Source organism: Pandoraea soli, from assembly GCF_902459595.1.
Classification (GTDB): domain Bacteria; phylum Pseudomonadota; class Gammaproteobacteria; order Burkholderiales; family Burkholderiaceae; genus Pandoraea; species Pandoraea cepalis.
In genome coordinates, this window is record NZ_CABPSG010000006.1 from 287799 (window position 1) to 343899 (window position 56101).

Genomic DNA, 56101 nt, shown 5'->3' on the forward strand with positions numbered 1-56101 from the left:
CGTTGCCGCCGCCACCGATACGGCCACCGTCTCCCGACGCAGCTCGCCGCTACCGGTGAGCCGGCCGCCGCCCACAAGCTTCAGTTCGATATCGGTCAGCGCCTGATGCGTCGCATCGAGCAGCACCTGCGTGCGCAGGCTCTCGACGGGCAGCCCGCCGGCATCGATGGCTCCTGGCTTGGCGTTCGTCACGGACACCGGCCCCAGCACGCGGAATGTTCTGGCCCCTGGCTCCGGTCGCAAATCGGCCTGCACTGCGAGATCCGCCTGCGGCGCGGTGGGATCGAAGTCGCGCGGATTGAGGTGATTGAGCGACACCTGTGCGCGCGAGAGCGGCACGGCGCTGAACGGCGACATGGCAATGTGCGCCGTACCGTTCAGCGTCTTTCCGGTCGCCGTCAAGTCGACGACGAGCGCGTCGAGCGAGCCGGACAGGTCGGCCTGCAGGGCGACGGGAATATCGCCCGCCTTCGCTTGCAAGCCAACGTTGCCCCCCAGCGCGAACGGACGCCGGCCGTTCAACTGCACATTCGCCCGCACCTCGCCGTAGGGCGTGCCGAGATGTTCGACCTGAATCGTGTGTTGCGTGCCGTCGCTGCGCGCGGCGACGCGAACGTCTTCCAGCACCAGCGCAGGCGAATGCAGTGTGAGCTTCGCCACACGCACGTCGTTCAACGTGAGGCCGAGCGGCAGACGCAGGCTAGACGGCATCGTTGTGGGCGTGGTCGACGGTCGCGATGGCGCAAACGCTATTTCCACGTCCCCCGCCTGCAACTTGTCGACGGTGAAATGCAGCGGGCGCAAGCGCAAGTCCCAACGGCTTTCGAGACGGCTCACGGTGATGCGCGTCGCACCGTCGAGATAGCGCACGTCGCTCACGGTGAAGCCATGCGCGAGGCTGCCGCCGCGCCATTCCCCCGAGAGTTTGCCGCCGAGCGTCGACACCGCCGTCTGCCACAGCCAGCGGCTACCGCGTTCGCTCGACATCGCCCAGAGCAGCGCGCCAATGACCAACACGACGATGAGCAGGACGGCGAGACCGGCGCCCGCCAGCGCACGCACCCATCGCCGACGACGCGCAGGTGGCGTTGGTGGCGTTGGCGGCGGCTCGGATGGGCGCGGCGGAGAGGTATCGAGCGGCATCGTCATCAGAAAGCCACCCCCAACGAGATGGCCGGACGGAACTGCTTGTTGCGCACGCCGTAGCCCAGGTCGAGGTTCACCGGCCCGACCGGGCTGCGCCAGCGCACACCGACCCCCACGCCGTGATACAGCGGCGTGGGGTGCCGATAATCGTCGGTGGCCGTGCCGACGTCCCAGAACACGGCGCCGCCCCAGTCACGCGTAACCCAGCGCTGGTATTCGAGGCTTGCCGTGCCGAGATACTTGGTGGGAAACGTGGTGCCGTTCTGCTGACGGCCAATGCTCTGGTACGTGTACCCACGAATCGACGACGTGCCGCCCGCGAAGAACAGCAGCGACGACGGAATCCGGTTGCTGTTGCCGTTGGTGAGCACGGCGCCAAGCTCCAGGCGCGCGATCACGATGTCACGTTGGCCCACGGGAAAGTACTGACGGATACGGCCGTAGAGACGCCCAAAACTCTGATCGGTGAGGACGGGCTTCGCCGCGACGCCGATCTGCGTGTTCACAATGTTGCCCTTGCGCGGAAAGATCAAGTCGTCGACATCGCGACGATTCCACGAAAACGCCGCCACAAGCGCCTTGTTGAGGAAAGGCTGGCCGCCGTCGGGACGTTCGTCCGCGCGGTAGAAGTCGAGCGTATAGGCCCAGTCGTAGCGATCGCGCGAGCGGGCGCGCTTGATGCCGATCTGGGTCGAGCGTTGATCCAGGCCGTTCAAATACGTGCGCTCGAACGATCCGCGAAGGCTGTTGGTGTACGCGCTGGTGTCGGGCGGCATGGCGATTTCGGCGTACCCGCCCTGTCGGTACTGTTCCAGACGCGCCTGCGTGTCGAACGTCCACGCGCGGCCAAACAGGTTGTAGTACGAATAACGCCCGTTGACGCTCGCGCCGGTATCGGTCGTATAGCCGACCCCGCTTCGCACGCGCTGCGTGGGGAATTCGCGCACCTTGACTTCGACCGGTGCGTTTTCGGCACGCGCCGGGTCCTCCGTCACCGAAATGATGACGTTCGAGAAGTATGGCGTGGCCTGAATCTGACGCTGCAGTTCCCGCAAGCGCTCGGCGTCGAATGGCTCGCCCTCGGACAGCGGATTGACATTGCGGATGATCTGCGCCGGATAGCGCCGCGTACCGGAGATGATGAGCGGGCCGAGGGTGAAGGGCGGGCCGCTCTCGTACGTCGCGACGAGCGAGGCAGCGTCGTTATCGGCATCGACCACGGCGCGCGCGAAGGCCATCTTCGCCGCGTGATAGCGCTTCTGCCCCAGTTGGAACAGGGTGTCGTCCTTGGCCTTGTCCCAGTCGGCCTGACGGAACGGCGCATCCACCGGCAACGCCCAGGCATTGCGCAACTGCGCGACACGCTGTGGATCTTGTTCGATCACCGGGCCGGTGAACGTGAGATCGACGTTCTTGATATGCGTGCGCGGGCCGGAAGCCACTGCGACATGAACGTCGCGCTTGCCGTTGATGGTGGCCACGTCCACATGCGTGACGGGCGAGAAATAGCCTTCCGTCGACGTGAGTTCCTGCACCTGCTCGCCCACGGTCGCGATCAGATGTTCGAACTGAGCCTCGCCAATGTCGTCGCGCGCGGCGTAGCGCACGAGATCGAGATTGTCCGTCAGAAGCTTGGCCAGACCGTTGGGGGCGTCGACACGAACGCGATAGTCGGCTTGCGCCGCGCCGGGCACTCCCAGGCCCAATATCAAGCCGGCCAGCGTGACCAGCATGGCCGGTAGCGTGCGCAAAGGGGGCACGACTAGGCGACGGCAAACGTCGTCACCGGGTGGGATCTGCGAGACGGTCAAAACCTTCCTTGGCGTGTTGAATGTTGTCGCCGGTCGTCCGGCATGCGGTCAATGGCGCCCGATCGCGCCTTGGGTGCAAGCATGGCACAGCATTTATGCGTGCGATGCACATGTACGGCATATATGAGGCGTATTTGAACATATCCCTTCCCCCTGTTCACCCGCTTGGCCCAAAACAGCCAAAACGGTGGGCCGAGACGGGTTTGCGGTAGAATCTGCGTCGATTGGCGCCGTCCCAATGGCGCCGCTGTTGCCTATTTTTTGAGCAATCGACCATGTACGAATCCGACATCACCCAATTCATCAAGCAATTGAAGACCGAGAAGCCGACGCTGGAAGCCGAGCAACGCCAAGGTCGCGCCCTGCTGTGGGACAAGCAGCCGATCGATTTGGACGAGCGCCGCCAGGCCCAGCAATCGCGCGTGGCCCAGCAGCCCTACGTCTATCAGGGCGAGTAAGTCGCCGCTGCCCGGCCGAGTCCTCTCTTGAATCCGAGTCCGCCCGACGATCCGTCGCACACGCCCGAGCCGATCGCCGACGTCGCGCCGGCGTCGGCGCACGTCGATGCGACACCGTCAGAGGGATCACCCCCCCAGCCGCGCCCGACCGGCAGCCCGGCGACAGAACTGCCCGCGCCGCACAGCGGACAGGACTCCACGCCCGACACGGTTGACGGCGTGGCGCGTGCGCGCCTGTATGGCGAGCCGCTCTTCGCCCTGCCGAACGATCTGTATATCCCGCCGGACGCGCTCGAGATCTTTCTCGAAGCCTTCGAAGGCCCGCTCGACTTGTTGCTGTATCTGATCCGCAAGCAGAACTTCAACGTGCTCGACATCCCGATGGCGCAGGTCACGAAGCAGTACCTGCTCTACGTCGAACAGATCCGCCGGACCAATCTCGAACTCGCGTCCGAGTATCTGCTCATGGCCGCGATGCTCATCGAGATCAAGTCGCGCATGCTGCTGCCGGTCAAGAAGGCCGACACCGGTGAAGACGCCGAGGATCCGCGCGCGGAACTCGTGCGCCGTCTGCTCGAGTATGAGCAGATGAAGCTCGCCGCGCAGAAGCTCGACACGCTGCCGGTGCTCGGCCGCGACTTCCTGCGCTCGCAGGTCTATATCGAGCAAAGCCTCCAGCCGCGCTTCCCCGATGTCGACGCCGAGGACCTGCGCGCCGCGTGGGCCGAAGTGCTGCGCCGGGCCAAGCTCGTGCAGCATCACAAGATCTCGCGTGAAGAGTTGTCCGTGCGCGAGCACATGAGCCAGATTCTGCGACGCTTGCAAGGCGCACGCTTCATGGAGTTCACCGAACTGTTCGACGTCACGCGCGGCGTGCCGGTCGTGGTGGTCAACTTCATCGCCATGCTCGAACTCTCGCGCGAGTCGTTGCTGGAGATCACCCAGGCCGAGCCGTTTGCGCCGATCTATGTCCGTCTGACCTATTCGCCCAACTGAGCGTCGCCCAACGACGCGCTCAGGAAACCTCGGGGCGGCGGGAGTCCGCCATGCCAGCGCGGTTTTGCGCACGCCGATTGAGATTTCCTCTACAATCGCCCGGACGTTTTGGCGGCCACGCCCTTGCCAGACAAGGCGCGCGCCACGCCTGGACGTAACACACACGTACGCCACGCACGGAACCTCAATGAAAGTCATCCCTTCGATTCATGAACTGCGCGACCAACTGCGCGGACAGAATCGCGTCGCCTTCGTGCCCACGATGGGCAACCTGCACGACGGGCATCTGTCGCTCATGCGACTGGCGCGCCAACACGGCGACCCGGTCGTCGCCAGCATTTTCGTGAACCGCCTGCAATTCGGACCGAACGAAGACTTCGACAAGTATCCGCGCACGATGGCCGACGACGTCGAGAAGCTCACGCGCGAGAACGTCTACGTGCTGTTCTCGCCGGACGAAAGGGAGATGTATCCGGAGCCGCAGGAATACCGCGTCGAGCCGCCGCACGATCTCGGCGACATTCTCGAAGGCGAGTTCCGCCCGGGTTTCTTCACGGGGGTGTGTACGGTCGTTACCAAGCTTTTCTCGTGCGTGCAGCCGCGCGTGGCCGTGTTCGGCAAGAAGGATTACCAGCAACTGATGATCGTGCGCAGCATGTGCCGTCAGTTCGCGCTGCCCATCGAGATTATCGCCGCCGAGACCGTGCGCGCCGACGACGGCCTGGCGCTGTCCTCGCGCAACCGCTACCTGTCGGATGCCGAGCGCGCCGAAGCGCCGCAGCTCTATCGTCTGCTGGGCCAGGTTCGCGACGACGTCAACAGCGGCAAGACAGACTACGCGGCGCTCGAAGCGGCGGCCATGCAAACGCTGACCGAGCGCGGCTGGAAGCCGGATTACGTGGCGATTCGCCAACGCGCCAACCTGCGTGCGCCGGCCCCTGGCGCCGCACCGGCCGAGAGCCTGGTGGTGCTTGCGGCCGCCAAGCTCGGCGCGACACGACTGATCGACAATCTCGAAATCTGAGCGCCGGGCACGCCGCATACGGTCGAACGACCGTTGCCTCGTGCTCCCGACGCAAGCCGCGCGTGCCGGTTGCACGCGCATCTTTCGTCGCGCCGCTCGCGCGACACCGCAATACTAGAGGCAAGCCATGTACCGCACCATGCTCAAGTCGAAGATCCACCGCGCCACCGTGACGCATTGCGAATTGCATTACGAAGGCTCGTGTGCGATCGACGAGAACCTGCTCGAAGCCTCGGGCCTTGTCGAAAATGAGCAAATCGACATCTTCAACGTCAACAATGGCGAACGCTTCACGACCTATGCCATTCGCGGCGAGCGCGGCAGCGGCATGATCTCGCTCAACGGCGCCGCGGCCCGCCGCGCGCAACTGGGCGACGTCGTCATCATCGTGTCGTACGCACAGGTCGAGGAAAAGGAAGTGCTGGCCGGGTTCAAGCCCAAGCTGGTGTTTGTCGACGAGAAGAACGTGCAGAAGGGCGAACGCGATCACGTGCCGCTGCAAGCGTGGGAAGAGACACGCGCCTTCGAGGCGGCGCAAGCAGCCAAGTAAGGCCGCTCGTCGACGCCAACGACAAGTGTCGAATGACCAAGGGGCCCGCGGGCCCCTTGGTCATTGTCGTCGCGCCGGCTCAGTCACCGCCCTCGCAGACGATCACTTCGCGACGAAGGCCGTAATGCCTTCCCACTGCGGCAGATCGCGTTCAACGCGTCCCGGCGCCACGTCCCACAGCGTGAGGCCGTGCGCGGCGAGCTGCACATAGTTCTGGGTGTTGCGCAGCATGCCGAGCACCGGCAAGCCGGCCTCCTCGCAGTAGCGCGAGAGCTGATCGGCCGCGCGAGTGCGGGCATCGACCCGCATGCCGACCACGCCGATACGCACATCGCCCTGACGCACCGCCCGCTCCTCGCCCAGCTTTTGCAGGAAATCGCGTGTGGCGAGAATATCGAAGATCGACGGCTGCAGCGGCACCAGCACGTGGTCGGCGAGTTTGAGGATCGACTCGAGCCGCTTGCCGTGCAGCCCTGCGGGCGTGTCGAGCACCGCATGGGTCGTACCCTTGGGGGGACGGGCAACCTCGTTGTGATCGACCTCCCAGGTGGCGATCTGGCGCAGCCCAGGCGGGCGCAAGCCCAACCAGGCCCGCGACGACTGCTGCCGATCGGTATCGCCGAGCATCACGGCGTGCCCCTGCGCGGCCAGATAGCCGGCCAGATTCGTCGCCAGCGTGCTCTTGCCCACTCCCCCCTTCGGATTCGCCACCACAATCACCGGCATCGCAGACTCCCCTAGGTCGATTTGCCGTTCATCTTACAACGGCCGGATGGCGGCCTCGCGTCAGTCCACCGTCGCTGCGCACTAGCGCAAGCACGCCCAGACGCGCGACAGATCCAGATGCGCCGCCAGCGAATCCGCCAACCGGTCGAGCGACGCCTCGCGCAGCGCGTTGTAGTCCTGCGCCTCGACATCACCGGCACCGGCCCACGCGAGCAGCGCTTGCAGGGCCTGCGGCGTATCGAACAGGCCATGCAGGTAGGTGCCCATCACCCGATCGTCGGCCGAGCGGGCGCCGTCGGCGCGGGCGGCCGCTTCACTCACTTCGCCCGCCAACCAGACGGCCGGCCGCTCGAGCGCCGCCCCGTGCGTTACGCCCATGTGGATCTCGTAGCCGCTCACGGGGGCATCGCCGACGCTCAGGCGGCCCGCCACGACGCGCAGCTGCTTTTGCGGCTGCATCGTGGTCTCGATGTCGAGCCATCCGAGACCGGCGGTCGTCCCCGGCTCGCCTTCCAGCCCGAGCGGGTCGTGAATCGCCGTCCCGAGCATCTGCAAGCCACCGCAGATACCTAGCACCTTGCCGCCGTAGCGCAGATGCCGCGCGATGGCCGGCGCCCAACCCTGCGCCCGCAGCCACGCCAGATCGGCACGCACATGCTTGCTGCCGGGCAGAATCACGAGGTCGCAGGCGGGCCACGACTCGCCCGCGCCGACGTAGCGGAAGTCGACCTGCGGGTGCGCCCTCAAGGCGTCGAAGTCGGTGTGATTGCTGATACGAGGCAAGGCGGGCACCGCGACGTGCAACCGTGTCTCGCCGCGCGCGGCCGAGTGGCGCTCGCCGGGCAGCATGTCTTCGCCATCCAGATGCAGGCCGTGAAGATAGGGCAGCACGCCCAGCACCGAGATGCCGGTGCGCGCCTCCAACCATTCGAGGCCGCTGGTCAGCAACGACGGATCGCCGCGAAACCGGTTGATGACGAAACCCTTGATGCGCGCGCGCTCGCTATCGGACAGACACGCGAGCGTGCCAAGCAATTGCGCGAACACACCGCCCCGGTCGATGTCGGCGACGAGCAGCACTGGCGCATCGACCGCCTCGGCGAAGCCCATGTTCGCGATGTCGCGCGCGCGCAGGTTCACCTCGGCCGGACTGCCTGCCCCTTCGACGAGCACCGCATCGTAGCCGGTGCGCAAGCGCTGGTAAGCGGCCAGCACGGCGGCCATCGCACGGGGCTTGTACTCGTGATACGCACGCGCATCGAGATCGGCCATGACCTTGCCGCCGATGATGACCTGCGCGCCGCGATCGCTGCTCGGCTTGAGCAGCACGGGATTGAAGTCGGTATGCGGCGCGATGCCGGCCGCCTGCGCCTGCAACGCCTGCGCGCGGCCGATCTCGCCGCCGTCGGCCGTCACGGCACTGTTGAGCGCCATGTTCTGCGGCTTGAAGGGTGCCACACGCACGCCTTCACGATGGAGCAAGCGGCACAGCCCGGCGACCAACGTGCTCTTGCCGGCATCGGACGACGTGCCCTGAATCATCAGGGTGCCCCGATAGGCGCGTGAAGGTGCGGCGAAATTGACAGGGATTTCACTCATGACGCGAATTATCGCATCGGCCGCTCGTACAATATTGCCCATGAGTGCCCTCGACCTGACTTTCGTGCTGGGTGGCGCGCGCTCCGGCAAAAGTGCGTTCGCCGAACGTCTCGCCGGACAAAGCGGCCTGCCGGTCACCTACGTCGCTACCGCCGCGGTGAGCGACGAGCCCGAGATGCGCGCGCGCATTGCGCATCATCGCGCGAGCCGTCCGGCGCACTGGCGCACCGTGGAAGTCGGACGCGATCTCGCGGGAACGCTGCGCGACGTCGCCCGCGACGGCCATTGCGTACTGGTCGACTGCCTGCCGCTGTGGCTGGCCGGTTGGCTCTGCCCGCCGGACGATCATCCCGAAGGGCCCGCCAGCGATACGCGGTGGCACGATGTCGTCGAATCGCTCGACCGGACGCTGGAATCGCTGCCCGGCAAGATCATCGTCGTCAGCAATGAAATAGGCCTCGGCGTGATTCCGATGGGTTCGCTGACGCGACGCTACGTGGATGAGTTGGGCCGTCTGAACCAGCGTGTCGCCGCACGCGCCCCCCAAGTGCGTTTTGTCGTCGCCGGATTGCCGATGGCCGTCAAAGGATAATCGCCAATGCTCACCGCCATCGCCCCCGAATCGCTCTGGCTCGCCGCCCTGATCGGCGTACTGCTCGACGCCTGGCTCGGTGAGCCGCGCCGGTGGCATCCGCTGGCCGGGTTCGGCTACATCGCCAATGGCGTGGAAGCCTGGCTCAACGCGCCCGGCATCCAGGACAAGCCGTTCAGCGCCATGGCGCGCGGCGTCTGGGCGTGGGCGATCATGCTGGTACTGCCCGTCGTGATCGCCTGGGCGCTCACGTTCCTGCCCGGTTGGGGAGGCATCGTCTGGCAGGCGCTAGCCTTGTACGCCGCCTTGGGGGCACGCAGCCTGCGCGAGCACGTGATGCCCATCGCCCAGGCGCTGCGCGACGGCGACCTGACGCAAGCGCGCGCGCTCACGGCGCGCATCGTCTCGCGCGACACCGACGACGCAAGTGCCTCCGATCTCGCGCGCGCAGCGGTGGAGTCAACGCTGGAGAACGGCAACGATGCCATCTTCGGCGCGCTGTTCTGGTTCGCCATTGCAGGCGCGCCCGGCGTCGTGCTGTTCCGACTTGCGAACACGCTCGACGCCATGTGGGGCTATCGCACCGACAAGTTTCTGTACTTCGGCCGACCGGCCGCTCGCATCGACGATGCGCTCAACTGGATTCCCGCGCGGCTGACGGCTGCGAGCTATGCGATCTTCGGCGACGTCTCCCGGGCCATCGACTGCTGGCGCACGCAGGCGAGCGCATGGTCCAGCCCGAACGCCGGGCCGGTGATGGCCGCCGGGGCAGGCAGTCTCGGTGTCCAATTGGGCGGCCCGGCCCGCTATCACGGCGAGTGGGAAGCACGTCCGGCGCTGGGTTGTGGCATGACGCCGTCGCCACAGCACATCAAGGCCGCGTGGCGGCTCATCTCGCGCTCGATGTGGATGTGGCTGATCGTCAGCGGCGCGCTGGCGCTCTTCGCGGCCTCACAGGCCGATAACGTGCCGACAGGGATGTTGTGAGCGAGACGGCATTCCCGGCCTTGTATGCGCCATCAGGGCCTCGCCACGGCGGCAATCTCGGCGAAGCCATTCGTCGGTATCAACGCCCCCGCGAGGACTGGCTCGACCTGTCCACCGGCATCAATCCGAACGGCTATCCCGTGCCGATGCCGCCCGCGAGCGTCTGGCGCGACTTGCCCGACGCCCTCGACGATCTGCGCGACGTGGCGGCACAATATTACGGCGCGCCAGCCCACGCAGTGGTGCCGTGCGCCGGATCGCAAGCGGTCATCCGCACGTTACCCGCGCTGCTGCGGCCGGGACGCGTTGCCGTCGCCTCGCTCACCTACAGCGAGTACGCGCCGGCCTTCGCACAAGCCGGGCACACCCTTGTGCCATGGCTGGGGCCCGAGGCCGGATTGCCCGACGTCGACTACCTCGTGTGGGTCAATCCCGACAATCCGACGACACGATGCGTTTCGCGCCAAACCATCTCACGATGGCAATGTTTGCTGGCCGAGCGCGGTGGCATGTTGATCGTCGACGAAGCCTTTGCAGACGTTTCACCCCACGCGTCGATGACGTCCCACGCGGGCGAGGACGGCCTCGTCGTGCTCCGCTCGGTTGGCAAGTTCTTCGGGCTGGCGGGCATTCGCGCGGGCTTTGCGCTTTGTCCTGAGGCGTTGGCGACGCGCTTGGCCGAGCGTCTTGGTGCGTGGACGGTCAGCGGCCCGGCAAGGTTCGCTGTCCGAACCGCCCTGCGCGATACGGCGTGGCAAGCGGCGACACGCGCGCGTTTGGTGGAGGATGGCGAACGGCTGCTTGCGCTGTTGCGAACGCGGGGCTGGCCGGCGCACGGCACGCCCCTCTTCGCATGGACACCGCATGCGATGGCGCCGCGGTGGCACGCCCAGTTGGCGGCGCAGGGCATCTGGACACGCCTTTTCGAGGCGCGTCCGGTCACCGTGGCGAACGGGGAAACGCTGACCTTGCCGAGTCTGCGGCTCGGCCTGCCGTCGACCGAAGGCGAGTGGCAGCGATTACAAACGGCACTCGACGGCGCGCGTCCCGAATGACAAATTAGGGAACTGCGGAAGTCGGGGGCCGTCCAAATTCCTCGTAACGTTCCCGAAAGGTCATCTTAAATTGCGCTTACCTCGTATGACACGACGTGAGACGCGAGTCCTTTTTCGTTACAAATTGAAGCATTTCTGCAACAAATGCATACAGTCATCGCCGAAGGGCGCCGTTAGACTGAAGGTTCTTTCGCAAGGGCTTTCTCCGATAAAAGGACGACCAAATGAAAAAACTGCCTCTGTTGCTCGCTACCCTCCTGACCGCCGCTGTCGTGACCGTCGGTTGCACCAAGAAGGAAGACCAAACGGCCGCGCCGGCCGCCGACACGACGGCATCGGCACCGGCGGCAGACACGGCCGCACCGGCCAGCGATGCAGGCGCTGCCATGAGCGCGCCGGCGTCGGACGCAGGTGCTGCCGCCCCGGCTCCGGCGTCCAACTAAGGTCGCCGACCGGTTGGCTGGGCACTGCCGCGCAAGCGGTTCCGTCACACGGTGCGCCATCCGCCGGTCACCGCAGCCTCGCTTCAGTAACGCTTTAGTCATGCGGTAGTCACGCCCTGACAACGCGTTAGCGATCGCGCCCCCTGAACTCTCCGGAGTCCGGGGGCGCGGTCGTTTTAACTTGCGGCGCGATTGCCAGCGTGTTGTCCCACGAGGCTTCGCACGATGCGTCGATCGATGTGTCGCGCTATTTGACCAGCGTTACGCCACCGTCGATCACGCCGTAGGCTTGGACCTTGCTCGTGCCGTTCGCGGCGCTCGCACCGCCATGTCCGTCCGGCGCCGCACACGCACCGAGCATCATCACCAGCGCGAGCGTCAACGCGCTCCTCATTCCGATATTTCGCTTCACGACTTCCACTCCTAGAATCCCGCGCACGGGCCGTACGTATTGTCTGCCAATGTCCCGACGCGCTCCCGCCTATCGCGTCACGCATCGTTCGACCCCTCATGCATGACATCGGTTCGCGGGGATCGGCACACCAGCCCCTTGTCGCGACGCCACAACCCGCAGAGAATGGCGAGTCGGCCGGCGGGCCGGTGCGTTTTCGCGACGCTCCACCGTGCCAACCCACGTCCTTCACCCCCAAGCTTGCCCAGATGCCGCTCGATCTTCCGGCCGTACCCCTTGTTTGCCGTCTCCGCAGAATTCGCCGCGATGGAATTGCCCTGGCCGCTGTCTGGCTCGCCACGCTCAGCGCCCACGCCGCCATCTCCGTCAAAGACGACTCCGGTGCCACGGTTACCCTCGCGGCCCCGGCCCGGCGCGTGGTGAGCCTCTCGCCGCACGCAACCGAGTTGCTGTTTGCGGCCGGCGCGGGCGACAAGGTCGTGGGTGTGGTCGCCTACTCCGATTACCCCGAGGCCGCACGTCGCCTGCCGCGCGTCGGCGACAACAGCGCGCTCGATCTCGAACGCATTCTCTCGCTCAAACCCGACCTGCTCGTCGTGTGGATGCATGGCAACTCGCAGCGTCAGGTCGAAGCATTGAAGCAGTTGAAACTCCCCATCTTCTATTCAGAGCCGAAGCATCTGACGGATCTACCCGCGGCAATCGAGACGCTGGGCACGTTGACGGGAACGCCCGCCAAAGCGCAAGCGTCGGCGCAAGCGTTTCGCGCGCGCTACGAAGCGCTGCGCAAGCAGTACGCGTCGCGCTCCCCTGTCGCGGTCTTCTATCAAGTGTGGACGCAACCGCTCATGACGCTGAACGGCAACGCTATGGTGAGCGACGTGATCCGGCTGTGCGGCGGCGTGAACGTCTTCGCCGACGAAGCACCGCTCGTGCCGCGCGTGTCCATCGAAGCGGTACTGGCCAAACAGCCGGAGGCGATGTTCACGGCGACGCTTGGCGCAACAACGTCTGCCAAACCGCTCGCCACGCTCGAGGCTTGGCGCAAGTGGCCGCAGTTGCCTGCCGTGGCCCATAACAACCTGTTCGGCATCGACGGCGACCTCATCAGCCGGCCCGGCCCGCGCATTCTCGACGGCGCACGCGCGATGTGCGAAGACCTCGATATCGCTCGCGCACGTCGCCAACCCGCCGCGCAGTGATGCGCTCGCGGGGCGGCGCTCGGCCGCTCACACGTTCCAGCGAATCAATCGCGCGTGGCCGTCGTCGGCGACGTGAAGATGACAGAGGGCGCCGAAGTCGAGCGCCCATGACAGGCATGCCGTGGTCGGCATGCGCAACGTCGTCGCCGTGTGCAGGCGAATCGGTCCCGCGTGGGCGACGACCACATGTACCTCGTTCGCAGCGCTCGCCGCGTCACACAATCCCATCGCCCATGCATTCATGCGCACCACGATGTCGCGCGCGGATTCACCGCCGGGAGGCGTGAATCCATTGATGTCGAGCGCCCAAGCATCGAGATCGCGCCGGTCTAAGGCGTCCCACGATCGCATTTCCCAGGCGCCAAAGTCCATCTCCGCAAGTCGGGCGTCTTCCATCACCGGCAAACCGAACGACGTCGCCAAGGCATCGGCGGCGCGTCGTGCGCGCTGCAAGGGGCTGCTGTGAATCGCCGTCGGCGGGCGGCCATCGAGTTGCGCCGCGAGTCCGGCCTGCATTGCGGCGACACAGGCGTCGAAGCGCGCTGCATCGACCGGCAAGTCGGTCCGGCCGTAGCAGACGGAAGACGCGACATCGGGCGGCGGATGCCGCATCAGGATCAGATCCATGCGCACACCGTGAGATACAGCGCGAGTTCGCCGAGTTGTTGGGCAAAGCCGAGCGTGTCGCCGGTGTAGCCACCGAGACGTCGGCGCAGATAACGGATGAAACCTGCGCGCAACGCGATCAGCACCACCGCGCCCGTCACGCCGGCGCGCCAGTCGGGCCACCCCCACCACGGCACGCTGCACGCCACGCCGAACAACAGGTCGCGCAGGCGCAAACGTTGCGCGACCGGCTTGGCCTTGCCTTCCGCACGAACGTAATCGAGCGAGCGCAACAGACTGATCGCCATGCTGCGGCTGGCGGCGTGCGCGCCGATCAGCACGACGGCAAAGCCGCCCCACCCCGCCGCCGCCTGGATGTCGACGAGGGCCTGCCATTTGACGGCAAGCGCCAGCCACAACGCCACCGCGCCGTAGGTGCCGATGCGCGAGTCGTGCATGATCTCCAGCACGCGCTCACGCGTGAACGCGCCGCCGAACGCGTCGACCGAATCGGCCAACCCGTCCTCATGAAAAGCCCCGGTGAGCAGCACACTGATGCCCAACCCCAATGCAATCGCGAGGTGCGGCGACCACAACCGGCCCATCGCCACCGTCAACAACGCGACGAGCGCGCCGACGAACACGCCGACAAGCGGGAAATAACGCGTCGCGGCATTCAGTTGCTCGGGCGAATGACCGACCCACGGCGGAATCGGCACCCGTGTGAAAAACCCGAGCGCGGTCAGGAAAAGCCGCACCTGTCCCTTGATGCCCCCGAACGCCCCTGCAAAAGCCGCTTCGGGCGCCGGGCGATCCTGCGTAGCCAACGCGCTCGAGGGCGCATCGACATCGTCGCAGGGGCGCGAAGGATCGGGGGACGAGGGGGTCATTGGTCCGACGCCTCGCGCTCACTCACGCCCGCTCCTTCAAACGTTGCCATCTCGCGCAGAAACGCGGCGGCCGCCTGAATGAGCGGCATCGCGAGTGCAGCGCCCGTGCCCTCGCCGAGACGCAGGCCCAGTTGCAGCATCGGCGTCGCCGTGAGGATCTCGAGCATGGCTCGATGGCCGGTCTCGTCCGACGCGTGCGCGAAGACGCAATAGTCGAGCACCGCCGGCGACACGCGCGCGGCGACCAACAGCGCCGATGTGCTGATGAAGCCGTCCACCACGATGACGAGTCCCAACTTCGCGGCCGCGAGATATGCGCCGGTCATCATCGCGATCTCGAAGCCGCCAAAGGTGGCGAGCGTCTCCAGCGGATCCGGCAGCCCGTTCGCCACGTGCGAATGCGCCGCCAGCGCACGTTCGAGTATGGCGGTCTTGCGCGCGAGACCGGCGTCGTCGACACCGGTGCCGCGCCCGACACATGCCGCGAGCGGCAGGCCGGTCAGCCGCTGCATCAGGCACGCCGCCGACGACGTGTTACCGATGCCCATCTCGCCAAAGCCAATCATGCGCGTGCCAAGCGAGGCGTGCGCCACAACGCGCGCGGCCCCGGCGGCCAACGCCGTTTCGAGTTGCTCGCGGGTCATGGCGGGCGCCTCGAGGAAGTTCTTCGTACCGCGCGCCACGGGAATGTCGACGAGCGACGCATGCGACGGAAAATCAGCCGCAACGCCCGCGTTGATGACCTCCAGCCCAATGCCGTGGGTGCGGCAGAACACGTTGATGGCCGCACCGCCGCGCAGGAAGTTATGCACCATCTGTGCGGTGACGGCTTGCGGATATGGACTCACGCCCGCAGCGACGATGCCGTGATCGCCCGCGAACACCAGCATGGCCGGACGCGCGAGATCGGGCGTCGCGCTCTGCTGAATCCGGCCGATCTGATGGGCCACGCGCTCGAGCGCGCCCAGGCTGCCGGGCGGCTTCGTCTTGATGTCAATGGCATGCCTGAGCGAGGCGTCCATCGCTGTAGCAGGCGCGGCGATATCGAACAGTTCGGCGAGCGAGGGGCTGAAAGCATTCATACGGTGACGTCCTGAAACAATGAGGCGATGGTTACATTTCCACGCCGGCCTGCGCACGGATGCCTTGGGCAAACGCATGCTTGACCGGCGTCATATCGGTCACGGTGTGGGCTACATCGATCAGCGCTTGCGGGACGCCGCGTCCGGTGATTACCACGTGCTGCATCTCCGGTCGTGCCAGCAAATCGGCGATCACCGTGTCGACGTCGAGATAGCCAAGCTTGAGGGCAATGTTCAACTCGTCGAACAACACCAGACCGAACGACGGGTCGCGCAACATTCGGCGCGCTTGCTCCCAGGCCGCTTCGGCCTTCGCGATGTCGCGCGTGCGGTCCTGCGTCTCCCAGGTGTAGCCCTCGCCCATCACGAAAAACTCGCACTCCGAAGGAAAGCGGCGCAGGAAAGTCTCCTCGCCCGTCGGGATCGCGCCCTTGATGAACTGCACGACGCCCGTCTTCATGCCGTGCCCCATCGCGCGCACGACCATGCCGAAGCCGGAGCTCGATTTGCCCTTGCCATTGCCGGTCGTGACGACGATCACGCCGCAGTCGCGCTGGGCCTGCGCGATCTTGTCGTCGATCACCTCCTTCTTGCGCGCCATGCGCGTGCGATGGCGCGCGTTGCGCCCGTCGTCGGATGCCGGTTCGGATGGGGATTGCGGGACGTCTTGCGTCATGAAAAGCACCTGTCAAAAGCGGGCGTGCGACGCGGGACGGCCGCACGCGGTTGGGAGTGTACGCCCGTACGACGGGGGCACCATGCTCGCCATTCACACGCGACGCACGGGCACGAGGGCCTCGTCGTCGCCATCGCGAATGAGGCGCAGCGGATACCCGAAAGCATGGCTGCAATGCTCGGCGCAGAGCACGTCGCGCACCGCGCCGGCACGCCATCCGCCACGGCCGTCGAGCAGCAGCGCGTGCGTGGCGAAGCGTCGCGCCAGATTCAAATCGTGGCACGAGAAGATGACGGCGGCATCAATGCGTTCGGCGTGGCGCGCGAGTCGCTCAAGCGCGTCGATCTGGTGATGCAGATCGAGATGCGAGACCGGTTCGTCGAGCAACAGCAACGGCGTGGTCTGAGCCAGCACGGCGGCCAGCGATACGCGCTGGCGCTCGCCTCCCGAGAGCGTGGTGACGTCGCGCGCGGCGAAGCGCTCCAGACCGACCTGCGCAAGGGCGGCCATGGCGGCAGCGATATCGTCGTCCGACTCCCATGCCCCCCAGCGACCTTGCGCCAAATAAGGATGACGGCCCGTCAGCACGACTTCGAGCGCGGTGGCGCCGAACGCGTCGCGTGTTTGTTGCGGCATCAGCGCGCGCACCTTGGCGAGCAACGCCGGACGCCACTGCGCCAGCGCCTTGCCGCCAAGCGTCACGCGGCCGCTGGCGCTGAGCGGGGCGTCGCGTGGCGGTGTCTCGTCCACATGACGCAGTCCGGCGAGCGTGCCGAGCAATGTCGTCTTGCCTGCGCCGTTGGGCCCCGCCAGACACCAGCACTCGCCCGGCGCGATCACAAGATCGAGCTGGTCGACGAGCACCCGTTCGGCGGCGCGCAGTGTCAGCGCATGTGTTTGCAGCAGCGGCGCGTTCATTGGATGGCTCGTCGGGAAAGCAGCCACAGGAAGACGGGCACGCCGATCATCGCCGTGATGACGCCAACGGGCAATTGCGTCGGCGCAATAACGGTGCGCGCCACGAGATCGGCGAACATCAGTAACGCCCCGCCCCCGAGCGCGGCGGCCGGGAGCAGCATGCGCTGATCGTTGCCGAAGCGCAAACGCAGGATGTGCGGCACGACGAGACCGACGAAGCCGATGCTGCCCGCGGTGGTCACGGCCACGGCGGTTGCCAGCGACGCCGCCAGGTAGATGCGGGCACGCAGCGGGCCAACGGCCACGCCCACGCCATGCGCCACCGCTTCGCCGCGCAGCAGCACATTCAGGCGATGCGCGACCGGACACACGATGAGCAGCGTCGCCGCGAGCGCGACCAGCGGCAGCCACGCGCGGTCGACGCCGTTCAGATCGCCCGTAAGCCAGAACAGCATGCCGCGCAGGCTGGCGTCGGGCGCGAGGGTAAGAATGAGCGTGGCGAGCGCGCCAAAGCCGGCGGCCATCATCACGCCGGTCAACAACAATTGGGGGCTGCTGTCCTGATCGCCAGGGCGCAGAAAGCTTCGGTGAGCGAGCGCCATCACGAGGGCAATGGCGGCAAGCGCGCCGGCGAAGGCGCTCATCTGCACCCAGAAAAAGGGCAGCATGAGCGCCAGCGAAGCCAGCGCGGCAACCCCCGCGCCGCCGGAAATGCCCAGCACGTAGGGATCCGCGAGCGGGTTGCGCAACAGCGTTTGCATCAGCGTGCCCGCCACCGCGAGCAGCCCGCCACAGGCGAACGCGGCGAGTGCGCGCGGCAGGCGCAGACGCCAGACCACGTCGCCCGCAAGACCGGCGTCATGACCGAGCAGCAGCGTGCCGATTGCGCGCAACGAGACCGGCACGCTCCCGAGCATGAGCGACGCCACGAGAACGGCCAGTGCCAAACCAGCCAGTCCCGTCCAGATGGCGAGCGCGCGACGCAGCGTCATACGGCGTCTCGCCCGGCGAGAACGTCGTTAGAACTGCTTCCAGCCGAGCGAGACGTAAATCGCGCGTCCGAGGGTGTTGTAGCCATAGACCGTCTGGTAGTTCTTGTTGAAGACGTTGTCGAGGTGCGCCGAGACGTACCAGGATTTGTCGATATCGTAGCGCGTCTGCAGGTTCACGAGCGTGTAGGCCCCGAGATGCTGACCGCCCGTATCGTAACGCTCGCCGCTGTAGAACACATCGCCGCCGACGGTGAACTTGCCGAACGTCTTCGACAGACCGACCGCCCCGAACTGCCGGGCGCGACGCGCCAGTTGCTTGTCGGCATCCAGATCGGTTGGGTTCTGCCGCGTGAACGACGCGCGCACGTCCACGCCGAGGAACGGACGGCCCGCGTAGGTCAACTCGAGGCCCTCGACGCGCGCGTTTGCGACGTTCGTGGCCGTGTACGGGAACACCGTGAGTGACTGGATCAGGTTCGTGTAGTGGGTCCGGAACCCCGTCAACTTGACCAGACCGAGGCGCTCGCCGCCGTTGAACTGCACGGCGAGTTCCTTCGAAATCGAGCGTTCCGGTTGCAGGTTCGGATTGCCGAAGCCCGGATAGAACAGCTCGTTGAAGGTCGGTGCGCGAAAGCCGTCCGACGCATTGGCCATGACCTTCCACTGCGGCGTGAGCAAGTAGCCGTAGCCGGCCCAGTAGCTGTTCGCGCCGCCGAAGTCGGAATACACGTCGCGTCGCACGTTGGCCTGAATCTGATGCTTGCCGAATCGTCCCTCATATCCTACGTAACCCGAATCGAGATGGCGGTTGTTGCGGTCGTAGTTCGTACTGCTCTCGACCGTCTGCTCCAGACGCGTGTAGCCCGCGATCAGCTTCTGATCCGGCATGAACGCGTATTCGTTGGCCCAGTCGATCTGGTTGCTCGACGTATGGAAGTTGCCGTTACCGCTGCCGTTCAGATAGTTGTAGCTGTAGTCGTCGCCCTGCGTGACGGTAATCCGGGTCTTCCACTTGTCCGTGAGGTTGCCCTTCGCAAAGCCTGAAATCTGGCGCACGCGGGTGTCGGTGTCGTTCAAGTCAGAGGGCTTGCCGTAGGCATTGTCGTAGCTGCTGCTGCCGTCGCTCTGGAACAGGCGCGCACCGACCTCCCACGTGTCGCCGACCTTGCGCGACAGCGATGCGCTCACGCTCGTGTTGCCGTCGCCGTTGCGGTTGGGGTTGACCTTCGGAGCGAAGCGCGGGTCCTGCGCCGAAATGCCGTTGGTGTGAAACCGCGAGACGTCCAGTGAGAAGCGGGTCTTGCCGTCGTCGAACGAGCCGGCGATTCCGGCGTTGGCCTGCGTGGTGTTGTTCGTGCCGTAGCCCACTTCGGCATAAGCGCGGGGCGGGCCGCCGTTGCCCTTGCGCGTGAAGATCTGGATCACGCCGCCGACGGCCTGCGAACCATACAGAGCGGAGACGTTGCCGCGCACGATCTCGATGTGGTCGATTTGCGACACCGGGATCTGGGCGATGTTGGTCGTACCGGTCGTGGCGGCGTTGACGGGCACACCATCGATGAGCACGAGCGAAGCGTTCGATGCCGCGCCGCGCATGAAGACGCTCGCCGACGCGCCGAAACCGCCGTTCTGCACGATTTCCACGCCGGCCTGTCCGCGCAGCAGCGTCGGCAAATCCTGCGTCTGGCTGCGTTCAATGTCTTCGCGCGTGATCACCGAGGTGGCCGCCAGCGTGTCTGTCAGCGTCTGCTCGGTGCGCGAGGCTGTCACCACGGTCGCCTTGAGTTGCACGGCGGTGGCGCTGTCGGTCGTGTCGGTGGCCTGAACCGCCGGTGCCGCCGGTGCCGTCGATGCGGCATCGGCAGACTGGGCATGAGCGCCGATGCTGGCGGCCAGCAGGGCAGTCGCAAGGGCGAGACGATGGGGGGCGGGAACCAAGGCGGCGGGTGCCGGGGCAACGCGGGTAGTGCGGCTAAAAGCAGGCGCGTGCAGCGCCATCGCGCGAACGTGGGTGCGCATGATCGGGTGTGACTTCCGTAGTTTTTTTATTGCCTAGGCCCGTTCCCCCGCAGGCCGCTGGCGCAAGGGGAGCGCCGGTGACACGTCACGGATGCGAAGCATCGACACATGAAAACGACGACTGCCCGCCACCGGCTGCGCCGGATGGCATGGCGTTTCCCCACTCACTCAGGCCGGTATCCGGGCTTGTCATTGTGGCGCCTGACCGGCCTTCCCGCGAGCGGATAACTCACAGTGGCGATAAAGGTGAAGCGCGTTTTCGGAAACCTTTCGGGCCGAAAGAATGACTTACCGTTGCGGGGGCAGCACAGGTTGGCCAGCCCGTGTGGGGGCGCGGCTCCCTGTTTCCCGTTTAACTGCGCATGCCGGGAGGGCGTGCGCGAGCACCGAAGTGCCGCAAGTGTAGGGGCCATTCGAATGAGCGTCAATGCTCATTCATCGGGCATTGGCCGCCGATTCCGTTAGAATGTAGGGCAATTAAGAGGACGCAGCCCGATGCTCACCGATCTCGACAATCTCACCGAAAAAATTGAACAGTTGGTTGTGATCAGCCAACGTTTTCATCAACACAACCAGGCGCTGCTCGCCGAACTCGATCGCGCGCGCGCCGAATGCGACGACACACGCACTGCCATCGAGCAGTTACGCGTCGAGCGCGACGCCCTGCGTCTGCAGCGCGATCAACTCGCTGCCAAGATCGACGAAGCGCAGGTTCGCCTGAATGCCATTCTGGAAAAGCTCCCGACGCAGAACCCCACTGAAGGTCAAATGGATCTGCTCGGCACCCCCGGTGGAGAAAACGCATGACGATCAAGCAGCTCGAAGTCAATATTCTGGAACAGTCGTACCGGCTCGCTTGCCCGCCGGAACACGAGGCCGACTTGCTGTCTGCGGTGTCGCGCGTCGATGCCGAGATGAACAAGGTGCGTGCGCAAAGCAACGTGCGCGGCACCGACCGGATTGCCGTCATGGCAGCCTTGAGTCTGGCATCCGAATTGCTTGCGTTGGAAAAAAGTATTGCTGCCGGACAAGCATTCCCCGCAGAAGAAATTCAGAGTAGAATGAATCGCATGAACGAACGACTGAGCGCTGTGATCGATCAGTATCAAAGCTGAAAATTCACTGGCTGCCGTTCGATTCAAAAAGTTAGTTTTCCCTGCCTGGTTCGCGAAAGTCATAGATTCCTTGAACCAATGATCTGTTGCAGGTTGCGGAAGTTTGTAGTGCTGGTGTGATCGTCACTCTGTCTGATGAACCCGAAGCGTTACTAACCGCGACCACCTTGAGCCTCACGGTTCAGGATGCCGGCTTAGCGGCTGAGGCGGGGACCCAATACACGGCACTGCGCATGCAGTGCCGTTTTTTTTATCCATTGCGTTCGTGTCCGCACGTCGCGCTCGCGCAAAAAAAGCGGCCCGCAGGCCGCCTTTCCCTCGATCGCGCCACGCCAGCGTGACAGGCCGATCAGAACTGCGCTTCGCTCAACGACAGGGTCGACGCCGCGCCCTCGGTAATCGCCAGCGCAAGGCCCGGGGCACGCGTGAGAAAGTGATCCGCAAAGAAGCGCGCGGTACCGATCTTGGCATCGTAGAACGACGGATCCTGATCGCGTAACGTCTGTGCGGCCAGCAGCGCGCGTCCCATTTGCCAGCCACCCAGCACGATACCGGCAAGCGTCAGATACGGCACGCTGCCTGCAAACACCGCATTCGCATTGTCCTGCGTGTTCGCGAGCACATAGTCGACCGCGATCGAGAGCGCTTCGCGCCCCTTCGCCAGACGGTCTGCCACGCCCTGCCCCACGCCGCCGAGCGCACGCAGTTCGTTTTCCGTGACCTTGATCTGCTCGCACAGGGCACGCGCGACGGCGCCGCCGTCGCGCAACGTCTTGCGGCCGATCAGATCGTTCGCCTGAATCGCCGTCGTGCCTTCGTAAATCGGCAGGATGCGCGCGTCGCGGTAGTACTGCGCCGCGCCCGTCTCCTCGATAAAGCCCATGCCGCCGTGCACCTGCACGCCGAGACTCGTCACCTCCAGCGACATCTCGGTGCTCCAGCCCTTGACGATCGGCACGAGGAATTCATAGACAGCCTGTGCGCGTTTGCGTTCGGCGGCGTCTGCTGCATGATGACCGATATCGGCGTGCGCGGCCGCCACGTAAGCGAGCGCACGCGCGCCTTCGGTCAGCGCACGCATCGTCATGAGCATGCGCTTGACGTCCGGGTGATGAATGATGGCCACGGCGTCGCGCGACGAGCCGTCCACCGGCCGGCTTTGCTGACGATCCCGGGCGTACGCCACGGCATGCTGATACGCACGTTCGGCGATGGCCACGCCTTGCATGCCGACCGCGAAGCGTGCGGCGTTCATCATGATGAACATGTATTCAAGGCCGCGATTCTCTTCGCCGACGAGGTAGCCCGTCGCCCCGCCGTTGTCGCCGAACTGCAGCACCGCGGTCGGGCTCGCCTTGATGCCGAGCTTGTGTTCGATCGACACGCAGTGCACATCGTTGCGCGCCCCGAGATTGCCCTCGGCGTCGACGTTGAACTTGGGCACGATGAACAGCGAAATGCCCTTCACGCCCGCAGGCGCATCGGGGGTGCGGGCGAGCACGAGATGCACGATGTTCTCCGCCATGTCGTGTTCGCCGAACGTAATGAAAATCTTCGTGCCGAAGATGCGATACGTACCGTCGGCCTCCCGCTCGGCGCGCGTGCGCACCATCGCGAGATCGGAGCCCGCTTGCGGCTCGGTCAGGTTCATCGTGCCGGTCCACTCGCCCGACAGCAGTTTCGGGACGTAGAGCGCGCGTTGCGCATCGGTGCCGGCGGTGAGCAATGCCTCGACAGCACCGTCGGTCAGCAACGGGCACAGCGCGAACGACAGGTTCGCGGCATTGAGCATTTCCGTGCATGGCGTGGCGACCAGCTTCGGCAGCCCCTGGCCGCCGAACGCCTGCGGATGCACCACGCCCTGCCAGCCCGCGTCGGAGAACTGACGAAACGCCTCCTTGAAGCCCGGCGTGGTCGTGACGACGCCCTCCTTCCACGTACTCGGCTGCTGGTCGCCGATAACGTTCAGCGGGGCCAGCACTTCCTGATTGAAGCGCGCCGCTTCCTCGAGCACCGCCTGCGCGAGTTCAGGCGAAGCGTCCTCATAGCCCGGCAGCGCCGAGATGCTCGTCAGATCCGCCAGTTCGTTCATCACAAACTGCATGTCCTTGATCGGGGCCTGATAACTCATGTCGTTCCTCCAACGAATTCCGATTGTCTGCGGATGACGGCGAATGCCGAGATGCTTAGGATATCTTTATATTTTTGTTTGACCGATTCGCATGAAGACGTCGCGCCGTCGCGGGCCAGCCTCCTCATGCGGATCGGCTGCGGGACACGTTCCCGCAGCCTCACCTCAGGACTCGCTTACAGCGCGCCCGTCAGCTCCGGCACCACCGTGAACAGATCGCCCACCAGACCGTAATCCGCCACCGAGAAGATCGGCGCTTCCGGATCCTTGTTGATCGCCACGATCACCTTCGAATCCTTCATCCCCGCCAAGTGCTGGATCGCGCCCGAAATGCCCACTGCCACATACAACTGCGGCGCCACTATCTTGCCCGTCTGACCGACCTGGTAGTCGTTGGGCACATAACCGGCATCGACCGCCGCGCGCGACGCGCCCAGCGCCGCGCCCAGCTTGTCCGCCAGCGGCTCGAGCACCTTCGTATAGTTTTCCCCGCTGCCCAGACCCCGGCCGCCCGAGACGATGATCTTCGCGCTCGTGAGTTCCGGACGGTCCAGCTTCGTCACTTCACGACCCACGAACTGCGACACGCCCGCGTCCGGCGTCGCCGCCACGGCTTCCACCGCTGCGCTCCCACCGCTCGCCGCAACAGGATCGAACCCCGTCGAGCGCACCGTGATCACCTTCACCTTGTCCGCGCTTTGCACCGTCGCAATCGCGTTGCCCGCGTAGATCGGGCGCTCGAACGTGTCGGCGCTGTCGACCTTCGTGATGTCCGAAATCTGTGCGACATCCAGCAGTGCCGCCACGCGCGGCGCGATGTTCTTGCCGTATGCCGTGGCCGGCGCCAGGATGTGGCTGTAGCTGCCCGCCAGCGAGACCACTTCGTCAGCGATGTTTTCCGCCAATCCGTCGCCGAAGTACGGCGCGTCGGCCAGCAGTACCTTCTTCACACCGGCGATCTGTGCCGCAGCATCGGCCGCGGCCTTCGCGTTGTTGCCCGCGACCAGCACATGCACGTCGTCGCCGCATTGCAGCGCGGCGGCCACCGTGTTCAGGGTCGCAGCCTTGATCGATTGATTGTCGTGTTCAGCAATTACAAGAATGCTCATCTCGTCGTCTCCCCTTAGATGACCTTGGCCTCAAGCTTCAGCTTCTCGACGAGCGCTGCCACGTCCGCCACCTTCACCCCCGCGCTGCGCTTGGGCGGCTCCACCACCTTGAGCGTCTTCAGGCGCGGCGTCACGTCCACCCCCAGATCCGCCGGCTTGACCGTCTCCAGCGGCTTCTTCTTCGCCTTCATGATGTTGGGCAGCGTCACATAACGCGGCTCGTTCAGGCGCAAGTCCGTCGTGATCACCGCCGGCAGCGACAGCGACACCGTCTCCAGCCCGCCATCGACTTCGCGCGTGACCTGAGCGCGGTTGTCCGCCACCGTCACCTTCGAGGCGAACGTCGCCTGCGGCAGCTTCGCCAGCGCCGCGAGCATCTGTCCGGTTTGATTGGAGTCGTCGTCGATGGCCTGCTTGCCCAGGATCACCAGTTGCGGCTGTTCCTTGTCAACCACGGCCTTGAGCAACTTGGCCACCGCCAGCGGTTGCAGCTCGTCGTCCGACTCGATCAGGATCGCGCGATCCGCGCCGATCGCCAGCGCCGTGCGCAGCGTCTCCTGCGCCTGCGCCACCCCCGCCGACACCGCGATCACTTCGGTCGCCACGCCCGCTTCCTTCAGGCGCACCGCCTCCTCCACCGCGATTTCGTCGAACGGATTCATCGACATCTTCACGTTCGCGATGTCGACTCCACTGCCGTCGCTCTTCACGCGAACCTTTACGTTGTAATCCACTACCCGTTTGACCGGTACCAGGATCTTCATGAACTCGCTCCAAAGTTACGTTAACGTCAATCCGCTGTCATTATAACCACACAGCGAATGACGTATTTATTGTCAATTCAATGCATTTTGTTGCGTCAATCCGTGATGCCCGCCTGATTTTCCGCAAATGCACAATCCGCAAGTCAGTGACGCCAAAACGCGACCAGCGCGCGCTGTCACGTAGCCGATCAACCTCGAACGATCGTGCTATTTTTATGGAAATCACGGCGTGCAGCCAGTCCCTGTGTGGTGCATTTCCTCTAGAGAAATCACCCCGCGGCTCGGGCGCCTATGATCGAATGGCGCACCCGATCATCGGTGTGCCATCGCCAGCGTGACGGCCACCCGGCCAACGCGCCAGGAGGAGACATGACTACGTATTCCGAATCGCGCCTGCTTGCGAGCGACGGTCTTTCACTGCACGTCCATTGCTGGACGCCCGATACCGGGGGGGCGCGCTTGCGCGCGGTAGTGGCCATCGTCCATGGGATGGGCGAGCACGGCGGGCGTTATGCGCGCCTGGCGGAGCACTTCGCCGCGCAAGGCCTCGCCACCGTCACTTACGACCTTCGCGGGCACGGCCGCTCGGGCGGCGCACGCGTCTTTGTGAAGCATTTCGACGAGTACCTCGACGACACTGAAATCTTCCTCACGCACGTGCGCACCCAGTTCGGTCCGGCACCGTTGTTCCTGCTCGGCCACAGCATGGGGGGCGCCATCGCGGCCTTGTACACCATCACCCGGGCACCGGCGAACGTGCGCGCACTGATGCTGAGCAGCCCGGCGCTCGCGCCGGGCGAGCCCGTCGCCCCATGGATGATGAAAGCCGGGCGCTGGGTGTCGCGCTGGCTGCCCAAGGTGCCCGTCTTCAAGATCGATCCTGCCATGATCGCGCGCGACAAGGCCGTGGTGGCCGCCGCGAAGCAGGATCCGCTCAACGCCTATCGCGGTACACCGGCGCGCACCGCCGCCGAGCTGCTCGACGCGATGGCGCGCATTCACGCCAACGCCGACGCGCTACGTCTGCCGCTTTACGTCTTCCACGGCACCGCCGATCGACTCACCGCGCCATGGGCAAGCGAGCAATTTCACGGCAACGCGGGCTCGCAGGACAAGACACTGCGCCTCTATCCCGGACACTTTCACGAAACGCTCAACGACCTCGATCGCGAAATGGTCATCGACGAACTGACACAGTGGCTGATGCAACACCTGCCCGAGACGCCAGCGGCGCAGCCGACGCAACCGACCGTCGGGGTCCACGACCGCGTGTGAGCATTGGCGTCGGCCAGGCACCCGACGCATGCCCGGAACCCCGCACGCGAGCAGGGTCTCGTCACGCGCGGCCCCGCTGCGCGCTACACTGAAGACGTGTGGAACCGCGAGGAGCCTCCGGCATGCAAACGCAGACGAAATACTCGCCGCAAACGGTCACCGGCATGCATTTCTGGACGCCGACGATCTTCAGTATCAAGACCACGCGACCGCCCGGTCTGCAATTTACAGCGGGACAGTTCGTGCGGCTCGGACTTCCCGACGACGACAGCGAAAGCGGCGAGATGATCTGGCGCCCCTATTCATTGGTGAACTCGCCCAACGAGGATACGTTGGAGTTCTACCTAATCACGATTCCGGAAGGGAAACTCACGCCGCGCCTGGCGCAGCTCAAGGTCGGCGACACGCTGTTCGTCGATCACACCGCCTATGGCTTCCTGACGCTCGACCGATTCACCGGCGGCGAAGACCTCTGGCTACTCGCCACCGGTACCGGCCTGGCACCCTTTGTGTCGATCCTGCGCGACCCCGCGGTATGGCACCGCTTCAAACGCCTCTTCGTCGTGCACAGTGTGCGATGGGAGCACGACCTCGCTTATTACGACGAGCTGAAGCATTTCTCGCACCCCGACGTCGATCCGTCGCTGGTCGATAAACTGCATTACGCCGCGTGCGTGACGCGCGAGCAAACGCCAGGCGCGCTGAACGGACGTGTGACGTCGCTGCTGGCGTCCGGCGAACTGGAGAAGGCAATGGGGGCGACGCTCGACCCGGCCACGTCGCGCATCATGGTTTGCGGCAATCCGGACATGATCAAGGCGCTGCGCGCCTGGTTCACCGACAAGGGATACGCCGTGAGCCGTACGGCGATGCCCGGGCCGCTCGTGCTGGAAAAGCAGTGGTAAGGCGCGAGAACCGCAACAAGGTCCGATGAGGGCGTTCGGCGCCCAAAACGCATTGGGCGCATCGGGGGCTTCGGGGCGCCGTCCCCGTCAGTCGGACCGCATCGCCCAGTCGGGGGCGCGCTTCTCGATGAACGCTTGCACCCCTTCCAGCGCGCATTCGTCCATCATGTTGCAGGCCATCGTCTGCCCCGCCATCTGATAAGCCGCCTCGATGCCGGTCTCGACCTGCCGGTAGAACAACCCCTTGCCCGCTGCCACCGCCGCGGCGGGCTTCGCCAGGATCGAGCGGCAGAGTGCCGCCACCTCCGCGTCGAGCCGCTCCATCGCCACCACACGATTGACGAGACCGCGCTCGCGGGCCGTCTCCGCGTCGATGAAATCGCCCGTGAGCAGCATCTCCATCGCCTGCTTGCGCGAGAGATTGCGCGAGAGGGCCACACCCGGCGTCGCGCAGAAAAGGCCGACGTTGATGCCGGAGACAGCGAAGCGCGCCGCCGACGTCGCCACCGCCAGATCGCACATCGCGACCAACTGACATCCCGCCGCCGTCGCAATGCCATGCACGCGGGCAATCACCGGCTGCGGCATGCGCTGCATCGTCAGCATCACGCGCGTGCATTGATTGAACAGCGCGCGGTAGCCGTCGAGCGACGGTTCGGCGCGCATTTCCTTGAGATCGTGTCCGGCACAGAACGCCGGACCGGCAGCGGCCAGCACGACCACGCGTGCGTCGGCATCGCGGGCCGTGTCGTCGAGCGCGCTTTGCAGCGCGTCGAGCATCGCTATCGAGAGGGCATTGAATTGGCGCGGGCGGTTCAGCGTCAGCGTGACCACACCGGCCAGCTCGCCTTCACTTCGCGTGATGAGGACAAGCGGCTCAGGCGCCGCTGTCGTCGCTTCGGATCCGGTCATGGTCTCTCTCCCGTACCGCGTCGTCTCGCGCGGCATCGCACAGTCGTCCAGCGCGAAATATCAAACGTCGGCGAGCACTTTCAGATGCGCCACGACACTGCGTCCGAGCGCCGAAAGGTTGTAGCCGCCCTCCAGGCAGCTCACGATACGCCCCTTCGCATGACGATCCGCCACCGCTTTCACGCGTTCGGTGATCCACGCGAAGTCCGCCTCGGTCAGCCCCAGATTGCCGAGGTCATCTTCGCGGTGCGCGTCGAAGCCCGCCGAGAAGAAGATCATTTCCGGACGGAACGCATCGAGTTGACCCAACCAGCCGTAGTCGATCGCCTCGCGGACCTGCATGCCCGAGGTACGCGCGGCGATCGGAATGTTGAGCATGTTCGGTGCCGGATCGACCGCGCCGGAAAACGGGTAGAACGGGTGTTGAAAAATGCCGCACATCAGCACGCGTTCATCGTTGCCGAACGCGGCTTCCGTGCCGTTGCCGTGATGCACGTCGAAGTCGACGATCGCCACCCGCGAGAGTCCGTGCACTTCGAGCGCGTGCGCAGCAGCGATCGCCACGTTGTTGAACAGACAAAAGCCCATGGCGCGCGTAGGCGTGGCGTGATGGCCCGGCGGGCGAACGCTGCAAAACGCGTTGTCGAGCTCGCCGCGCAGCACGGCATCGGTCGCCGCAATCGCCGCACCGGCCGCACGCGTGGCCGCACGCCACGAATACGGGTTGAGCAGCGTATCGGGATCGATCGGGAAATAGCCGGACTCGGGGATGTTGTCGCGAATGAAGTCGATGTGATCCTGCGTGTGCACGAGCCGCAGGCTGGCCTCGTCGGCGGCCGGGGCTTCACGGCGCTCGAGCAGGCCGTCGATGCGCCCTGCGATCAATTGGTCCTCGATGGCACGCAGCCGTTCGGGACATTCCGGATGCCACTCGCCCATTTCGTGACGGATGCAATCGGGGTGCGTATAAAACCCGGTAGCCATTCGGTGTGTCGCCTATCGCTTCGAATCGTTATGGTGGAACGGGTGGGAGATGCCCGCCGTGCCGTGAGCCTCGCGTCCGGTAGCGGCCGGGCGGAGCGCCTGACATGCAATGCCGCACTACACTGGCATTCGCTTGCCGATGGCCGGCATCCCCCATGAGCCCTGTCACGGACAGTGCTCAGGCCTTAAGGTATCACAGGTGCACTCGGTTATACTGCCAGGCAGTCTCCCAGCAGACCCGTGTCAGCCGGCAAGGGCCGTTCACCCGAATTTCGGGACGGCGGGAACCGGCATGAATGGTTGACGCTCTCGTTATCGGCGCGCGTCGGATCACTGCCGCGCGCCCTGACGAAAGCGTCAACGCGACTAACGCGACGGCGGCCAAGGTGGCTGCGTTGCCTTCGGACTTCATACAGGCCTGACAGACAGCATGACATCACCGGTACGGATGTACGATTCGCTCTCGCCGGCGCACACGCGCCCGCCCCATCGACCGGACACTGACCGCCCCCGCGCGGCTGCCCTGCGCAAACGTGCCGACTTCCCTTCCCTCTCGCCACTGTCGCGGCTCGCGCATGCGTTCAGCGTGCTGCTTTGCGTCGGTACGTTAGCGCTGTCGTCCGCTGGCGTGCACGCGCAAGCCCGCGGCAAGCCGGTCGCGAAGGCGGATTTCGAGGAAGAGGTCGTACCGCAACGCTATGCGGCGAACCCCGAGGTCGACGCGTTCGTCAACGACCTCGTGGCGCGCGACGGATTCGATCGCGCCGAGCTGCAGAAAGTCTTCTCGCGCGTGGTGTTCTCGCAGACGGCCGCGCGTCTGGCCGCACCACCCGCCACGCCCGGTCAGAAGAACTGGGCACGGTACGAGCGGAATTTTCTCGACAGCACGCGCATCAATGGCGGTGTGCGTTTCTGGAACCAGAACGCGGCGGCACTCGCGCGCGCGGCCAAGCAGTATGGGGTGCCCGAGGAGATCATCGTCGCGATCATCGGCGTCGAGACCATCTACGGTCGCAACATGGGCAACTTCCGCACCATCGATGCGCTCACCACGCTGGCGTTCGACTATCCGCCCGCACGCAACCGGTCGGAGCGCATGGCGCTCTTTCGCAACGAGCTGGAAAACTTGTTGCTCTACGCACGCGAGCGAGGTGTCGATCCGTTCGGCATCTACGGTTCGTACGCGGGCGCCATCGGCATTCCGCAGTTCATGCCGTCCTCGATCCGCAACTACGCCGTCGATTACACCGGCGACGGCAAGATCAACCTCACGAACGATGTGGCCGACGCCATCGGCAGCGTCGCCAATTTCCTCAAGCAACACGGCTGGCAGGCGAAACAACCGATCGTCTGGAATATCGCCGGGGATCGCGGCAGTCAGGGATTGGCCGAAGCGGGCGCCGACGGGCAACCCGAGCCGCATTGGAAGCTCGGTGACTTCATCAAGGCAGGCATGCTGATGAACGAGCCGCGGCTCGATGTCGGGGCGTCGCTCGACACACCGGTGCTCATCGTCGATCTGCCTACGCCGGGACACGCCACCGAATATCGCATGGGCCTGAACAACTTCTACGTGCTCACGCGTTACAACCGCAGCTTCTTCTACGCGATGTCGGTGTACGATCTTGCCGACGCGATCAAGGCGGCACGCGCTCCGTAAGACAGAACGCCAACCCAGCCTCACACGCCATGAACAACGGGACCCACTGGGTCCCGTTGTTCATGGTGCGGCCTCCCGTCACGTGCGCGTGCCGGGCACCGCGGCACATTACGCCGGGAACACCCCGGTCGACAAATAACGGTCGCCGCGATCGCATACCACGAACACGATGGTGGCATTCTCGACTTCATGCGCCAGATTCAACGCAATCTGGCAGGCGCCCGCAGCCGAGATGCCGCAGAAAATCCCCTCTTCCGCCGCAAGACGGCGCGCCATGATTTCCGCTTCCGCCTGCGTCACGGAGATGGTGCGATCCACACGTGCCCGATCGAAGATCTTCGGCAGGTACGCTTCCGGCCACTTTCGAATGCCCGGGATGCGCGAGCCTTCGGCCGGCTCGGCGCCGATGATCTGCACCGCGTCGCTCTGCTCTTTCAGATACTGCGATACGCCCATGATCGTGCCCGTCGTACCCATCGCGGAAACGAAGTGAGTGATGCGCCCTTCGGTATCGCGCCAGATCTCCGGACCGGTAGTCTCGTAGTGCGCAAGCGGGTTGTCCGGGTTGGCGAACTGGTCGAGGATGATGCCGCGTCCGTCGCGCTGCATCTGCTCGGCGAGATCGCGGGCGTATTCCATGCCCCCCTTGACTGGCGTCAAGATGATCTCGGCGCCATAGGCGCCCATGCTCTGACGGCGCTCGATGGAGAGATCTTCCGGCATGACGAGGATCATCTTGTAGCCACGAACCGCAGCAGCCATCGCCAGTGCAATGCCGGTATTGCCGGAGGTGGCTTCAATCAGCGTATCGCCGGGCTTGATGCGGCCGCGCAATTCGGCGTGCTTGATCATCGACAACGCAGGACGATCTTTCACCGACCCCGCCGGGTTGTTGCCCTCGAGCTTGCCGAGAATCACGTTGTTGCGGCGACGGATTTCGTCGTCGGGCAAACGCATCAGTTGTACCAGCGGCGTATTGCCGATGGTGTCTTCGATAGTCTTGTAGGCCATTGCGCTAAGCTGTCTAGGTCGGGAATCGGAACATTCTAATCCACCGGCCATGTCCGCGCTCAGGCGTGCGGATTTCGGCCGGACATCGCAATGGCGATGCCCGGCCGCCCGTCGGGCGTCAGAGCTTCGGTGCGCTAGCCGCCGCCGGAGCCTTGGCCTTCTTGGATTTGGAGGGCTTTGCCGGGGCTGCGGCGGGCGCGGCCGCCGGCGCCGATGCCGCGGCAGGGGCCGCGCCGGCCTTGGCCGCCTTGGCATCCTTCGACTTCTTCGACCGGGTCGCCTTCGCGTCCGATGCGCCTGCGGCGGATGCCGCCGCCGGCGCCGAGGGCTTGGCCGACATAGTCGCCGCACCTGGCGCCGCGGGCTTCATCGTCGAACCGGCGGCAGGCGTCGGCACAGGCGTCTTTTGCATCGTCGTCGACGGCACAGGCGCCGCCGGCGTCATGGGCTTGGCGGTCGTCGCAGGGGCCACAGGCGTTTGCGCGGCAGGCGCCATCGGTTTGGCCGGTGCGGTCGCAGGCGCCGATTTGGCGGCCGCAGGAGGCACCGCGGCCCCACCCTGCCCGTTGATCGTCATGCCTTCGGACTGAAGCGTGGTCACGGACTTGGCGCCCAGCCCCTTGACGCGTTTGGCAACGTCCGCCGCATCCTTGTAGGGGCCGTGGGCGTTACGCTCGTCGATGATGGCTTTGGATTTGACCGGCCCGATGCCCTTGAGCGATTCGAGCTGCGCCTGGTCGGCGGTATTGATGTCGACAGCAGCCATGGCCAGGCCGCACAGGGTGAAAAAGGCAACAACCGCCAGCAAGAACTTGCGAAGCATGATCTGTTCCTTATGAAGTCACTCGGGCCGATATCGCGGATATCGTGGACATCCTCGACACCCCGATTATGGCTTAACGTCCAGGAACGGCTACGGATGACATCGCACGCCCACAACATCCAACAAAACGGGGAGCCAGTGGGCTCCCCGTCGGTCTGGCGCTGCGATTCGCCATTTACTGCGCGAGCAACCAGCGCACGTAGCGCGAGACACCTTCGCCCACCGTGTAGAAAGGCGGCTGATAACCGCCCGATTGGCGAAGATGATCGATGTTCGCCTGCGTAAAGCATTGGTACTTACCGCGCAGTGCGTCCGGGAATGGAATGTACTCGACGAGTCCCTGCTTGACCAGTTCGTCGAGCGACAGCGCCGACTCACCCGCTTCGGCGCGAAGCGTGTTGATCACGGCCACGGCGATATCGTTGAACGGCTGGGCACGGCCCGTGCCGAGGTTGAAGATGCCGCTTCGCTCAGGATGGTCGAAAAAGTGCAGGTTCACCTTCACCACGTCTTCCACCGACACAAAGTCGCGGCTTTGCGTACCGGCAGCGTAGCCGTTGTATTCACCGAAGAGCTTCACCCGCCCATTGGCGCGGAATTCGTTGAAGTTGTGGAAAGCGACCGAGGCCATACGCCCCTTGTGCGCCTCACGCGCGCCATAGACGTTGAAGTAGCGAAAACCGGCCACCTGACTCGGAAGCTTGCCGCCGGCGTCGCGCATCGCCCGTCGCACGATTTGGTCGAACAGAAACTTCGAATACCCATAGACGTTGAGCGGCTTCTCGAATTCACGCGCTTCCACGAACGTTTCCGACGCACCGTACGTCGCCGCAGACGAGGCGTAGAGGAACGGCACGGTCTGCGCCTGGCACGCTTCGAACAACGCGCGCGTATAACGGAAGTTGTTCTCCATCATGTAGCGGCCGTCGGTCTCCATCGTGTCGGAGCAGGCGCCTTCGTGGAAAATCGCGCGCACACGGCCGAATTCACGACGCTGGAAGCGCGCGACGAAGTCGGTCTTGTCGAGGTAATCGCTGATCTCACAGTCGACCAGGTTGCGGAACTTGTCGGCGCGCGTGAGGTTGTCGACCGCCACGATGTCGGTCTCGCCACGCTCATTGAGGGCTTTGACGAGGTTGGCGCCAATGAAGCCCGCGGCGCCGGTCACGATGATGGTCATGTCAGTTCGGAAAAGAGTTCGGTATAGTCCACAGTCGCCGTACCCAGCTTGCCGACGACAATACTGCCCGCGCGATTGGCGAGCACAACGGCCTGCGCGAGCGGCAGACCCGCAGAAAGCGATGCGGCGAGCGTTGCGATCACGGTGTCGCCCGCGCCCGAAACATCATACACTTCGCGCGCCTGCGCCGGCACGTGCAGCGCGCCGCTCGCGGTGAAGAGGGTCATACCCTCTTCCGAGCGCGTAAGCAGCAATGCCTCGAGATCAAGCGACTCACGCAGGGTCTGCGCGCGGGCCGTCAGGTCGTCTTCCGAGCGCCACTCGCCCACGACTTGCTGCAATTCAGAGCGGTTCGGCGTCAGGATGCTGGCACCGCGATATCGCTCGTAATCACTGCCCTTCGGGTCGACAAGTACCATTTTGCCTGCGGCGCGCGCAGCTTCGATCATCGGCTGCACATGCGTCAGGCCGCCCTTGGCGTAATCCGAGAGCAGCACGACGTCGTAGCTGTCGAGCAGTTGGCGATACTGATCGAGCACCGCCAGCAGCACTTCCCGGGCCGGCTGATTCTCGAAATCGATGCGCAGCAATTGCTGCTGACGCGACACGATGCGCAGCTTGATCGTCGTCGCCAGATCGGCGTCGCGGGTCACAAAGGCCGTCACACCGCTCTCGTCGAGCAGGTCGACGACGCGCTCGCCCGGTTCGTCTTCACCCAGCACGCAAAGCAGACCCGCCTGCGCCCCCAGCGACGCAGCGTTGAGCGCCACGTTCGCCGCACCGCCGAGCCGCTCCTCATTGCGCGTGACGTGCACCACCGGCACCGGCGCTTCCGGCGAAATGCGATTGACGTCGCCAAACCAGTATCGATCGAGCATCACGTCGCCGACGATCAGCACGCGCGCGCGGCTGAACGCCGCGCGAGGCACGGTGGGCACACCGGGTGCCTGCACCGTGCGCGTGAGCGAAGTTGCGGTCAAAGTCATCTGTCGCTCCTCGTGACTCAGGCCGACTCGTGCAACCCACGGCCGATGCCGTGGTACTCGATGCCCAGCTCCTTCATGGCGTCGGGCTCATACAGATTCCGGCCATCGAAGATCAGCGGCAGCGAAAGCGCCGCCTTCACACGCGCGAAGTCCGGGCTGCGGAACGCCTTCCATTCCGTGACGATGACGAGCGCGTCGGCGCCGTTCAGCGTGTCGTTCTGCGTGGCACAGAATTCGATGCGGGCGCGCGCCTCGGCATCGCCTGCGAAGTCGAGCGCGACCACGCGGCGCGCTTCGTCGAGCGCCACCGGATCGTAAGCCCGCACCCGGGCGCCACGACGCACCAGCTCGGCGATGACGCGGCGGCTCGGGGCTTCGCGCATGTCGTCGGTGTTCGGCTTGAACGCCAGCCCCCACAAGGCGAACGTCTTGTCCGACAGATCGTCGCCGAGGCGGTTGACAATCTTGTCGATCAGCACGGCCTTTTGCGTTTCATTGACGGCTTCCACTGCGTTGAGAATTCGCAACGGCAGGCCATAGTCCTCGGCGGTGCGCACGAGCGCCTGGACGTCCTTCGGGAAGCACGAGCCGCCGTACCCGCAGCCGGAATACAGGAAGTGGTAGCCAATACGCGGGTCCGAACCAATGCCCTTGCGCACGTCTTCGATATCCACGCCGACGCGATCGGCCAGATTGGCCATTTCGTTCATGAACGAGATGCGCGTGGCGAGCATGGCGTTTGCCGCGTACTTGGTAAATTCCGCCGAGCGCACGTCCATGTACAAGGTGCGCTCGTGGTTGCGGTTGAACGGCGAATACAGGCGCTTCATCATCGCGCGCGCCTGTTGGCCGTCGGTGTCGTCGTCCACACCGATCACGATACGATCCGGGCGCATGAAATCGTCCACCGCCGCCCCTTCCTTCAGGAATTCGGGGTTCGAAACGACGGAGAACGACACGTTTTCGCCACGCTTGCCGAGTTCGTCGGCCACCGCGGCACGCACCTTGTCGGCCGTACCGACCGGCACTGTCGACTTATCGACGATCACCTTGAAACTCTTGGCGTAACGGCCGATGTTGCGTGCCGCGGCCACGACATATTGAAGGTCGGCCGAGCCGTCTTCGTCCGGGGGCGTGCCCACGGCGATGAACTGAACGTCGCCATGGGCGACGGAGGCCTCGACATCCGTCGAAAATTGCAGGCGGCCGGCGGCGCGATTGCGCGCGATGACTTCCTGCAGGCCGGGTTCGTGAATCGGTACGCCGCCGTTGTTCAGGATTTCGATCTTGCGCGGATCGACGTCGAGGCAAAACACGTCGTTGCCGACGTCCGCCAGGCACGCCCCAGTGACGAGGCCGACGTATCCGGAGCCGATGATAGTGACTTTCATGATTGCGCGAGCTAAGAGTAATTAGGAGGCCGCCGGCACGTCGACACGTCGCGGCGTATAGGTCTCCCAGCCGTTACAGCCGGGGCATTGCCAATAGAACAATCGCGCGCGGAAGCCGCACTGGTCGCAGACATACCGGGGCAACGACTTGGTACGCTGCGTGATGAGCTTGCCCATGAGTTGCAGGTCCGACTGCGTGTCGCCCTGCGCCGTGGCGGCGTGTGCTTCGAGCAGGCGCACCATACCGGGCGCGCTCGGCGCGCGGTGCATCTGTTCGCGCATGAGCTTGAGCGCCGCTTCCGGGCCTTCGAGGGCAATCGACTGCTCATAGACGATCTCCAGCAGATCGTCCGATGGATTCTTGCGCAGCGCATCGCTCAGCACGGCGAGCCCTTCTTTCGCCCGGCCCAATGCCTCGTACGCCCGCATCAGGCGCTTGGCCGCCAGGCCGAGGTACACCGGATTCTGCTGCTCGATGGTGCGAAGCACGCGCAACGCGCCTTCGGCGTCGCCCGCGGCGAGCAGCATGTCGCCGCGCAGCAGCGGCGCACGCACATTGGCGGGATTGACCGCGAGCGCAGCGTCCAGCGCCTGCGTAACGGCGCCGGCGTCCTTGCGTTGCAGCGCTTCCTGCGCCAGCTCGCAGTGGAACTGCGCGATCTCCTTGCGGTACGACACGGCAGGGTCGAGGTCACTCAGCGCCTCGGCCTCGGTCAGCGCCTTGTGCCATTCCTTCTCGATCTGATAGATCGTGAGCTTTGCGTGTTGCGCTGCCTTGGCATAAGCCCCAGTGTGCAGTCGGCCGAACGCCTCTTCGGCACGGTCCAGCAACCCCGCCTTGAGAAAATCGTGGCCGAGTTCGTAGAGCGCGTGTTCATGATCGGCTGACGGCAGGTCATGGCGCGAGAGCAGGTTCTGGTGCACACGAATGGCGCGCTCCGTCTCGCCGCGACGACGGAACAGACTACCCAGCGCGAAGTGCAGCTCGGTGGTCTCGGGATCGAGCTTGGCGACTTCGATGAAGGCATCGATCGCCTTGTCGGGCTGCTCGTTGAGCAGGAAGTTCAGACCGCGAAAATAGGACGCCGGCAGACTTCGGCTCTCGGAGAGCAAGCTGCGCAGATCCAGGCGTGCGGCCACCCAGCCGCAGCCAAAAATCACGGGGATGGCCAAGAGCCACCAGACCTCGAATTCCATGAATGCGTGTTGTCGTTGAAACAGTCGATGAAGAGGGCGAGCGTCGCGCGCCGTGTCGCCCGAATTAGACCGGCGGCAGCATCGGCGGTTGGTCCCCCGCCTCGGGGTCGCGTTGCGCACGGGCCAGATCGCGCCGCGCACGGCGTAGCTCCAGGCGCTGACGCATCAGGCTCGGCAACGTGGCGAGCACGCCGATGACGCCACCGACCACGAAAAACGCCAGGCCGATCATGATGAGCGGTGCCGTCCACGTATGCCCCAGGAACAGGTTCAACGTGACTTCGCCTGTGTTGGCGAGCGCGAGACACAGCAACACCACAAACACGATAAGACGAACGATCCAAACAATCAGCTTCATGCCGAAAGGCTCCTGCGGCAGGGTTGCCGTATGTTTTGCGACTTGAGCGGTCCCGGGCCCACGGCATCGATGCCGCCGACGCACCCGGGCCGGCACGTGGCCGTATTGTACCGGATGTGCTCCGTCAGGCGCCGTTACTGCAGCAAGCTTCACATTGGCGTCAATGGCCCGCACGCCTCCCCGCCAAATGCAAAAAAAGCGCCCGAAGGCGCTTTTCTTGCGTAGTAGATCCCAAAGGGCCTTATTGGTCCGACGCCTTGTGGTCAACCCGCTCTCGCAACTCCTTGCCGGGCTTGAAGTGCGGCACGAATTTCTCCGGCACCATCACTTTCTCACCCGACTTCGGATTGCGGCCGACACGCGGTGGCCGACGGTTGAGCCCGAAGCTACCGAAACCGCGGATCTCGATTCGATGACCGCGCGCAAGCGCGTCTGCCATCGCATCGAGAATGGTCTTCACCGCGAAATCGGCATCCTTGAGCACCAACTGGGGAAACCGCGCCGCCAACTGGTTGACCAATTCAGACTTGGTCATAGGCCTCGGACCTTACTGATTCTGGCTGTCCAGCTTGGCTTTGAGCAGGGCACCCAGATTCGTGGTGCCGCTCGCTGCCGAGCTATCCGACGACATCTTGCTGATCGCTTCTTGCTGTTCAGCCGAATCCTTCGCCTTGATCGACAGGTTGATGTTGCGCGACTTGCGATCGATGTTGACGATCATTGCATTGACGGCTTCACCTTCCTTGAGCACGTTGCGGGCATCTTCCACACGGTCGTGTGAAATTTCCGAAGCGCGCAGGTAACCTTCGACGTCCTCACCCAGCGACACGACGGCACCCTTCGGGTCGACGGCCTTGATGGTACCGTCAACGATCGAGCCCTTGTCGTGGATGGCCACGAACGAGTTGAACGGATCGCCTTCGAGCTGCTTGATACCCAGCGAGATGCGTTCCTTCTCGACGTCGATACCCAGAACCACGGCTTCGACTTCGTCGCCCTTCTTGTACTTGCGCACGGCGTCTTCGCCGGTTTCGCTCCACGACAGGTCCGACAGGTGAACCAGGCCATCGATGCCGCCCGCCAGACCAATGAACACGCCGAAGTCGGTGATCGACTTGATGCCGCCCTTGATCTTGTCGCCCTTCTTGAAGTTGCGCGAGAAGTCATCCCACGGGTTCGCCTTGCACTGCTTCATGCCCAGGCTGATACGACGACGGTCTTCGTCGATCTCGAGCACCATGACTTCGACTTCGTCGCCCAACTGGACAACCTTGGTCGGAGCAACGTTCTTGTTGGTCCAGTCCATTTCCGACACGTGAACCAGGCCTTCGATGCCCGATTCCACTTCGACGAACGCGCCGTAGTCGGTAATGTTGGTGACCTTGCCGAACAGGCGGGTGCCTTGCGGGTAGCGGCGAGCAATGCCTTCCCACGGATCATCGCCGAGCTGCTTGACGCCCAGCGAGACGCGGCCCTTCTCTTGATCGAACTTGAGGATCTTGGCGGTGACTTCCTGGCCAACCGACAGCACTTCGCTCGGGTGACGCACACGACGCCAGGCGATGTCGGTAATGTGCAGCAGGCCATCGATACCGCCGAGGTCGACGAATGCGCCGTAGTCGGTGATGTTCTTGACCACGCCCTTGACGATCGCGCCTTCCTTGAGCGTCTCGAGCAGCTTGGCGCGCTCTTCACCCTGGGTGGCTTCGATCACGGCACGACGCGAGAGCACAACGTTGTTGCGCTTGCGGTCGAGCTTGATCACGCGGAATTCGAGGGTCTTGCCTTCGTACGGGGTCGTGTCCTTGACCGGACGCGTGTCCACCAGCGAACCCGGCAGGAATGCGCGGATGCCGTTGACCATGACGGTCAGGCCGCCCTTGACCTTGCCGGTAATCGTGCCGGTCACGAGCTCGCCCGATTCGAGGGCCTTTTCCAGTTGCAGCCACGAGGCCAGACGCTTGGCCTTGTCGCGCGACAGCACGGTGTCGCCGTAGCCGTTTTCCAGGGCGTCGATCGCCACGGAAACAAAATCGCCGGCCTGAACTTCGACCTCGCCCTGATCATTCAGGAATTCTTCGATAGGGATGTACGCTTCGGACTTGAGCCCGGCGTTGACGACCACAAAGTTGTGGTCAACCCGAACGACTTCTGCGCTGATGACTTCACCAGCACGCATGTCTTGACGGGAGAGCGACTCTTCGAAGAGTGCCGCGAATGATTCGTTAGTCGAGGTTTGCAGGTCGGACATAAATGTGGATTACGCCGCTGACGTCCGTCTCCCGAAGGGGGGGTGACGATCACGCACAACGGTTGGGTTAAAGGTTGACAAAGCCACGACGGGTGACTGCATGAAACACCCTGTCAGGCGCCTTGCGGATACTGCACTTGCGCGAACCATTCGAGCACCTGGGCCACCGCCTGATCGACGTTGAGCCCCGACGTGTCGAGTACTCGCGCACCCTCTGCTGGCCGTAGCGGCGCCTCGGCACGGGTACGATCCCGCGCATCGCGCGCCTCAAGATCCAGCATCAGACTGTCTATGTTAGCAGAAAATCCTTTTTCTATCAATTGCTTATAACGCCTCTCGGCGCGCGCCTGGGGGGTGGCCGTCAAAAACACCTTCAAATCCGCCTCCGGGAAGATCACCGTGCCCATGTCGCGACCGTCCGCAACGAGGCCCGGCGCGGTCTTGAAGGCTCGCTGAAGCGCCTTGAGCGCCTGGCGGACCGCCTTGTGCACGGCAATGCTGGATGCCCGGTTGCCGATCGCCTCGGCCCGGATCGCGTCGGTGACGTCCTCCCCGGCCAGCCAGATGCGCTGCTCCTTGAACCGCACATCGAGCGTCTCGGCGAGCACCGCCAGCGCCCCGACGTCGTCCGGATCGATCCCGTGCCGGGCGCTCGCCAGCGCCGTCAGCCGGTATAGCGCCCCGCTGTCGAGATAGTGAAAGCCCAGCGCATCGGCCACACGGTGTGCCACCGTCCCTTTGCCGGATGCCGTTGGGCCATCCACCGTAATGACCGGAATCGAGTCGTCCACCATCGTGAAATCAGGCATCCCTTCGTCTCTGTGTGTTCAAAACATCAAAAAAATGAAATCTCGTGCGCAAATAGTAACGATTACCATTTTTGCGCAGGCACCCTCGGCCCAGGCCGAAAACTCGACCGCCGAGCAAGATCGCGATTATCCCTTAGCCAGTCCGAATGGGGACCCACTCGAGCGGCAGGGCGACACGCCACGTGGTTCGCACCGATGAATCGGGCTTGCGGGCGCGCTCAAGCGCGTCGGTGAGGTAGATCCGGGCAACCGGGCCGCGGCGACCACGAGGGGCCGCTATGCGAATTCGCCACCGCGCGTTGTCCCGCCTTCGAACTGCCCGGGGTCGGGGTGGCAAATGGGGGATCGCGTCCATCGGTTCGGCGACCTGCGGCGAACGCAAGCCACGCTGACCCGACCAGTATAGCCGTCGTGCCTCGCGGGTGACTGAGGCGCCGTCGGAATGGCGGTCACGCGGCGGCCGGGAGAACGACCGGCCGATGGGCCCGATCGCTTCCCTTGCCCCCTTTCACTTGAAGTCATCGGACGCGATACCGAGGCGCCGCATCTTGTCATACAAGGTCTTTCGGGGCACGCCCAGCTTCTCACAAGCGAGCGATGCGCGTCCGCCGGACGCGCGCAACGCCTCTTCGATGAAACGCCGCTCGAACAGGTTCATCTGCTCGTCAAGCGTGCGCGGCGTCCCCTGCGGGCCGTCGTCCGGATCTCCGGTCCCGAGTCCGAGCGTAAAGCGCTCGGCGACGTTGCACAGTTCGCGCACGTTTCCGGGCCACGGGCGCGCCATCAGCCGATTCAGACGCTCCACGCCGATCTCCGGCACCGGACGGCCGTACGCCGCCGCGGCCCGAAGCACGAAGTGCTCGAACAGCAGCGGAATGTCTTCGCGACGCTCCCGCAGCGAGGGGATTTCGAGCACGATCACCCCGAGCCGATAGTAGAGATCGTCGCGAAACCGCTGCTGGCGTGCGAGCTCGAGCAGATCCGCCTTCGTCGCGGCAATGATCCGGCAATTCATCGGCAGCAGTTCGTTCGAGCCAATCCGCTCGAACTGGCGCTCCTGAAGCACACGCAGGAACTTGACCTGGAGCGCCATCTGCATCGTCTCGATCTCGTCGAGGAAGAGCGTGCCGGCCTGCGCAAATTCGAGCTTGCCGATGCGACGTTTCAACGCCCCCGTGAACGAGCCCGCCTCATGGCCGAACACTTCGCTCTCGAACAACGATTCGGGAAGGCCCGCGCAGTTCAGCGCGGCAAAGGGTTTGTCGCGGCGCGGGCCGAAGTCGTGCAGGCAGCGCGCAACGAGTTCCTTGCCGGTGCCCGTCTCGCCGAACACCAGCACGTTCGCATCGGTATTGGCGAGTTCGAGGATCAGCTTGCGCAAACGCTCCACGGGTCGGGAATTCCCAAGGATCCTCGCATCGATACGATCGCGACTCTCGAGCTGCCTGCGCACGGCCGTCAGTTCAAGCGTAAGACGTCGGTGCTCGAGCGCACGTCGCGCAAGCTCGACGATCCGCTCCGACGCGAACGGCTTTTCAACGAAGTCGTAAGCGCCGAGGCGCATGGCTTGTACCGCCATCGCGATGTCGCCGTGCCCGGTCACGAGAATGACCGGCATCGACGCGCTCATCGCCTTCACGCGTTCGAGCAGTTCGAGCCCCGTCATACCGGGCAGGCGCACATCGCTGACGACAATACCTGGGAAATCGCCGTCGATGTGTTCAAGGGCCTCCTCGGCGCTTCCAAACGCGTCGACCTCGATGTCCGCAAGCTGCAGCGCCTGGACGGTACCGAGCCTCACGGCCGCGTCGTCCTCCACGAGCAGCACGCGCAAGCTGTCTGGGATCACGGGTTGCCCTCCCTGTACGTCCGTAGATGAATACTGAATTCGGCGCCGCCCACCGACCGGTCGGTGGCCTTCAGCGAACCGCTGAACTCACGCACGATGCCCTCGGAGATCGCCAAGCCGAGGCCCAGCCCCGTACCCTGCTCCTTCGTCGTGAAGAAGGGTTCGAAGAGCCGCGCGCGCACGGCCTCTGAAAGCCCCATGCCGGTATCGCGCACCCGGATCACGGTCTTGTCGCTATCGGTCTCGACCGTCACTTCGAGTCGGCGCACCGGGGTGGTAGCCATTGCGTCGAGCGCATTCGCGAACAGGTTCACCAGCACCTGCTCGAGCCGATTTGCATCGGCGAGCACGCGCGCGCCGGCCAATTGCGGGTCGAACGTGAGCTCGACCCGGTCCTTGCGCAGCCGCTGCCCAACGAGGAACAGCGCGTTATTGATCGCTTCTGCGGCAACGACCGGCTGGAGTTGCGTCGGCGCCTTGCGGGCGAAGCGCTTCAGTTGCGACGTGATCCGCCCCATTCGCTCTATCAACTCGCCGATCATCCGAAGATTGGCCTCGGCGTGACTCGCCCGGCCCCGTTCGAGGAACGTCAGCGCGTTGTCCGACAGCGTGCGCAGGGCCGCGAGCGGCTGATTGAGTTCGTGCGTGACGCCCGCCGCCATCTGCCCGAGCGCCGCCATCTTGCCCGCCTGCACAAGCTCCTCGAATGCGGCCTTGAGCTGCGCTTCGGTTTCCCTGTGCATCGCGACCTCATGCTCCAGATTGCGGTTCGCGCGGCTGAGCGCCGCAGTGCGCCGCGCGACCTTGCGCTCGAGCTCCTCGTTCAGTTGCTGCAGCGCTTCGCGCAGTGCGAGCCGTTGCGCGACGATGCGCCGCCGCTGCCACACGGTCAGCGCCAGCACGACGACGAATGCGAGCCCCAGCGCGGCGGATCGGGCCAATGCACGTGCCACCGCTCGCGCGGGTGCGAGATTCGACAGCACGACAATGTGCCAGTCGGTGCCCGATACGGGACGGGTAACGACCAGGAACTCGGTTGGGAACGGCTGTGGGGTCGGCAGGCTGGTGGCCAGCGGATTGTCGCGCGCCACCGATTCGATCCACGCGTTGGGTGCGAGTGTGCGCTCGATGGAGAAGCCAGCGGGCATGAGTGCGCCCGGCGCATCGTACTGGTGCGTACTCACGATCTCGGCGCGCGCGGCCGCCGACAGCGGGCGCAGTGTCCTGTATTTGAGCCCCGGCACCGACGACAGCATGATCACGCCATGCGAATCGATGGCGAGAACGGGCTCGGCGCCCTGTCGCCAGACCGATTCGATCCGATCGAGATTGACCTTGAGCGTCACGACGCCGAGCACGCGATGGGCGTCGTCGTAGATCGGTTCGGCCAGAAAATAGCCCGCCTCATTACTCACGGTGCCCAGCCCGTAGAAACGGCCATGGCCGTCACGCATGGCGCCGATAAAGTACGGGCGGAACGAGAAGTTCGACCCGACGAACGTCTTCGGTTGGTTCCAGTTGCTCGCCGCGAGCGTGTTGCCTTGCTTGTCCATCACGTAGAACGCGCTGGAGCCCGCGTCTGCATTGACGGTCTGCAGATAGGCATTGACCCGTGCGACCAGATCGCGATCGGTCGGATGGCGCAGCATCGATAGTACGTCGGCATTCAGGCTCGCGAGCGACGGCAGATAGCTGTAGTGTCGAACCTCGCTCGTCAGCGCATTCTCGTAGCCGTCGAGCCGGTGCGCGGCGGTGTCTCGCAGCGTGCGGATCTCCACCTGCTCCGCGTAACGATAGGCCACCCATGCAGCCACCACAGTCAGCAAGGCGAACGCGACCACGAGCGCGAGCAGAACACGCGTGCGACGCGACGTTGCGCTGACGAACTTCACGACCGCCTCCCCGCAAGCCCGCGCCCTGCGGGCCCGCGAACGTCCATTGCCCACCGCCCCATCGCACCGTCTCCTCTGAAGCCATCATTCTAACGGTGCGGCTCGCAACTGCCATCGGCATAAGCGCTTGTCCGGCATGCCCGAAGCCCCTGTTCCGCTCGATCCTTCCCCGCGAGGGGGGCCTCATCAGACCCGCGTCGTGTGTCCGGGATGACAACACGCCGACATCCCGGATATCGTTCGCCAGACGAACCTTACAACCCGAAGTAGGTCTCGCGCACTGCGTCGCTCGCTTCGAGCTCCGCGCGCGAGCCCGATACGCGCACCTTGCCGTGATCGAGCAAATAGCCGCGATCGGCGAGATCGAGGAACGCGATGTTCTGCTCCGCGATCAGCAACGAGGTTCCGTCGCCAATGGCCGTGCGCAACGCGTCGATCACATGCTTGACGAACACAGGCGCGAGACCGGAGGACGGCTCGTCCATCAACAGGAGGCGGGGTTCGGCGATGAGCACCTTCGCGATGCCCAGCATCTTGCGTTGCCCCCCCGACAGGCTTGCCGCGGCCGCGCGCCGCTTCGCGGCCAGTGCGGGGAAAAGCGCGAACAACACTTCCTTGCGCTGTCGGATTTTCGCTTCGGGCATGAAATAGCCGCCGAGCGCGATGTTCTCGTCGATCGACAGCGTCGGAAATACGCCGAGCTCCGACATGAACGCGATGCCGCGCCGAATCCGCTGGTCGGGCCGCAACGTGTCAATGCGCTCGCCATCGAGCGTGATGCGCCCGCCCGTGCACGGCAATAGCCCAATCAGTGTGCGCAGCAGCGTCGTCTTTCCCGCGCTGTTCGCACCGAGCAACAGCACGGTTTGCCCAGGCTCGACCCGCATATCGACGCCCCAGAGTACCTGCATGTCGCCATAGCCGGCCTCCACGCCTTCGATTACCAGGGATGCCGTCATCATGCCGCTCCAATGAATGCAGCGATCACCTCGGGGTCGCGCGCGGCCGACGCCAGCGGTCCCTCGAACAACATGCGCCCGGCGCCGAGCACGATCACGCGTTCGGTGATGCGGTTGAGAAAATCGAGCAAGTGCTCGACCACGATCATTGCGATGCCACGTGCCGACAGTCGTTGCAGCAACTCGGCGATCACGTTCAATTCCGCGGGATTGAGTCCCGCCCCAATCTCGTCGACCAGCAGCAGTTGCGGCCGCGTGGCAAGCGCCCGTCCGAGATCGAGTAGCTTCTGTTGATTCACCGTCAGCGAACCCGCGACCCGCGACGCCACGCTGGCGAGACCGATGTCTTCGAGAATCGGCCCGATCTCGCGGGGATCCAGACGCACACTGCGCGCCGCGACTTCAACATTCTCGTGCACTGTCATGTCGCGAAACACCTTCGGCACCTGAAACGTACGGTTGATGCCAAGGTGTACACGCCGGTGCATCGGCATGCGGTTGATCGTTTGCCCGAGGAAATCGATCGCCCCTTCGTCGGCCTGCAGGAGCCCCGAGATCACGTTGATGGTCGTCGTCTTGCCGGAGCCATTCGGGCCGACGAGACCGACGATCTCGCCGGGCACGACAGCAAAGTTCACATCGTTGAGCACGACCTGTGCGCCGAAGCGCTTGTGAACGCCCACCAGTTGCAACAATTCAGAAGACATGGATACCCCGACGTTGCAGCAGCGACAGGAGGCCACCCGGCAGAAACAGCACGAGCAGCACGATGAGACCGCCATAGATGAACTGGAAGTACTGTGGCGTGGAAATCCCAATCGCCGCATACAGGACGTAGAGCAGCCCCGCGCCGACAATGGGCCCGATGACCGTGCCGACTCCGCCGAAAAGTGCGAACACGATGGCGAACACCGAGAACTGCAACGTGAACACCGCGTCGGGATAGAACACCGAAATGCCCCATGCGTAGGTGCCGCCCGCGAGCCCGGCGATCAATGCCGACACCAGCCACGCGACGAGACGCACCTGCACAACGTTGACGCCCGCCATCGCCGCGCTCACCGGATCCTGCTTGACCGCACGCAGCGACATGCCAAAGCCGGACGTGCGGAAGTACGCCGCAAATGCACACGCGATGAGCAAAACGCCGAGCATGCAGGCGTAACTTGCGCCCGGACTGTAGACCTGTTCGATCTTGAGTCCGTAGGGGCCGCCGGTCACGTCGGACAGGTTCGGGTTCGACACGACGAAGTAGATGATCTGCGACGCGGCGAGATTCGCGATCGAGAAGTAGGCGCCCGAGAGCCGCAACAACGGCCCGAGCACCAGCCCGAGCAGTGCGGCCGCGAGGCCGCCGCCCGCGACGCACACGAGTATGGGCATGTGCGTATGAAGCACGAGCAGCGACGTTGCATAGGCGCCACTGCCGAAAAAGCCCACATAGCCGAACGGCAAATAGCCGGTGAAGCCGTACAGCAGGTTGAGTCCCTGCGCCAGCACGATAAACGTCATGATCGTGAACAGCAGCGACTGGTTGGCGTACAGACGAGGCGCCACGAGGAAGATCGCGGCGACCACTGCAAGCGTGATGGCCGGTGCGCGCAAGCGTCGCGGCGCCGTCTGTCCGGTGGGGTTCAGAGTGGTATCAAGCAAGACGCACCGCCTTTCCGAGCAAGCCCGAGGGACGAATGAGCACAATGATCAACAGCAGCACATACGGCACTACGTTCGACCACGACGAGTAATAGGTTTGCATCAGCATCGTGCCGAGACCGAACACGAGCCCGCCGGCAATCGTGCCAAGCGGATTGCCAAGGGAGCCGATGACCACGATCGCGAACGCGGTCGTGGTGAGGTTGTCGCCAAGGTCGGGCGACACCGAGCCGAGGAGATACGGCACGAACACGCCCGCGATGCCCGCGAGCGCGAGACCTGCGACGAACGCAATGGTCGACACTCGGCGCACGTCGATGCCGGTGGCAATGGCCTCTTCCCGATTGGCCATCACTGCGCGAGTTGCATAGCCGAACCGCGTGCGCGAGAAATACAGCCACAGCACGACCAGCGCCGCAACGCTGATGCCGGCGGCCCACCACCAGCTATCGGGAAACTGCTGGCCGAAGGCCCCGAGATTGCCGCTGCCGAGCGCATCGTCGGGCAGCGAGCGCTGGTCGGCGCCGAACATCAGTACCGTCAACGACTCGAGCATCTGGCCAATGCCGAAGAACAGGATGAACGACAGCATCTCCGGGTCGTCGCTGCGCTGCAGTCGCGGCACGACGGCCCGATACATCGGCCAGCCAATGATCGTTGCCGCGGCCACCGATACTGGAATGGCCCACAAGGGACTCAGGCCGAAATGATGCGAGACCATCCACGCCGCATAGCTGCCCAGCACGATGAACTGCCCGTGCGCGAGATTGATGATCCGCATCACGCCGAACACGAGATTGAGTCCCAGGCCGACCAGCGTGAAAAAGATACCGTACAGAATGCCGCCCATGACGGCATAAGCAAGAAGTTCCACGTTCGTCCCTTCGCAAGCGAGGATGTCGTTGCCGGCGCCGTCGAGCGGCGCCGGCCGGTTCCTGATCAGACGATGCGACTGACGATCAGTGCGTCGGCGCCGGATACACCGGTTTGCCGGTCGCGTGCGAGTCGGGGTACACGACGACGAACTTCAGCCCCTTGTTGCCGTCCGGCACCATCTGGGCCACCGGGAACGGTTGGCCGAGCTGCGCCCCGTTCGCATTGATCTGGAACGGCCCCAGCAGCGTGGTCGTCTTTCCGGACATGTCGATCAACGCTTGGTGGAAGGCCGGTTGTGCAAACGTCGGTGCGTCGCCAAGCATCTTCTCCATGACAATGCCCGTGTTGTAACCGGCCGAGTCGAGGAAGGTCGGATCCTTGTGTTGGTCGGCCTGGAACGCCTGCACAAACTGCGCGGTATTCATCCCGTAAGTGACCTTGTCGTACTTGACCAGCGGCGGCGTGGGGTACGTGTACGTGTAGGCGAGCGCATCGACCCCCGCATTCTTCGTGAGCAGTTGCAGCAGTTGCCCCGGGAAGATCGTGAACGTCATGTCGAAATGCAGGCCGCTTTGCGACAGTGCGCGTAGAAACGCGATGTCGTTCGGCGCGTAGCCGAATTCAAGCAACGCCTGGGGATTGGCTGCCTTCGCCGTGTGCAGCAGCACGTTGTAGTTCGATTCCGTGGTCGGCACGCTGTGATAGAACACCGGCGTCACGCCTCCCTTCGCGAGTTCCGCCTTCATCGTTTCGGCTTGCGAGGCATCGAAATCGTTCGCGCCATAGACAATCGCCACGCGCTTGATCTTCTGCTTGAGGAGGAAGTTGGCGAGCGGCACCGGCCAGACCGTCGACGACGGAATACTCACATCGGCGAGGTAATCGGTCTTCTGAGTGAAGAAGTTCGCCCCCGAGCCGGTCGGATCGATCAACAGCATATGGTGCTCAGCCGCGAGCGGCACCGCGACCGACGTCAGCACCGACCCAAAGTCGGCCACGAGTATGTCGACCTTGTCCTGCGTGATCAACTGGTTATAAAGCGTGGTCGCCGTGGACGTCGAACTCTGGTCGTCGTACGCCACGATCTTCACGGGAATCTTCTTGCCGAATGCCTTGACGAGCACCCCGCCCTGCTTGTTGACGGTGTCGGCCCAGAACTTCAACCCTTCGTATTGCCCCTGGGAAGCCACCGCGAACGGGCCAGTGCTCGCGTAGAGCGTGCCAATACTGATCTGTGCTGGCGCCTGTGCAGCTTGTGCACCCAGGCTGGCGAACGCGCAGGCGATCGCGGCAGCGGTCATTTTCAGCGAAGTGGCGGTTTTACGGGTCAGTCGCGCGTGCATTGAAATCTCCTCTGGATCGTTTTGACATCAAGACCTGTCCACGCCGCACGGCGAAAGCCGCAATGACGCACGTGGTCAGGGTTCTGCTACGTGGGAAGCGAATGGGAACCGACGGCCTGAGGCCGGGCCGGTTGGGCCCGGCGGGTCAGCGAATGGGGAAGCGGATGAACGTCATGACTTGTCTCCTGATGATCGATATTCGATTGTTTGGAGAAGGTTATGCAATTCGCATGCCAATCACATCGGCGCACGCAATGCCTTGATGCAGCACGGTGCCGGCCTGTCGCGACATGCGCATTGCGCGAAAATCCGCACAAATGCGCCGACGGGTGGCTGGGAAAAGTGACGTCCGGCCGGCTCGCGCCGGAAGCGCCGGAAGCGCCGGAAGCGCCGGATGCGCGGGATGCTTCCGGGGCGTGTCAGGGCGAGTCCGGGCGAGCCGGCGCAAACGAAGCGGCGGCGAACGGCATCACCGCGTTGGCGGATGCTTAGCCGGGGCGAGGCAGGGGGAGCACGCTTATCCCAAGCCGCGCGGCACGCGGGGCTATGCAGATAGACAGGAGGGGAATTCAGGTGGGCCGGGCGGTCGATCGCGTGCCAGGGGCCCGGCCAGACACACGGCCAGCGTGATCGGCCCCCGAAGTGGTCTTCCGACAATCGGGGGCCGATGCGCGTAGGTAACGTCAGTTCTGCCCGTTCAACAACGGCGTGCGAGCAAGCATTCGCAATGCGCGCTAGGACGCGACGCGCGCAAACTCGGTGAAATACGTCGGGAACGTCTTGGCAACGCACTTCGGATCGTTGATCGTCACCGGCACGCCACCCAGGCTCACGAGTGAGAAGCACATCGCCATACGGTGATCGTCGTAGGTGTCGATGGCCGCGTTCGGTGTCAGCGTGGCGGGCGGCGTGACCCGCAAATAGTCCGTGCCCTCCTCCACCGTTGCCCCCACCTTGCGGAGTTCGATCGCCATGGCGGCCAGGCGATCCGTCTCCTTCACGCGCCAGCTTGCGATATTGCGCAGCGTGGTCGTGCCGTCCGCGAAGAGTGCGGCTACGGCGATCGTCATTGCCGCGTCGGGAATGTGATTGAAGTCCATGTCGAGCGCACGCAGCTTGCCGCTCGGCGTGTCGACGCCATGCACTTCAATAGCGTCATCGAACAGTGTGACGCGCGCGCCCATCGCCGCGAGGGCGTCCACGAAACGCACATCGCCCTGAATGCTGTCGCGGCCGACGCCTTCCACGCGCAGCGGCCCGCCCCCAATGGCTCCGGCGGCGAGGAAGTACGACGCCGACGACGCATCGCCTTCGACCCGGATCTCGCCCGGACTCCGATACTTCGCGCCGTTGGCGTCCGCCGCCGGCAACGTGAAGCGCGACCATCCGTCTTGCTGCACATCGATACCGAAGCGCCGCAACAGTCGCAGCGTGATGTCGATATACGGCTTGGAAATCAGCTCTCCCTCGACTTCAACCACGATCTCGCCCGTGGCCGAAGGCAATAGCGGCAACGTGAGCAGCAGCGCGGTAAGGAACTGGCTCGACACATCGCCACGCACGCGAATGGGCGCCGACGGTGCGGCCACATCGGCCGGCTGGATATGCAGCGGGGGATAGCCGGCGTTACCGACGTAATCGATATGCGCGCCGAGCTGGCGCAAGCCGTCAACCAGATCGCCGATCGGGCGTTCGTGCATACGCGCCACGCCGGAGACTGCATAGTCGCCGTGGCTAAGCGCGAGCGCCGCCGTCAGCGGACGAATGGCCGTGCCCGCGTTGCCCATGAACAGCTTGGCCGTCTTGACGGGAAATTCACCGCCACACCCCTCGACGATGAAATCGCGCGAGTCACCGACCTGCGTACATTTGACGCCAAGCGTCGCCAAGGCGTCGAGCATGACCTTCGTGTCGTCCGACGCGAGCAGGTCGCGCACCCGGGTTGTGCCGTGGGACAGCGCGGCGAGCAGCAATACGCGGTTCGAGATACTTTTTGAGCCGGGCAGGCGCAGCGTGCCTTCGGCGTGTCCGTACGGACCGAGATCGAGCGTTTCCATTACTTTTCCTGTTGCTTGGCCCAGTTCGTGCGCGCCTGGCTGGTGCGCGCGAAGACGGCCTCGAGACCGGCGCCGTCACCGGCATCGATCAATTGACGCAAGCCCGCGAGCGTCGCGACGTAGCCATCGAGTTCGGCGAGCAATGCCTCGCGATTGGCCATACAGATATCGCGCCACATTTCCGGATTCGATGCCGCGATGCGCGTAAAGTCGCGAAAACCGCCGCCCGCGAAACCGAATTTCGAGGCAGCATCGGGGGCTTCGAGAATTTGTGCGATGAGCGCGTACGAGAGAACGTGCGGCAGGTGACTGACCGACGCGAATACGCGATCGTGCTGCGTCTCGGACATTTCCGACACACGCGCTCCGGTCGCCTCCCACATCGCGCGCACCCGCGCGACGTCCTCGTGGCGATTGTTCGCTTGCGGACACAGCACGACGCGCCGGTCGAGATACAAATCGGCTTTCGCGGCATCGACACCGGACAATTCCGCCCCGGCGATGGGGTGCCCCGGCACGAAGCGCCAGACCTCGTTGCCCAGTGCGGCCTTGGCGGCGGTCACGGCGTCCGTCTTGGTACTTCCCGCGTCGGTCACGATCGTATCGCCACCGAGAAACGGGCGGATCGCCGCGAGCAATGCGGGCGTCTGCGCCACCGGCGCCGCGAGCACGACGACATCGGCCCCCGCCACGGCCTCGGCCATCGACACGGCAGCCCGATCAATCACACCGAGTTCGCATGCCCGCGCCAGCGACGCCTCGCTGCGCCCGACGCCAACGACTTCCTTCACGGCACCCGCAGCCTTGAGCGCACGCGCGAGCGAACCGCCAATCAGGCCGACGCCGCAGATGACGAGTTTATTCAGACTCATGGTGTTTCGTCCGCCGCCCCGTTATGCGGAGCGCGGGTATGACCCGAGCACTTTGCAGTAGGCTGCGTTCTGACGGAGCGCGTCGAGCGCCTTGGCGACATTGGGATCGTCGCGATGGCCCTCGAAGTCGACGTAGAAGTAATACTCCCACGCACCGCTTTTGGCCGGACGCGACTCGAAGCGTGTCATCGATACGCCATTGTTCGCCAGCGGTTCGAGTAACGCCACCACGGCGCCGGCGCGATTCGGCACCGAGAGAATCAGCGATGTTTGATCGTGGCCGCTCGGCGCCGGATCCTGCGTGCCGACCACGACGAATCGCGTGCGGTTGTGCGGATCGTCCTGCACGTGCGCGTAGGCCACCTGCAGTCCGTATTGGGTCGCCGCGGACTCGCCGGCAATCGCCGCAATGGTCGGATCGGCCGCCGCCATGCGCGCCGCTTCAGCATTGCTCGACACCGCCTGCCGCTCCAGCAGCGGGAAGTGCGCCGTAAGCCAGTGCTGACATTGGGCGAGCGACTGCGCATGCGAGCAGATGCGCCTGACCCCGTCGAGCGTGCCCGACAGCGACATCAGATTGTGATGAATCGGCAAAGCCACTTCGCCGCTGATCGTCAGCGGACTTTGCAGCAGCAGGTCCAGCGTGCGCGACACCACACCCTCGGTCGAATTCTCGACCGGCACGACGCCGAAGTCCGCGCTGCCAGCCTCGACGGCACGGAACACCTCGTCGAGCGACGGGCACGGCAAGCCTTTCACGCTTTGTCCGAAGTAGGCAAATGCCGCCTGTTCGCTGTAGGTGCCGGCCGGCCCCAGGTAAGCGACTGTCATGACCTTCTCCAGCGCACGGCTGGCCGACATGATCTCGCGCCAGATCGACGCAAGGTTGTCGCCATACAGCGGGCCATCGTTGGTTTGTTGCAGACGCGAAATGACCTGCAACTCGCGCTCAGGCCGGAACACCGGCGCGCCGAAACGCTTCTTGACTTCGCCTACTTCCAGGGCGACAGCCGCGCGTTGATTGAGCAGCTTCAGAAGCTGCGCGTCGATGTCATCGATTTTCTCCCGCAAGGGGCGCAGCAATGCGTTCAGATCGTCTTCCATGGAGCGTATTGTCGTCATGCAGTGGAATAGGGTCGGGCGAATCGGAAGTGCTCGGCGCGACGTCCCGAAGAACATCAGGACAGGCCTATCGCGCCGGCCGTTCGCCCTCGTCAGCCGTGGCTGCGCTCGAATTCGCGCAGGTAGTCGACCAGCGCCTCGACGCCGGCCAGCGGCATCGCGTTGTAAATCGAGGCGCGCATGCCTCCCACGGACTTGTGGCCCTTGAGTTGCAGCAGGCCGCGCTCGCGAGCGCCGGCCAGGAAAGTCTCGTTCAATGCGTCGTCGTGCAGGAAAAACGGCACGTTCATGCGCGAGCGGCAATCCTTCGCGACGGGCGTGCGGTAAAACTCGCTGCTGTCCAGGTAGCCATAGAGATAATCGGCTTTGGCTTCGTTCTGCGCCTCCATGGCCACCAGCCCCCCTTGGCGCTTGAGCCACTGGAACACCAGACCGGCGATGTAGATCGCGTAGGTCGGTGGCGTGTTGAACATCGAGTCGTTCTCGGCAACGATCTTCCAATCGAACGCGCTGGGCGTAACCGGCAATGCGCGGCCGAGCAGGTCGTCGCGCACGATGACCACCGTCAGCCCCGACGGACCGATATTCTTCTGCGCACCGCCGTACATCACGCCGAACTTCGACACATCCATCGGACGCGAAAGAATGTGCGACGAGACGTCCGCCACGAGCGGCACGTTCGGCAGCCCGGCGGCGCCCAGATCGGGCGTCCAGAAATACTCGACGCCGTGAATGGTCTCATTCGTGCAGATGTGCACGTAAGCCGGATCTTTGGACAACTGCCATTCTTCCATTGTCGGCAGGCGGGTGAACTTCTCGGCTTCGGTGCTCGCGGCAATATTGACGTCGCAATACTTGCGCGCCTCCTTCTGCGACTTCACCGACCACGAGCCGGTGACGACGTAGTCCGCCGTACGACGCTCTCCCGCACGCTCGCCGCCCAACAGGTTCATCGGGATGAGCGCGTTCTCGGCCAGCGCGCCGCCCTGCATGAACAGAATCCGGTAGTTGTCCGGCACGGCGAGCAGCTCACGCAGATCGGCCTGCGCCTGCGCCAGAATGCTCATGAACTCACGTCCGCGATGGCTCATCTCCATCACGCCCATACCGGCGCCGTGCCAGTCGAGCATTTCCTCGGCAGCCTGTGCCAGCACCTCGGCCGGCAGCGCCGCCGGACCGGCCGAAAAATTGAAAGCGCGCGTCATAATGTTTTGCCACGGTAAAAGTGAAACGCAAGCCGACGGACACTGCCCCGTGCGGCTTGCGTTTCACGTCTGACGATGATGCGTTTGCGCGGCGGCGAAGACCCACTATACCGCCAGATGCCTTCGACGTGCGGGTGTGCGCCCCAATTCCGCCGCAGGACGATGGCTTTGCCGGAAAATTCCGAGCAGAAACCGGCAATTACGTCGTCAATACAAAATGGCCGTTTGCGATCGCTCGCAAACGGCCATCATTATCGGTCAATCCCAGCGGGACCGGCCGAAATTTACTTCTTGGCCGGTGCCTTCGCTGGTGACTTGGCGGCCGCGGCAATCTCGGCGTCCGCTTGCTTGCTGGTCGCGTCGATCGATTGCGGCATGTACTTCTGCATCAGGCCGCCAACGACTTCCTGGCCAACCTGATCTTGCACCTTGATGTACTTCTGGCCGACCGCGCTCTTGTAGAACGCCGTCAGACCCTTGATTTCGTCGGTGGTGTAGAACTTGCCATAAGCCGCGTATTGCGCTTGCACGGCATCGTTCTTGAACGCGTCGGAAGCGAAGACCTTGCCTGCCCCCTCGACGAGCTTTTGCACCGAGCGCTCTTGCAGCGTCGGCACAATGGCCTGCTTCTGCGCATCGCTCATCGTCTTGTTGGCGACCAGTTGGCGTTCGAGCACTTGCGGCGCCAATTGCTTTGCCTGTTGCTGCGCGCCGTCGCCGATGGCGGCAACTAGCTTGTTCGCGTCGATGGCGTCGAGCAGGTCCTTGATGGCGGCCTTCTTGTCGGCATCGATCGGGGCGCTTTGCTGAGCCATCGCCATTGCCGGCGCTGCGAGCAGCAGCCACATCCACTTCTTGACGTTATGTTGCATAGTAATAGTCACTCCAAAGTTCGCCGGCTTTGTCCGGCGATAAATAGATGCATCCTCGCCTGGGCACTTCACTGCATCGAGCCAGATTCTACTGACTTTTCGGGGTAATGCGCCCGCAGCTTACATCGCGTTACGTCAGTCATGACTCCGTGACATCCGCTTCCGGCGTCTCGTCGCCATCTTGAACATCACCGCCATTCTCCGCGATTTCGGCATCGGACTCGACGATGCGCTGCAGGCCCGAAAGCGTCGTGCCTTCGTCCAGGCTGATCAGCGTCACCCCCTGCGTGGCCCGGCCCATTTCGCGAATTTCCGACACGCGCGTACGGATCAGCACCCCGCCGGTCGTGATCAGC

Annotated in this window: 54 protein-coding genes, 1 other RNA gene and 1 riboswitch (2 of these 56 only partly in view); of the genes, 15 read left to right on the plus strand and 40 right to left on the minus strand. The window is 64.4% G+C overall.

Annotated elements, in window-relative coordinates; translation table 11 throughout:
* Positions 1 to 1149: the 5' portion of a translocation/assembly module TamB domain-containing protein gene (locus PSO31014_RS13235; RefSeq protein ID WP_150552036.1), read on the minus strand. 2994 nt of this gene lie to the left of the window's left edge; the window shows 1149 of its 4143 coding nt (coding positions 1–1149); it begins with the start codon at positions 1147 to 1149; the stop codon falls past the left edge of the window.
* Complete coding sequence (locus PSO31014_RS13240) at positions 1149 to 2879, minus strand: autotransporter assembly complex protein TamA (protein ID WP_150552037.1); 1731 nt, start codon at positions 2877 to 2879, stop codon at positions 1149 to 1151. The genes PSO31014_RS13235 and PSO31014_RS13240 overlap by 1 nt, the downstream gene beginning before the upstream one ends.
* A 353-nt stretch (positions 2880 to 3232) precedes the next feature.
* On the opposite strand from PSO31014_RS13240, the gene PSO31014_RS13245 reads away from it, so the two are divergent.
* The 4 genes from PSO31014_RS13245 to panD all read left to right on the plus strand — a co-directional run bounded on the left by PSO31014_RS13245 (position 3233) and on the right by panD (position 5985).
* A complete protein-coding gene (locus tag PSO31014_RS13245; RefSeq protein ID WP_017235051.1) occupies positions 3233 to 3415 on the plus strand; it encodes a DUF3460 family protein in 183 nt (60 codons plus the stop codon).
* Between the two features lie 168 nt (positions 3416 to 3583).
* The gene (locus PSO31014_RS13250; protein ID WP_150552101.1) at positions 3584 to 4411 is read left to right on the plus strand and encodes a segregation and condensation protein A; all 828 of its coding nucleotides are present in this window, start codon (positions 3584 to 3586) and stop codon (positions 4409 to 4411) included.
* Between the two features lie 187 nt (positions 4412 to 4598).
* The gene (panC, locus tag PSO31014_RS13255; protein ID WP_150552038.1) at positions 4599 to 5435 is read left to right on the plus strand and encodes a pantoate--beta-alanine ligase; all 837 of its coding nucleotides are present in this window, start codon (positions 4599 to 4601) and stop codon (positions 5433 to 5435) included.
* Between the two features lie 127 nt (positions 5436 to 5562).
* Positions 5563 to 5985, plus strand: coding sequence for an aspartate 1-decarboxylase (gene panD, locus PSO31014_RS13260; protein WP_017235048.1), 423 nt, complete (start codon positions 5563 to 5565; stop codon positions 5983 to 5985).
* Between the two features lie 102 nt (positions 5986 to 6087).
* Here panD and PSO31014_RS13265 read toward each other — a convergent pair whose 3' ends face one another.
* On the minus strand, positions 6088 to 6711 hold the full coding sequence (locus PSO31014_RS13265; RefSeq protein WP_150552039.1) for a ParA family protein: 624 nt from the start codon (positions 6709 to 6711) through the stop codon (positions 6088 to 6090).
* Between the two features lie 81 nt (positions 6712 to 6792).
* Positions 6793 to 8310: a cobyric acid synthase gene (locus tag PSO31014_RS13270; protein ID WP_150552040.1), complete on the minus strand. Its 1518-nt coding sequence runs from the start codon at positions 8308 to 8310 to the stop codon at positions 6793 to 6795.
* Positions 8311 to 8350: 40 nt separating this feature from the next.
* Here PSO31014_RS13270 and cobU point away from each other — a divergent pair, with 40 nt between their 5' ends.
* The 4 genes from cobU to PSO31014_RS13290 all read left to right on the plus strand — a co-directional run bounded on the left by cobU (position 8351) and on the right by PSO31014_RS13290 (position 11387).
* On the plus strand, positions 8351 to 8902 hold the full coding sequence (gene cobU, locus PSO31014_RS13275; protein ID WP_150552041.1) for a bifunctional adenosylcobinamide kinase/adenosylcobinamide-phosphate guanylyltransferase: 552 nt from the start codon (positions 8351 to 8353) through the stop codon (positions 8900 to 8902).
* Positions 8903 to 8908: 6 nt separating this feature from the next.
* The gene (gene cbiB, locus PSO31014_RS13280; RefSeq protein ID WP_150552042.1) at positions 8909 to 9889 is read left to right on the plus strand and encodes an adenosylcobinamide-phosphate synthase CbiB; all 981 of its coding nucleotides are present in this window, start codon (positions 8909 to 8911) and stop codon (positions 9887 to 9889) included.
* The gene (cobD, locus tag PSO31014_RS13285) at positions 9886 to 10944 is read left to right on the plus strand and encodes a threonine-phosphate decarboxylase CobD (protein WP_246176622.1); all 1059 of its coding nucleotides are present in this window, start codon (positions 9886 to 9888) and stop codon (positions 10942 to 10944) included. The genes cbiB and cobD overlap by 4 nt, the downstream gene beginning before the upstream one ends.
* Before the next feature lie 224 nt (positions 10945 to 11168).
* Complete coding sequence (locus tag PSO31014_RS13290) at positions 11169 to 11387, plus strand: hypothetical protein (RefSeq protein ID WP_150552043.1); 219 nt, start codon at positions 11169 to 11171, stop codon at positions 11385 to 11387.
* Between the two features lie 247 nt (positions 11388 to 11634).
* Here PSO31014_RS13290 and PSO31014_RS22425 read toward each other — a convergent pair whose 3' ends face one another.
* The gene (locus PSO31014_RS22425) at positions 11635 to 11781 is read right to left on the minus strand and encodes a hypothetical protein (protein ID WP_174976502.1); all 147 of its coding nucleotides are present in this window, start codon (positions 11779 to 11781) and stop codon (positions 11635 to 11637) included.
* Between the two features lie 266 nt (positions 11782 to 12047).
* On the opposite strand from PSO31014_RS22425, the gene PSO31014_RS13295 reads away from it, so the two are divergent.
* Entirely contained in the window at positions 12048 to 13001 is a 954-nt protein-coding gene (locus PSO31014_RS13295) for a cobalamin-binding protein (RefSeq protein ID WP_150552044.1), read from the plus strand.
* A gap of 27 nt (positions 13002 to 13028) precedes the next feature.
* On the opposite strand, the gene PSO31014_RS13300 is transcribed toward PSO31014_RS13295, so the two are convergent.
* From PSO31014_RS13300 to PSO31014_RS13330, 7 genes are all read right to left on the minus strand, one after another.
* On the minus strand, positions 13029 to 13628 hold the full coding sequence (locus PSO31014_RS13300) for a histidine phosphatase family protein (protein WP_150552045.1): 600 nt from the start codon (positions 13626 to 13628) through the stop codon (positions 13029 to 13031).
* Positions 13619 to 14497 (minus strand): adenosylcobinamide-GDP ribazoletransferase, encoded by an 879-nt coding sequence (locus PSO31014_RS13305; RefSeq protein WP_246176623.1) that lies wholly within the window; start codon positions 14495 to 14497, stop codon positions 13619 to 13621. The genes PSO31014_RS13300 and PSO31014_RS13305 overlap by 10 nt, the downstream gene beginning before the upstream one ends.
* Positions 14494 to 15579: a nicotinate-nucleotide--dimethylbenzimidazole phosphoribosyltransferase gene (gene cobT / locus PSO31014_RS13310; protein WP_150552046.1), complete on the minus strand. Its 1086-nt coding sequence runs from the start codon at positions 15577 to 15579 to the stop codon at positions 14494 to 14496. Before cobT ends, PSO31014_RS13305 begins: the two co-directional genes overlap by 4 nt.
* Before the next feature lie 31 nt (positions 15580 to 15610).
* Entirely contained in the window at positions 15611 to 16255 is a 645-nt protein-coding gene (cobO, locus tag PSO31014_RS13315; RefSeq protein ID WP_150552047.1) for a cob(I)yrinic acid a,c-diamide adenosyltransferase, read from the minus strand.
* A 93-nt stretch (positions 16256 to 16348) separates the two neighbouring features.
* Complete coding sequence (locus tag PSO31014_RS13320) at positions 16349 to 17173, minus strand: ABC transporter ATP-binding protein (RefSeq protein ID WP_150552048.1); 825 nt, start codon at positions 17171 to 17173, stop codon at positions 16349 to 16351.
* The gene (locus PSO31014_RS13325) at positions 17170 to 18165 is read right to left on the minus strand and encodes a FecCD family ABC transporter permease (protein WP_150552049.1); all 996 of its coding nucleotides are present in this window, start codon (positions 18163 to 18165) and stop codon (positions 17170 to 17172) included. The genes PSO31014_RS13320 and PSO31014_RS13325 overlap by 4 nt, the downstream gene beginning before the upstream one ends.
* A gap of 27 nt (positions 18166 to 18192) precedes the next feature.
* Positions 18193 to 20184, minus strand: a complete 1992-nt coding sequence (locus PSO31014_RS13330; RefSeq protein ID WP_150552050.1) for a TonB-dependent receptor plug domain-containing protein — start codon at positions 20182 to 20184, stop codon at positions 18193 to 18195.
* A gap of 154 nt (positions 20185 to 20338) precedes the next feature.
* Positions 20339 to 20590: riboswitch (cobalamin riboswitch) on the minus strand.
* Positions 20591 to 20679: 89 nt separating this feature from the next.
* Between PSO31014_RS13330 and PSO31014_RS13335 the strand changes: the two genes are divergently transcribed.
* The 3 genes from PSO31014_RS13335 to ssrS all read left to right on the plus strand — a co-directional run bounded on the left by PSO31014_RS13335 (position 20680) and on the right by ssrS (position 21516).
* The gene (locus PSO31014_RS13335; RefSeq protein WP_150552051.1) at positions 20680 to 20991 is read left to right on the plus strand and encodes an ATPase; all 312 of its coding nucleotides are present in this window, start codon (positions 20680 to 20682) and stop codon (positions 20989 to 20991) included.
* On the plus strand, positions 20988 to 21299 hold the full coding sequence (locus PSO31014_RS13340) for a cell division protein ZapA (protein ID WP_150552052.1): 312 nt from the start codon (positions 20988 to 20990) through the stop codon (positions 21297 to 21299). Before PSO31014_RS13335 ends, PSO31014_RS13340 begins: the two co-directional genes overlap by 4 nt.
* Before the next feature lie 35 nt (positions 21300 to 21334).
* Positions 21335 to 21516, plus strand: a non-coding RNA gene (ssrS, locus tag PSO31014_RS13345) — 6S RNA.
* 132 nt (positions 21517 to 21648) lie between these two features.
* Here ssrS and PSO31014_RS13350 read toward each other — a convergent pair.
* From PSO31014_RS13350 to PSO31014_RS13360, 3 genes are all read right to left on the minus strand, one after another.
* Positions 21649 to 23430: an acyl-CoA dehydrogenase gene (locus PSO31014_RS13350; protein ID WP_150552053.1), complete on the minus strand. Its 1782-nt coding sequence runs from the start codon at positions 23428 to 23430 to the stop codon at positions 21649 to 21651.
* A 176-nt stretch (positions 23431 to 23606) separates the two neighbouring features.
* Positions 23607 to 24539, minus strand: coding sequence for an electron transfer flavoprotein subunit alpha/FixB family protein (locus PSO31014_RS13355; RefSeq protein WP_150552054.1), 933 nt, complete (start codon positions 24537 to 24539; stop codon positions 23607 to 23609).
* 14 nt (positions 24540 to 24553) lie between these two features.
* Entirely contained in the window at positions 24554 to 25303 is a 750-nt protein-coding gene (locus PSO31014_RS13360; protein WP_150552055.1) for an electron transfer flavoprotein subunit beta/FixA family protein, read from the minus strand.
* Between the two features lie 393 nt (positions 25304 to 25696).
* On the opposite strand from PSO31014_RS13360, the gene PSO31014_RS13365 reads away from it, so the two are divergent.
* Positions 25697 to 26578, plus strand: coding sequence for an alpha/beta hydrolase (locus tag PSO31014_RS13365; protein ID WP_425494877.1), 882 nt, complete (start codon positions 25697 to 25699; stop codon positions 26576 to 26578).
* A 122-nt stretch (positions 26579 to 26700) separates the two neighbouring features.
* Positions 26701 to 27483 (plus strand): ferredoxin--NADP reductase, encoded by a 783-nt coding sequence (locus PSO31014_RS13370; RefSeq protein WP_150552057.1) that lies wholly within the window; start codon positions 26701 to 26703, stop codon positions 27481 to 27483.
* An 87-nt stretch (positions 27484 to 27570) separates the two neighbouring features.
* Here the strand turns inward: PSO31014_RS13370 and PSO31014_RS13375 are convergent, their stop codons facing one another.
* Positions 27571 to 28395 (minus strand): enoyl-CoA hydratase, encoded by an 825-nt coding sequence (locus PSO31014_RS13375; RefSeq protein ID WP_150552058.1) that lies wholly within the window; start codon positions 28393 to 28395, stop codon positions 27571 to 27573.
* Positions 28396 to 28455: 60 nt separating this feature from the next.
* The gene (locus PSO31014_RS13380; protein WP_017232007.1) at positions 28456 to 29379 is read right to left on the minus strand and encodes a histone deacetylase family protein; all 924 of its coding nucleotides are present in this window, start codon (positions 29377 to 29379) and stop codon (positions 28456 to 28458) included.
* A gap of 430 nt (positions 29380 to 29809) precedes the next feature.
* Between PSO31014_RS13380 and mltB the strand changes: the two genes are divergently transcribed.
* Positions 29810 to 31039, plus strand: coding sequence for a lytic murein transglycosylase B (gene mltB, locus PSO31014_RS13385; RefSeq protein WP_246176624.1), 1230 nt, complete (start codon positions 29810 to 29812; stop codon positions 31037 to 31039).
* A gap of 108 nt (positions 31040 to 31147) precedes the next feature.
* Here mltB and cysM read toward each other — a convergent pair whose 3' ends face one another.
* The 23 genes from cysM to gyrA all read right to left on the minus strand — a co-directional run.
* Positions 31148 to 32050 carry a cysteine synthase CysM gene (cysM, locus tag PSO31014_RS13390; protein ID WP_150552059.1) on the minus strand — a complete coding sequence of 301 codons (903 nt, stop codon included), beginning with the start codon at positions 32048 to 32050 and terminating at the stop codon, positions 31148 to 31150.
* Positions 32051 to 32168: 118 nt separating this feature from the next.
* Complete coding sequence (locus PSO31014_RS13395; RefSeq protein ID WP_150552060.1) at positions 32169 to 32873, minus strand: ComEA family DNA-binding protein; 705 nt, start codon at positions 32871 to 32873, stop codon at positions 32169 to 32171.
* A gap of 175 nt (positions 32874 to 33048) precedes the next feature.
* Positions 33049 to 34053 carry an ADP-glyceromanno-heptose 6-epimerase gene (rfaD, locus tag PSO31014_RS13400; RefSeq protein ID WP_150552061.1) on the minus strand — a complete coding sequence of 335 codons (1005 nt, stop codon included), beginning with the start codon at positions 34051 to 34053 and terminating at the stop codon, positions 33049 to 33051.
* A complete protein-coding gene (rfaE1, locus tag PSO31014_RS13405; protein WP_150552062.1) occupies positions 34050 to 35039 on the minus strand; it encodes a D-glycero-beta-D-manno-heptose-7-phosphate kinase in 990 nt (329 codons plus the stop codon). Before rfaE1 ends, rfaD begins: the two co-directional genes overlap by 4 nt.
* Positions 35040 to 35056: 17 nt before the next feature.
* On the minus strand, positions 35057 to 36430 hold the full coding sequence (locus PSO31014_RS13410; RefSeq protein ID WP_150552063.1) for a UDP-glucose dehydrogenase family protein: 1374 nt from the start codon (positions 36428 to 36430) through the stop codon (positions 35057 to 35059).
* Positions 36431 to 36451: 21 nt separating this feature from the next.
* Entirely contained in the window at positions 36452 to 37627 is a 1176-nt protein-coding gene (lapB, locus tag PSO31014_RS13415) for a lipopolysaccharide assembly protein LapB (protein ID WP_150552064.1), read from the minus strand.
* 64 nt (positions 37628 to 37691) lie between these two features.
* On the minus strand, positions 37692 to 37985 hold the full coding sequence (locus tag PSO31014_RS13420) for a LapA family protein (RefSeq protein ID WP_150552065.1): 294 nt from the start codon (positions 37983 to 37985) through the stop codon (positions 37692 to 37694).
* Between the two features lie 241 nt (positions 37986 to 38226).
* Entirely contained in the window at positions 38227 to 38520 is a 294-nt protein-coding gene (locus PSO31014_RS13425) for an integration host factor subunit beta (protein WP_017232087.1), read from the minus strand.
* 12 nt (positions 38521 to 38532) lie between these two features.
* Entirely contained in the window at positions 38533 to 40236 is a 1704-nt protein-coding gene (gene rpsA, locus PSO31014_RS13430) for a 30S ribosomal protein S1 (protein ID WP_150552066.1), read from the minus strand.
* A gap of 113 nt (positions 40237 to 40349) precedes the next feature.
* Positions 40350 to 41045 (minus strand): (d)CMP kinase, encoded by a 696-nt coding sequence (cmk, locus tag PSO31014_RS13435; protein WP_150552067.1) that lies wholly within the window; start codon positions 41043 to 41045, stop codon positions 40350 to 40352.
* A gap of 508 nt (positions 41046 to 41553) precedes the next feature.
* The gene (locus tag PSO31014_RS13440; RefSeq protein ID WP_150552068.1) at positions 41554 to 42894 is read right to left on the minus strand and encodes a sigma-54-dependent transcriptional regulator; all 1341 of its coding nucleotides are present in this window, start codon (positions 42892 to 42894) and stop codon (positions 41554 to 41556) included.
* Positions 42891 to 44786, minus strand: a complete 1896-nt coding sequence (locus tag PSO31014_RS13445; protein ID WP_174976504.1) for an ATP-binding protein — start codon at positions 44784 to 44786, stop codon at positions 42891 to 42893. The genes PSO31014_RS13440 and PSO31014_RS13445 overlap by 4 nt, the downstream gene beginning before the upstream one ends.
* 254 nt (positions 44787 to 45040) lie before the next feature.
* Positions 45041 to 45748, minus strand: a complete 708-nt coding sequence (locus PSO31014_RS13450; protein WP_246176625.1) for an ABC transporter ATP-binding protein — start codon at positions 45746 to 45748, stop codon at positions 45041 to 45043.
* Positions 45745 to 46452, minus strand: coding sequence for an ABC transporter ATP-binding protein (locus tag PSO31014_RS13455; RefSeq protein WP_017232093.1), 708 nt, complete (start codon positions 46450 to 46452; stop codon positions 45745 to 45747). Before PSO31014_RS13455 ends, PSO31014_RS13450 begins: the two co-directional genes overlap by 4 nt.
* Positions 46442 to 47398: a branched-chain amino acid ABC transporter permease gene (locus tag PSO31014_RS13460; RefSeq protein WP_246176626.1), complete on the minus strand. Its 957-nt coding sequence runs from the start codon at positions 47396 to 47398 to the stop codon at positions 46442 to 46444. Before PSO31014_RS13460 ends, PSO31014_RS13455 begins: the two co-directional genes overlap by 11 nt.
* Positions 47391 to 48272 (minus strand): branched-chain amino acid ABC transporter permease, encoded by an 882-nt coding sequence (locus PSO31014_RS13465; protein ID WP_150552070.1) that lies wholly within the window; start codon positions 48270 to 48272, stop codon positions 47391 to 47393. The genes PSO31014_RS13460 and PSO31014_RS13465 overlap by 8 nt, the downstream gene beginning before the upstream one ends.
* 85 nt (positions 48273 to 48357) lie before the next feature.
* A complete protein-coding gene (locus PSO31014_RS13470; RefSeq protein ID WP_150552071.1) occupies positions 48358 to 49617 on the minus strand; it encodes an amino acid ABC transporter substrate-binding protein in 1260 nt (419 codons plus the stop codon).
* Between the two features lie 734 nt (positions 49618 to 50351).
* A complete protein-coding gene (gene aroA / locus PSO31014_RS13475) occupies positions 50352 to 51674 on the minus strand; it encodes a 3-phosphoshikimate 1-carboxyvinyltransferase (protein WP_150552072.1) in 1323 nt (440 codons plus the stop codon).
* Complete coding sequence (locus PSO31014_RS13480; protein ID WP_150552073.1) at positions 51674 to 52546, minus strand: prephenate dehydrogenase; 873 nt, start codon at positions 52544 to 52546, stop codon at positions 51674 to 51676. The genes aroA and PSO31014_RS13480 overlap by 1 nt, the downstream gene beginning before the upstream one ends.
* Before the next feature lie 21 nt (positions 52547 to 52567).
* Positions 52568 to 53650: a prephenate dehydratase gene (gene pheA, locus PSO31014_RS13485; protein WP_150552074.1), complete on the minus strand. Its 1083-nt coding sequence runs from the start codon at positions 53648 to 53650 to the stop codon at positions 52568 to 52570.
* 110 nt (positions 53651 to 53760) lie between these two features.
* Complete coding sequence (serC, locus tag PSO31014_RS13490; RefSeq protein WP_150552075.1) at positions 53761 to 54873, minus strand: 3-phosphoserine/phosphohydroxythreonine transaminase; 1113 nt, start codon at positions 54871 to 54873, stop codon at positions 53761 to 53763.
* Between the two features lie 284 nt (positions 54874 to 55157).
* Positions 55158 to 55745, minus strand: coding sequence for a DUF2059 domain-containing protein (locus tag PSO31014_RS13495; protein ID WP_150552076.1), 588 nt, complete (start codon positions 55743 to 55745; stop codon positions 55158 to 55160).
* A gap of 139 nt (positions 55746 to 55884) precedes the next feature.
* Positions 55885 to 56101 carry the 3' portion of a DNA gyrase subunit A gene (gene gyrA, locus PSO31014_RS13500; RefSeq protein ID WP_150552077.1) on the minus strand. The gene runs 2411 nt beyond the window's last position, so only the last 217 of its 2628 coding nucleotides appear in the window; the start codon falls outside the window, past its right edge; its stop codon occupies positions 55885 to 55887.

Excerpts from the sequence above, each read along its gene's own strand:
- cobT (WP_150552046.1), bottom strand. The coding sequence starts at position 15,579 with ATGAATGCTTTCAGCCCCTCGCTCGCCGAACTGTTCGATATCGCCGCG.
- panD (WP_017235048.1), top strand. The coding sequence starts at position 5,563 with ATGTACCGCACCATGCTCAAGTCGAAGATCCACCGCGCCACCGTGACG.
- PSO31014_RS22425 (WP_174976502.1), bottom strand. The coding sequence starts at position 11,781 with ATGAGGAGCGCGTTGACGCTCGCGCTGGTGATGATGCTCGGTGCGTGT.
- PSO31014_RS13325 (WP_150552049.1), bottom strand. The coding sequence starts at position 18,165 with ATGACGCTGCGTCGCGCGCTCGCCATCTGGACGGGACTGGCTGGTTTG.
- cobO (WP_150552047.1), bottom strand. The coding sequence starts at position 16,255 with ATGACGCAAGACGTCCCGCAATCCCCATCCGAACCGGCATCCGACGAC.
- PSO31014_RS13340 (WP_150552052.1), top strand. The coding sequence starts at position 20,988 with ATGACGATCAAGCAGCTCGAAGTCAATATTCTGGAACAGTCGTACCGG.
- PSO31014_RS13355 (WP_150552054.1), bottom strand. The coding sequence starts at position 24,539 with ATGAGCATTCTTGTAATTGCTGAACACGACAATCAATCGATCAAGGCT.
- PSO31014_RS13295 (WP_150552044.1), top strand. The coding sequence starts at position 12,048 with ATGCCGCTCGATCTTCCGGCCGTACCCCTTGTTTGCCGTCTCCGCAGA.
- PSO31014_RS13350 (WP_150552053.1), bottom strand. The coding sequence starts at position 23,430 with ATGAGTTATCAGGCCCCGATCAAGGACATGCAGTTTGTGATGAACGAA.
- PSO31014_RS13240 (WP_150552037.1), bottom strand. The coding sequence starts at position 2,879 with ATGCTGGTCACGCTGGCCGGCTTGATATTGGGCCTGGGAGTGCCCGGC.
- PSO31014_RS13335 (WP_150552051.1), top strand. The coding sequence starts at position 20,680 with ATGCTCACCGATCTCGACAATCTCACCGAAAAAATTGAACAGTTGGTT.
- cbiB (WP_150552042.1), top strand. The coding sequence starts at position 8,909 with ATGCTCACCGCCATCGCCCCCGAATCGCTCTGGCTCGCCGCCCTGATC.
- PSO31014_RS13370 (WP_150552057.1), top strand. The coding sequence starts at position 26,701 with ATGCAAACGCAGACGAAATACTCGCCGCAAACGGTCACCGGCATGCAT.
- mltB (WP_246176624.1), top strand. The coding sequence starts at position 29,810 with ATGACATCACCGGTACGGATGTACGATTCGCTCTCGCCGGCGCACACG.
- PSO31014_RS13425 (WP_017232087.1), bottom strand. The coding sequence starts at position 38,520 with ATGACCAAGTCTGAATTGGTCAACCAGTTGGCGGCGCGGTTTCCCCAG.
- serC (WP_150552075.1), bottom strand. The coding sequence starts at position 54,873 with ATGACGCGCGCTTTCAATTTTTCGGCCGGTCCGGCGGCGCTGCCGGCC.
- rfaE1 (WP_150552062.1), bottom strand. The coding sequence starts at position 35,039 with ATGACTTTGACCGCAACTTCGCTCACGCGCACGGTGCAGGCACCCGGT.
- PSO31014_RS13420 (WP_150552065.1), bottom strand. The coding sequence starts at position 37,985 with ATGAAGCTGATTGTTTGGATCGTTCGTCTTATCGTGTTTGTGGTGTTG.
- cmk (WP_150552067.1), bottom strand. The coding sequence starts at position 41,045 with ATGCCTGATTTCACGATGGTGGACGACTCGATTCCGGTCATTACGGTG.
- PSO31014_RS13380 (WP_017232007.1), bottom strand. The coding sequence starts at position 29,379 with ATGGCTACCGGGTTTTATACGCACCCCGATTGCATCCGTCACGAAATG.
- PSO31014_RS13455 (WP_017232093.1), bottom strand. The coding sequence starts at position 46,452 with ATGTCTTCTGAATTGTTGCAACTGGTGGGCGTTCACAAGCGCTTCGGC.
- PSO31014_RS13290 (WP_150552043.1), top strand. The coding sequence starts at position 11,169 with ATGAAAAAACTGCCTCTGTTGCTCGCTACCCTCCTGACCGCCGCTGTC.
- PSO31014_RS13300 (WP_150552045.1), bottom strand. The coding sequence starts at position 13,628 with ATGGATCTGATCCTGATGCGGCATCCGCCGCCCGATGTCGCGTCTTCC.
- rfaD (WP_150552061.1), bottom strand. The coding sequence starts at position 34,053 with ATGACCATCATCGTGACCGGCGCCGCGGGCTTCATTGGCGCCAACCTC.
- cobU (WP_150552041.1), top strand. The coding sequence starts at position 8,351 with ATGAGTGCCCTCGACCTGACTTTCGTGCTGGGTGGCGCGCGCTCCGGC.
- panC (WP_150552038.1), top strand. The coding sequence starts at position 4,599 with ATGAAAGTCATCCCTTCGATTCATGAACTGCGCGACCAACTGCGCGGA.
- PSO31014_RS13270 (WP_150552040.1), bottom strand. The coding sequence starts at position 8,310 with ATGAGTGAAATCCCTGTCAATTTCGCCGCACCTTCACGCGCCTATCGG.
- PSO31014_RS13450 (WP_246176625.1), bottom strand. The coding sequence starts at position 45,748 with ATGATGACGGCATCCCTGGTAATCGAAGGCGTGGAGGCCGGCTATGGC.
- PSO31014_RS13395 (WP_150552060.1), bottom strand. The coding sequence starts at position 32,873 with ATGCTTCGCAAGTTCTTGCTGGCGGTTGTTGCCTTTTTCACCCTGTGC.
- PSO31014_RS13495 (WP_150552076.1), bottom strand. The coding sequence starts at position 55,745 with ATGCAACATAACGTCAAGAAGTGGATGTGGCTGCTGCTCGCAGCGCCG.
- pheA (WP_150552074.1), bottom strand. The coding sequence starts at position 53,650 with ATGGAAGACGATCTGAACGCATTGCTGCGCCCCTTGCGGGAGAAAATC.
- PSO31014_RS13330 (WP_150552050.1), bottom strand. The coding sequence starts at position 20,184 with ATGCGCACCCACGTTCGCGCGATGGCGCTGCACGCGCCTGCTTTTAGC.
- PSO31014_RS13375 (WP_150552058.1), bottom strand. The coding sequence starts at position 28,395 with ATGACCGGATCCGAAGCGACGACAGCGGCGCCTGAGCCGCTTGTCCTC.
- PSO31014_RS13410 (WP_150552063.1), bottom strand. The coding sequence starts at position 36,430 with ATGAAAGTCACTATCATCGGCTCCGGATACGTCGGCCTCGTCACTGGG.
- PSO31014_RS13360 (WP_150552055.1), bottom strand. The coding sequence starts at position 25,303 with ATGAAGATCCTGGTACCGGTCAAACGGGTAGTGGATTACAACGTAAAG.
- PSO31014_RS13245 (WP_017235051.1), top strand. The coding sequence starts at position 3,233 with ATGTACGAATCCGACATCACCCAATTCATCAAGCAATTGAAGACCGAG.
- aroA (WP_150552072.1), bottom strand. The coding sequence starts at position 51,674 with ATGGAAACGCTCGATCTCGGTCCGTACGGACACGCCGAAGGCACGCTG.
- PSO31014_RS13470 (WP_150552071.1), bottom strand. The coding sequence starts at position 49,617 with ATGCACGCGCGACTGACCCGTAAAACCGCCACTTCGCTGAAAATGACC.
- PSO31014_RS13480 (WP_150552073.1), bottom strand. The coding sequence starts at position 52,546 with ATGAGTCTGAATAAACTCGTCATCTGCGGCGTCGGCCTGATTGGCGGT.
- cysM (WP_150552059.1), bottom strand. The coding sequence starts at position 32,050 with ATGGCCTACAAGACTATCGAAGACACCATCGGCAATACGCCGCTGGTA.
- rpsA (WP_150552066.1), bottom strand. The coding sequence starts at position 40,236 with ATGTCCGACCTGCAAACCTCGACTAACGAATCATTCGCGGCACTCTTC.
- PSO31014_RS13320 (WP_150552048.1), bottom strand. The coding sequence starts at position 17,173 with ATGAACGCGCCGCTGCTGCAAACACATGCGCTGACACTGCGCGCCGCC.
- lapB (WP_150552064.1), bottom strand. The coding sequence starts at position 37,627 with ATGGAATTCGAGGTCTGGTGGCTCTTGGCCATCCCCGTGATTTTTGGC.
- PSO31014_RS13265 (WP_150552039.1), bottom strand. The coding sequence starts at position 6,711 with ATGCCGGTGATTGTGGTGGCGAATCCGAAGGGGGGAGTGGGCAAGAGC.
- PSO31014_RS13305 (WP_246176623.1), bottom strand. The coding sequence starts at position 14,497 with ATGACCCCCTCGTCCCCCGATCCTTCGCGCCCCTGCGACGATGTCGAT.